The sequence below is a fragment of the Roseibacillus ishigakijimensis genome, assembly GCF_016595415.1.
Classification (GTDB): Bacteria; Verrucomicrobiota; Verrucomicrobiia; order Verrucomicrobiales; family Akkermansiaceae; genus Roseibacillus; species Roseibacillus ishigakijimensis.
In genome coordinates, this window is the sequence record NZ_JAENIO010000012.1 from 1 (window position 1) to 55,290 (window position 55,290).

A 55,290-nucleotide genomic window follows, 5' to 3' on the forward strand; every position below is an offset into this window, starting at 1 on the left:
ATTTTGGGCGGCCACCGACATTGCAAGCCTTTTTTGCGTATTTTTTCCTTATTTTCAGTGCGTTACGTGCTCGATTTTTGTCGTGTAGTGTGAACCGAAATAAACATTCCGGAAAGCACGACTCGAATCTTTCCTTGTGCCTTCTGGGGTTGTTCTAGCCTGAAGGAAGCCGTGTTACCAAACTCGGTGCGCTGGCTAGGAGATTGTGTTTTCATGGATTGCGTAGGCTTGGAGAGGGTGAAGCTTCCCGATTCTATAAACATAATACAATCCCAATTTTTCAACGGGTGTTCTTCTTTGAAGACGATTGAAATTCCAAAATCTGTAACTAAAGTTGAATCTGCGGCCTTCTTTGGTTGCTCAGAGCTACAGCGAATTAATCTTCCACCTCATCTTGAATTAATCGAGGTATCTGCGTTCTCATGGTGCAGTGCTCTTAGTCGAATTATATTCACCGGCCCTCCACCGATCATAGAAGGTTCGGTGTTTCGTGGTGCCCCCGAAAACATCAAAGCTCTGGTTCCTTTTGCACAGATGGAATCCTATCTGCACGAAGAATCATTTGAAGACAGATTTAATTTCGAGGGCTACGACCCTCCTAAAATATTGAATTTCGGATTTGTCAATGATGCTGCTTTCTTTATCGAACATTCTCCCGGAGAAACCAATTATCAGGTAGTGGCTAGCGATGATATGGTATTTGGTAACTGGATTACAGTTGAGGAATATTCTGTTTCGAAGATCGGTTCAATCGAGAGGATTGAGTTTCCCTTTTCTGCATCTCGTAAATTTTTTCGTATTGAAGTCAAATGACTATCCCCTGATCCTGTTTGGGATAAATTGTTTATTTGAGTGGCCAACCGCATCGATGATGCGAAGTATACAAAGGAGAGGAAGCTGTCCGTTCTTCGTTCGTAGCGAGTAATGAAAGTTACCTGATCTTATTCAGTTAAGCCGACAGCTTTCACTTGTTGAGATGACTCAGTCAAGTTTGCGAGTTCCAAGATCAGAGCGATCAAGGAGTCTTCAAGACTCCCTCACCAAATGCTCTTTCCGAGAACTTCGGACCTCTCGAGTGGATTGTCCCTGACAGCGGGGGATTTTCTCACAAGATACCGCCGTGAGGAGGGAGAAACGGAGTGCTCGTGAGGTCTATCAACCGCCCGGAGGAGAAAGCATCGGGGCGAGGGCTTCCGCGATGCGGTCAGCCTTCGTGCGCTCTCTGATCCCCAATGTCCCGCCCTCCGAGAGCGAATTGGCCGAGGCCTTTTCCCTCCTCAAGCTTGATGCCGATGATCTTCGCTGCGTCTATTGCGGAGACCGCTCCACCGAGTGGGATCATTTTCATCCCGTGATGCGGAACGGTCGGCCCACCGGCTACCTCACCCGGATCCAAAATCTCGTCCCCGCCTGTGGAAAGTGCAATCAATCCAAAGGCAATCGAGACTGGAGAGATTGGATGACGAGCAATGCGCCACGGAGCCCGACCACCCGCGGAGTGAGAAAACTGAGTCAAAGAATGAAACGGTTGCAGTCTTTCGAAGCCTGGGGCGCAGAGGCCACCGTCGATTTTGAAACCGTCCTAGGCAGGGATGCCATCAAGCAGCACAACGACTATCTGAAACAAATTCTCAGCCTGATGCGCGAGGCCGAAGCTCACTCCAAGGCTCTTCGCTCCGCCCTGCTCGACGAACTCCCCTACGTCTTGCAGGAAAAGAAGCCCTCGCTCTGGAGGAGGCTCTGGCGACTCCTCTTTGGTGGCCGTTGAACGAATTGGCCCGTCAGAGCACTTCTAGAAACAAAAAACGGCGGGCTCTTTCGAGGCCGCCGTTTGGGAGTGAAAGGTGGTTGGGAGCTTATTTGCCCCAGGCTTCCATGAGGGCTTTGCCCATTTCGGCGGGGGTTTCGGCGACGGTGATGCCGCAGCTTTTGAGGATTTCCTTCTTCGCTTCGGCGGTGTCTTCTGCGCCACCGACGATGGCACCGGCGTGACCCATGCGGCGGCCGGGAGGGGCGGTGGCGCCGGCGATGAAGGCCGCGACGGGCTTTTTGCAGTGCTCCTTCACCCAGCGGCCGGCTTCGACCTCGGCGGTGCCGCCGATTTCACCAATCATGATGATGGCTTCGGTCTCTTCGTCGTCGTTGAACATTTGGAGGATGTCGAGATGGGAGGTGCCGTTGATGGGGTCGCCACCGATGCCGACGCAGGTGCTCTGGCCTTCGCCGAGTTGGCTGACCTGCCAGACTGCTTCGTAGGTGAGGGTGCCGGAGCGGGAGACGATGCCGACTTTACCACGCTTGTGAATGTGTCCGGGGGCGATGCCGATGCGGCAACCGCCGTGGGAGCCTTCGCCAAGGCCGGGAGTGACGAGGCCGGGGCAGTTGGGGCCGATGAGACGGGTCTTGCTGCCCTCAGCCATGATGGACTTGACCTTCATCATGTCCATGACGGGGATGCCTTCGGTGATGGCGACGGCGAGCTCGAGCTCGGCATCGACCGCTTCCAAAATCGCGTCAGCGGCGAAGGGAGGGGGCACGAAGATGGCCGTGGCGGTGGCTCCGGTCTCCTTGGCGGCTTCGGCCACGGTGTCGAAGATGGGCACGGAGTGGCCGTTGTGTTCAAAGGTTTGTCCCCCTTTGCCAGGAGTGACGCCGGCGACGAGCTGGGTGCCGTAGTCGAGGCTGAGCCCCGCGTGGCGACCACCAAAGCCGCCGGTGATTCCTTGCACCATCACCTTGGTGTTTTCGTCTACTAGAATAGCCATAAAAGTTTGTGAGTTAGAAGTTTTTCAGTTTGTCAGGGTTGGACTTAGGCGGCTTGGGTGGAGGCGACCACTTTCTGGGCGGCGTCGAGGATGTCGTCGCCGGTGATGAGGTTGAGTCCGCTTTCTTGCAGGGTCTTTTTGCCCGCTTCCACGTTGTTGCCTTCGAGGCGAACGACGAGGGGGATGTTGAGGCCCACTTCCTTGGAGGCCGCGACCACGCCCTCGGCGATGACGTTGCAGTCCATGATGCCACCGAAGATATTGATGAGGATGGCTTCCACGTTGGGGTCGCCGGTGATGATTTTGAAGGCCGCGGCGACCTGCTCCTTGGAGGCTCCGCCCCCGACGTCGAGGAAGTTGGCAGGCTCGCCGCCAGCGAACTTGATGATGTCCATGGTGGCCATGGCGAGACCGGCTCCGTTGACGAGGCAAGCGATGTTGCCGTCGAGGCCGATGTAGTTGAGGTCGTATTTGCCGGCTTCCACTTCGCGGGGATCCTCTTCGTCGAGGTCGCGGTATTCCTGGATGTCGGGGTGGCGGTAGAGGGCGTTGTCGTCGAAGCCGAACTTGGCATCGAGGGCGAGGACGCGGCCGTCGGTGGTTTCGACGAGGGGGTTGATCTCCACCATCGCGCAGTCGCACTCAATAAAGAGTTTGTAAAGATTGCTGAGGAGTTTGGCGAATTGCTTGCCTTCGTCCTTGCCGAGGCCGAGGCCTTTGACGAGAGAGCGCACCTCGTAGGCTTGTAGGCCGGCGAGGGGGTGGACGAATTGCTTGAGAATCTTCTCGGGGCGATTTTCAGCCACTTCCTCAATGTCCATGCCGCCTTCCACCGAGGCCACAATGACGGGGCGGGAGGTGGCGCGGTCCATGAGGATGGAGAGGTAATACTCGTGCTTGATGTCGACGGATTCGGCGACCATGACCTTGCGGACGAGCTTGCCCTCTTCGCCGGTTTGCTTGGTGACGAGGGTCTGGCCGATCATTTGGCCCGCGATTTCGCCGATTTTGGCCGGGTCGCTGTCGAGGTGGACCCCGCCTTGGAAGCCGTTCTTGAAGGTTCCTTTGCCGCGGCCACCGGCGTGGACCTGGGCTTTGACGACGTAGTTGCCGCCGCCGATTTCTTCAGCTGCGGCTTGGGCTTCGGCTGCGGTTTCAGCGACTTTTCCGTTCGGGCTCGGCACGCCGAACTTTTCGAACAACTCCTTGGCTTGGTATTCGTGAATATTCATTTCTCTCGCGGACACGGGAGGCTAGCGGCTGGACGACAAGGCGCAACCTTGAACTCCCGGGGTGACTTTTTTCCGAATGATGAGGGAGATTCATTCGGTTTCCTTGGCGGATTGTGGAGTCCGGCTCTTTCTGTTAACAAATTTGTGATGAGAGACGAGCGGGATGGTGAGAGGTTTCGGGATTTGGTGTGGACCCTGAGTCATCCCGAGGGCTGTTCTCTGCGTGTGCAGGTGTTGGCGGGATGGTTGTTGCCGGGGGGGGCTTTGTTGGTATGCCCGGCGGTGCTGGGTGACGATGGAAGCGGGGTTTGGCTGGCACCACGATGCGCTGGTGATCTATGGGGACGGGGCCCGCGCCTTGGCGGTGGCGATGCTGGCGGGAGCGGCCTTTCTTCACCTGACTTTCTGGTGGGGGGCGAGGGGGCATGCAGGAGTGCACCGGCCCTTTGCGATCACCGCGCTGCTGGTGTTTCTCACGGCGATGTTCAATGTTTTCCTCATGGGGATGGATGGCGGCTTTGGTTTTAGATAATCGCTTCGAGGGGGAATTTGTAGCGGGTGCCGGCCTCGTTCTCACCGATGACGGGATACTTGCGGTTGCGGGGTTTGAAGGCCACGAGCTGAAAGGCCTGCCCTTCGTAGTGGAAGGGGCGGCGAAAGTCGTCTTCGCTGAGGCCGAAGAGGGGGGCGAGCTCGGCAAATTGTTTGGCTTCGGGATCGCGGCCGTCATGGGTTTCCACTGCCAGTTGGATGCCGATGGTGCCCTCGGTGGCGGTGAAGCGGCTCTTGCCCGGGGACAGGTGCAGGCCCATCTCCTCGGCCAGCGGGGCCAGCTGGGCGAGCATTTTTTCCTGCAAGGCCAGCACGGTGGCGCGGTCGAGATAGGCCACCGGGCCTGAGGTGAACTCGGGATTGGCCCGCACCTCCAGTTGACCCAGGGTTTCCTTTTTGCGGCCCCGGATGAAGGTTTGCGACAGGTCTTTCTTGGGACGCTGTTGATGGTAGGAAAAGATTTCCCCCGTCTCGCGATGGATCAGCACCCAGGGAGCTTGTGGGGAGGTGACCTCGTCGTCGTCATAGCAGCGTTCCGGGCGCGCGCCGATGCGGCGGCAAATGGTTTTCCAGCGCTCGTCGTGGCCGCAGTTCTCCCCGGTCTCGTGGTAGGCGAGGGCGTGGGCTATCTCGTGCAAAATCGTGTCGAGGACTTCTTCGTCGGTATTCAGGGCGCAAAGGGTGCGGCTGAGGGAAATTTCTTTTTGCGCGGGCCGACAGACTCCGAAACGGCGTTCGGCCTGGTCGAGAGCGCCCGTCCAGCCAATTTGGGCCAAGCCGTGTTCGGAGAGCTTCTGCTCGAGAATGGTGAGGGCTTCCTGAGGGTTCATAGCTCGTGGCCCTCACCATGGATTTTTTCGCCGGATTTGCCAACCCGGTCTTGGGTCGGGGGGAGAAAGGCCGGAAAAGTAGCATCAGTTTGCTTTAACCGCTCGCATTCCCGGTGAAAGGGTGGCACAGTCATTTCCCTGAAATGAAGCGACTCCTCCTCACTTTGCTCGCCGGTCTCCCTCTGAATGGCCCGGCCCAAGAAGACTCTCCTGCGGCGGGGATGAGCCCCGGCGATCTTGAGCTCAAGGAGCAGGCCTTGCTCATTGCCGACTTCGATGGCCAGCAGCGCAGGCGTCCCGAGGATGCCTCCGTGCTCACCCGGACCAATGCGCGGGCCATCACACGGGTGGTGCCGGCTCCCCGCGGCCTCATCACTGATCGGGACGGGAGGGCGATGGCGCGCAACAAGGTGGCCTACTATTTTGCGGTCCAGTTTCCGCAATTTGTGGCTGGGGTGGGGGATGACGAGGTCGTGGCCTGGGCCCGGCGTCGTCTCGGGCAGGTCGCGGAATTGACAGAGAAGGAGGTTAGCATCAGCGATGCCGAGCTGCTGGCCCACTACCGGGATCGGCGTTGGGTTCCTCTACTTTTGCCGCATCTGGCGGAGGAGTCCGAGCGTGCTAGTTGGGAGCCCCGGTTGATGCGGGGGCTGGCGCTGCAAGCGGTCTATTTGCGGGAGTATCCCGCCCAGGAAACGGCAGCCCATGTCATTGGTTATGTGCGCAGCAAGGGCAAGTTGCCCACTGGTCCGATTTTTCCCAATGAGCCAATGTGGGAAGAGACCTATGGGGAGGAAGGGTTGGAAAATACCCTGGACGCCGAGTTGACGGGCACGCCGGGTGAATGGCGGCTCTTGGTGGATGAGAATGGCGACCGCCTGCAGGACGAACTCATCGAGGCTCCGGTGATTGGGAATACCGTGGTCACTACCATTGATCTAGAGTGGCAGCGGCATGCCGAGTCGGTTCTGCGCAGCCACAGCCGTCGTGGGGCCTTGGTGGTGGTCGATATCCAGACGGGAGAGATTCTCGTGTTAGCCTCGCGCCCGAGCTACGATATCAACAAGTGGATTCCCTTTATCTCCACGGAAGATTACGACGAATTGAGAGAGGATGAATCCGACCCCATGTTCGCGCGGGCCTTCCAAGGCGGGTATCCCCCTGCTTCCACTTTCAAGCCGGTGGTGGCCGCTACCGCTCTCACCAATGGAGATATCGAAGAGTGGACCAAGTTCAACTGCCCTCCCTTCATCACCATCGGGTCGCGGAAATTCCACAACCACACCCGCAAGCACGCCGGGATGGTGGATGTGAAGATGGCCTTGGCGATTTCCAACAATCCCTGGTTCTATCAGGTCGGGATGAAAGTGGGGCCGAGCTCTTTTCTCTCGGTGGCGCGTCGCATGGGCTACGGGACCCGCACCGGGGTGCCTTTGTTCAATGAGAATCCAGGCTTGATCCCGACAGAGGAATTCGTGCGCAAGAAATGGAACCGCCCCTTTACTGATGGCGATACCGCCAACTCGGCCATTGGCCAGGGTGATGTGCAAGCGACTCCGCTACAGGTTGCCCAGGCGATGGCGGCCTTGGGCAATGGCGAGCTGCTGCCCCAGCTGCGGTTGATTCGGCAGATTCAGGATCACAAGGGCGGGGTCCTGGAGGCGACCGTGCCAGCGAAAAGAAACGAACTCGGCATCACCCCGGAAGCGGCCCGCATTGTGCGCACGGGCATGATGCAAGTGGTCAATGCCGACTATGGCACGGGGAAAAATGGGGGAACGAACTTCTGCCGCGTGGCGGGCAAGACGGGCACCGCCCAGTGGCGAGGAGCCGGGCGCACCAAACAAGAGTTGGCTTGGTTTGCGGGCTTTTTGCCCTACGAGAATCCGCGCTTCGCCTTCGCCATTCTCTATGAAGGCGCGCCTGGACAATCGGTGAGTGGTGGTCGCCGGGCGGCCCCTATGGTGGGCCGCTTTTTCAACCGCTTCGGTGATGAAATCATGGCCAAGGCCGCTACCAAAATCGCCCTACCGGAGGAATTGACTGAGGCGGATGAGGGCGAGGAGGTGCCGGAGCCCTCCTTCGAGCGCAACCAGCATCGCGATCTGATTCTGCGCGCCTTACCCATCGAGGGGTCGGGTGGGATGTTGCCGACGGCACCGATGACTCCGCAGCAAGAGGAAGAGGCCCCGGCAGAAGAAGCGCCCCCTTTGCGGCCCTTGGAAACAACCCCTGGTAACGAGGGATTGCTCCGCGCGGTGCCCGTGCCTGACGACCAGTAAAGGCTCTTCCCGGGCGGGGGAAAGTCCCTTGAGGTCAAGCTATCAAGCTAATCTCGCAAAAAAAGGGCTGGACCTCCGGAGGGCAGACAGGCAGTTAAAGGGCTCAGTTATGGATTTTCAAATTGCCACCCTCTGTGATTACGCTGCCGACCACCAAGGAAAAATGACCGTGGTCGCTCCGTTCGATGCTCTTGCCGCTCGCGAGCTCCCCGTCCGCCACCCCCAGTGCGCGTTGGCCATGCGGGTTTGCATGACTCCCGACGACAACGGCGATCACACCATGCTCATCAGCCTCATCGACGAGGATGGCGATGCAGTGAACCCCCAAATGCCCATCAAAGCGGATTTGCCCGTGAAGATGCCCGAAGACGTTGCCTTCGTGACTCGCAACCTCATCGTCAATTTTCAAGGTCTTGAGTTCAAAAAAGCGGGCGTCTACTCCGTGGACATCACCCTCGACGGCGAGTTGGCCGTGCGCATCCCCCTTCGCGTGGTGAAGGTCGACCAGAAAGGTCAGCCGGCTGCCAACTAAGAGAGCATTTTTCTTCTTTTTTTGATCGCCTGCCCTCGTCGCCGGGGGCCAGGCGATTTTTTTTGCGGGTGGGGGCAATCGTCTGCTCGGGGCTTGCAAAGCGGTCGAGGCCGGGCAAGTTGAAGCGATGAGCACAACCTACGAAACGGGATTGATTACGGGGGCCTCTGCCGGATTGGGCGAGGAATTCGCCAGCCAATTGGCGCAGCGGTTGGATCGGCTCATTCTGGTCGCGCGCCGCGGCGATCGTTTGCAAGAGTTGGCGGAGGACTTGCGGGCCCGTTATCGCATTGAGGTGCTTGTCATCGCGGCGGACCTTTCCCAATCGGCCGAGCGCGAGCGCGTTTTCCAAGAGGTTTCCCAACATGGATGGCGGGTGGATGTCCTGGTCAACAATGCGGGGTTGGGTGATTATGGCGAATTCCGTTCTTCGCAATGGGAGCGCAACGAGGCGATGTTGCGGGTCAATATCGAGGCTCTCACCCATCTTTCGCACCTGTTTCTTCCGGTCATGATGGCCAGCGAGGGGGGCGCGATCGTCAATGTCAGCTCCTTGGCGAGCACCTTGCCCATTCCGGATTTCGCCGTTTACGCGGCCAGCAAAGCCTACGTCAGCAGCTTTTCAGAGGCCCTGCGGTTGGAAGTGAGGGAGCATGGCATCGACGTCCTCGCCGTCTGTCCCGGACCGGTCAAGACCGAGTTCGGCAGCATTGCGGCCCGGGTGGAGGGTGGCCCCGGCATGCCTGGCGGGCGCAAGAATTTCTACGTTTCCCGCCAGCAGGTGGTGGCCGAATCCCTTGCCGCTCTCGAGGCCGGACGGGCCCGGGTTTATCCGGGCTGGAAGGTTTCCCTCGCTGCTGCCGGAATCTCTCTTTTACCTTTGGCCGCGCTCCGCCTAATCATGGGCTCGCGTCCCCGTCGTCAGCAATTGCTCGAATAAGCCATGACCCTTTCCCCAAAACACCTCTTCTGGCCTCTCCTTTGCGGAATCCTTGCCGTAGCTACCCTCGTGATCGCCCTGCGCCCACCGAAGGTGAAAGTGGTCGAAAAGACCATCGAGGTTCCCGTGGAAAAAGAGGTCGTCAAAGTCGTCGAGAAAATCGTGGAAGTGGAGAAGGAACCCGAGCCACGTCTCGGGATTTCTTCCGACCTCGATCTGAGAGAGACCTCCAAGGGCTTCTCCTTCAGCTCGCGGCTCGAGGTGGAGAATGGCGGTCTGGCCAGCGTGGAGCGGCGGGATGTGAGGGCCTATCGCTCCGAGCACATTCTTCGCGTCCGCATTCCCCGCGCGGCGCACACCATGGAGGAATTGGAGAAAGCCTCTCCTCAGCTGGGGTCGCTGCTCCCGGGGCTGGAGCCTCTGCTGGCCTCGGCCTCGGTTTCAGGGTTCTTTGAAAAACTCTATGCCAATAAGACGGGCCGCTTGCGCGAGAAAGCCGGCCAGCTGGGCTCTCTCCTGACCTCGCACAACTTTTTCGATTGTCAGACCATGCTCGATATCACCGCGGAGAATGGGAGGAAAATCTTTCTGCTCCAGGGGGATATGGATGTGGTGAGCGATGGTTCCGACGGGGATCGCCTTCCGACCATGCCGAGCGAGATCGTGAACTCTACCCACTACCAACCCACCACCAGCTATGGTTGGGCCAAGGTGGGGCGAACCCCGAATCCTCTCATTGCTGGTTACGAGCGTCGTCTCGAGGTTGCCCGCAGCGAGTTGCAAGACTCCAGTGTCTCCGCAGAGCGCAAGGATTGGGTTCGCTCCCGCATCGATGGTGTGCTGTTGCCTGGGATTGAGGAAATGAAGCGGCGCAGTTTTCTCATCGCGGAGTATGATCCTTTTATCGTTATCCCCATGAATATCATCCTTGATCGACGGGACCCCTTCGGCCCTAAGGTCGGGGACTATGCCGTCGTGGTGCACAAGGGCGTGCTCTACCCGGCCATCGTGGGGGATGCCGGGCCCACCTTCAAAGTGGGGGAAGCCTCCCTGCGCATGGCGCGTCAGATTGACCCCAAGTCCAGTCCCTACTGGCGTCCGGTCAGTGACCTTACGGTGACTTATCTTTGTTTCCCCGGCACGGCCGAGAAGCCTCACCGCCCGCCAGATTATGAATTCTGGCGGCAACGGTGCGCCGAATTGTTGGAGGAGATCGGAGGGGTGGCTGCGGGCACGGAGCTCTTCCGCTGGGAAAATACCCTACCTCCTCCGCCGGAAGCCTGAACATTGGGGGAAAAATCGTCATGAAACTCGCGCAAGGACAAGTTTGGAAAGTTGGGGACGAGCGTTACCGCATCGTCACCTGGCAGCGGCTCGCCATTGAATACAAGCACTTCACCGATTGGGAAGAGCGGGAGGGGACTTTTCACAAGGTCAGCAAGAAGGAGTTCTGCCGCTTGATTCGGCACGGGGAACTGGTGGAGGGGGAGTGAGATGGCGGCTTCCCCTTCCAACGATCCTTTGCATGGGCTCACTCTGGAGACCATGCTGAAAAAGCTGGTGGCGGAATATGGTTGGGCAGAGTTGGGCTATCGCATCCGCATCAATTGCTTCCTCTCCGATCCCTCGTTCAAATCCAGCCTCAAGTTCTTGCGGCGCACCCCTTGGGCTCGCAAGAAGGTGGAAGAGCTTTACCTCGATACCTTTTGGGAAAGTTGATGCTGGCAGGGAAAGGAGGTGCGTTACCGTCTCTTTTCCTCTAAGGGTGCCACCTTGTCTCGTCCTTGGATAGCTCGTCTCGTGCTCGCCGCTCTCACGCTGGAGATCGGACTGCTCTGCCGTCTCTACACCGGTGACCTTCCCTTTCTGCAGCGGGCGGAAGAACTCGTCTTCCGATTCTTGCTGCAGGAGTTTCAGGAGGTGGATAGCGCCCAAGCCATTCTCGAGCCCCAGCCGGATTCGCAGGGGTGGAGCCTGCGTCGTCTCCAGGAGGCCCGGCCTGGCCCGGAAGAGGATTGGACGCGGGTGGAAATCCTCGAGTCGCCCGAGCTTTTCGATGAGGATGAACCTTCGCCTTCCGAGATGGCTCTCATTCTTAGCAAACTGCACCAGGCGGGCGTCAGGGATCTGGCCCTCACCGCCTACCTCTCCTGGTCGCAGGCCGAGCAACTGGAGCTCTTGGCCCTCGAGAGCTCCCTGCAACCATTCGAGACGGTTTTGCTGCCGGTTGCGGCCAGCGAGGTTCCCCAGCCGGATGACTCTCCACTTTGGCTTGCCGATTCCCTGCTCTCGCGGGAGAACCTCCGGGGCGACACCTCGGGCTTGCCATTGCTCAATCAAGTGGTTGCCCCGCCCTCGCTGGAGGTCAACCCACGCATTCGATTCGCTTTTCCCGATTTTGGCAGTCGCGATTTTCAGTACCGCCGGGAGGGGCGGGTGCCCTTGCTGGCTCGCTGGCACGAGGGCTTTCTGCCATCCTGGCCTCTGGCCCTCGCCATGCGTCTGGAGGGGGTCTCTGCGGCGGACTTGGTTATCGAACCGGGTCGCCATTTGCGATTGGGAGCGGACGGCCCGGTGATTCCTCTCGATGACTTCGGCCGGGCCCGGATGGAGGGAAATCAGCCGGGAGCGAAGGAGTGGCCCAGCATCAAGGCGCGGGAGCTTTTTCCTCTTGGCGAAGTTGATTTGCCCCAGCTGACCCGGCGGGTGGTGGTGCTGGAGAAGTTGGACGAGCGGCGGGCTGCACGCAGTGAGGAATTGCTGGCCGAGGCCCGGGCCCTCCTGAGTTTTCCCCGCCCGGGTCCCCAGCAGGTCTTTGCTCGCATCGGTTGGCAATGGGAGGTTTTCCTCTTCGCTGAGGTCCTTCTGGTGGCCTTGTATGCCCTTTTCCTCCGTCCTTGGGGACAGTTTCTGGCTCTGGCGGGCCTCTGCTTGTTGTTCGTGGCCTCCGCCGGGGGGCTCTTTCTCTGGCAGGGGCTTTGGACTCCGGTCTTTCCCTTTGTGATTGCGACCACGGTGGCCTGGTGCCTCGTCGGCTACCTGCAGCAAATCGCCCATCCTTTGCCCCAAAAGAGGAAAGCGCCCTCGCAGAGCTGACGATTTCCACGAATGCGATTGCCCTGAAGGCCGCAAATTGCTGCACTAGTGAGGATGAAGAACCTCCTTTCTCTCTCCCTGTTTTTGGCGATTTCGGCGCAAATCGCCTCCGCGCAAAGAGTTTATCTGGCCTGTGGAAATGCCGGGGTGCGCTATGCGGAATTCGACGCCAGCACGGGAACGCTGAGCGCGAGCAAAGAGGGCATCAGCCTCGCCGGGGCCGGCTTTCTCGCTTTGCACAGCGAGGGCACGCACCTCTATTCCACCTACTGGAAAAAGGATGAGGAGGGGCATAGCGGGGCGGTGGCCAGCTTGCGCATCGGGGAAGACGGGGACTTGGAGTTGGTGAATTCCGTCTCCACCAAGGGTTCGGGGGCCTGCCATGTCTCCCTCGACGACACCTCCCAAGTGGCCTTTGCTGCCAACTACGGCAGTGGTTCGGTGGCCAGTTTTCAGGTGCAGGAGGATGGTTCTCTCTCGGAAGCCGTCTCCAGCATCCTGCACGAGGGCTCCAGCAAGCATCCCCAGCGGCAGAAGGGGCCTCATGCCCATTATTTTGCCGTCGGTCCGCAAAACAGCTTTGCCTATGCGCCCGACCTCGGTCTCGACCAAGTGGTGATCTATCGCTTCGATCCCGCCACCGCCGCGCTGAGCCCTGCGGGGGAAGGAAAGCTGGCGGCAGGAGCCGGACCCAGGCACATGAAGTTCTCCCGCGACGGGAGCTACGCCTACGTTCTCAATGAGCTGGACCTCACCGTGACCACTTTCCGGGTCGATGCTCGTGACGGCTCTCTCACCGCCATCGATACCATCTCTACCGTCGAGCTGGAGGACAAGGAGGAGATGAGCTGTGCGGAAATCCGCGTTCATCCCAATGGACGCCTGGTCTATACCTCTCAGCGCGACCTCCGCACGCGGGAGGGGGAGGAGATTGGTCGCAATAGTCTCTCGACCTTTTTTGTCACCGATGAAGGGACGCTGCGCCGGGTGCAGACCATCTCCGCCGGCGTGCGCATTCCGCGCAATTTCAATCTTGATCCCAGTGGACGGTGGCTTTTGGCGGGAGGGCAGTCCTCCGAGGATATCCAGATATTCTCCGTCGCGGAGGACAGCGGCAAGCTGACCCCCCACGGCGAGCCCGTCGCCTGTCCGGGCGGGCCCATCTGCTTCCAGTTCGTGCCCGAGGATTGAGGACCGGTTCGGCGCGCCGGCTCTTCAGCGCACGATTCCGCGGTCCGAGCTTTCGATGAAGTCGAGCACACGGGCCGCTCGCTCGTTCTGCGCCTCGGGCAGGGCCCGGAAAGCTTTCACTTGTTCCCCCAGATTCAGGTCCTTTTTCAGGAAGAGTTTTTTGTAGACCATTTTGAGGGCCCGGATGTCTTCTTCGGAGAAACCCCGGCGCTGCAAGCCCACGATATTGAGTCCCCGGGTGGAAGAGGGATTGCCGTCCACGATCATGAAGGGAGGCACGTCTTGCACCACCCGGGCCAGTCCTGCCGTCATGGAATGCTCGCCCACGCGGCAGAATTGATGCACGGCGCTGAGGCCGGAGATGATGGCGTGGTCACCAACCGTCACGTGTCCGGCGATGGTGGCATTGTTAGAGAAAATGGTGTGGTCGCCGACGATGCACTCGTGGGCCACGTGGGAATAGCAAAGAAAGTAATTGTGGCTGCCGATCCGGGTCGGAGTGTCTGGAGTCGTTCCCCGGTGGATGGTCGAGTTTTCGCGGAAGGTGTTGTCGTCGCCGATGACGAGCTGGGTGCGTTCGCCCTTATATTTGAGGTCCTGGGTCCGGCCCCCGAGGGCCGCGAAGGGGAAAGCCTCGCAGCGCTCGCCAATGATGGTGTCGCTCTCGATGACGACATGGGAATGGAGCCGGGCTCCCGCCCCCAGAACCACGCGGTCACCAATCACACAATAGGGGCCAATTTCGCAGTCAGCGGCGATCTCGGCTTGGGGGGAGATAATGGCAGTAGGATGAATGGCCATGGGACAGCCATTTCAGCAGGGCGGGACCCCGCTGCAAAGCGGTGATTGTGGCGTATTTCTTCCGAAAAAGGTGGCCATTGAAACTATTTTATAAAAAATGTGACGTTCTGACAATTGGAAGAGTCTTCCTTTGGGCAGTTTAACAACGAACCAACCTCAACTCACAATGCTAAAAGAATTCAAAGAATTTGCCTTCAAAGGCAACTTGGTGGACATGGCCGTCGGTTTCATCCTGGGCGGGGCTTTCTCCACGGTCGTCAAGTCTCTGGTCGATAACGTCATCATGCCTCCCATTGGCTTTCTATTGGGGAAAGTGCAATTCGCGGACCTTTCCTGGAACATGCCGGTGCCCGATGGAGATCCGGTCAAGATTTCTTACGGTCAATTTCTGCAGGATTTTGTCTCCTTCACCATCTTGGCCTTCGTGGTCTTTATCGTGGTGAAGAAGGTCATCGCTTCTTTTGAGAAGGCGAAGGAGGAAGAAACGGTCGAGCCGCCGGCCCAGGAGAAGTTGCTTGCGGAGATCCGCGACCTTCTCAAGAAGGATGTGGCAAACTGATTTCCCGGGCCACGTCCCCCCCGAAGACGTGATTTGGTGAGCAGTCCCGTGCTTTGTGCGCGCGCGGGGCTGCTTTTTTTTTAGCGGGGTTGGTAGGCGGCTTCCAGATCGACCCGGAAGGACCAGCGCATGGGCAGTTCGTATTCGCGCTTGTCTGTGCGGCGCCACTGCACGGTGACCTCGCAGACCGGAATGCGGAGGGGACGGTTGACTTGCCAGCTGAAGGTTTTTTCTTCCTCATTCCAGAGGCCAGGCACTTTGCCAAAACCTGCCACCCGCATCACGATGGACTCGGCATCGAGGTCTTCTTCCTCTCCCAATTGGGCGCTGATGAGGGGAAGGCGCTCGGCGATGAGTTCGCCCGGCTCGGGAGTCACCGGGTGCCGGGTGGTCTGCACCGTCAGGCCGGCGGCTGCCGCACTGGCGCTGGTAGCGCGGAAGGTGGTGGCTTGCTCGAAGACGCCATCCTGGTTTCCCAAGATGATGTAGCGGGGAATGAGCAGGTTGTCGGTGTCACTACGGGTCATCCCCGGATCCACGGTGAAGAGATATTCGTAGCCATGCTCCTTCGCCACCGGGAACATGTCCTCGGTGTAGTAGCCGCCGGGATAGGCGAAGGTGGTGATGGGGCGCTCAAATTTCTTCTCCAGAAAGACCTTGGAAGCCCCGAATTCCTCGTCGAGGAAGTTCTGGTAAGCCTCTTCTCCCTTGCGGGCGGCGGCCTTGAACTTGGAGGGGAAAGGGTGACTGACGGAGTGGGAGCCGATGGTGCAGAGGCCGGACGCCATCATTTCCTCAATCATGGCGGTGGTCAGGGCGCGCCCTCCTCCATCGACATAGTTTTTGTAGAGGAAAATGGTGAAGGGCATCTCGAATTCCTTCAGGATAGGGTAGGCATCGGTGTAGACCGACTTCCAGCCATCATCGATGGTGATGAGGAAGGATTGCGGGGGAATGGTGTCTTCTCCTTTCCGCCATTTGATGAATTGCTCCAGGGAGATGACCGGTTTGCCGAGATTGTGCAGGGCCTCGATTTGTTGGCGGAACTTGTCGGTCTTGATGCGCATCTGGGTGTTGGGCAAATCGGGCGAGAACTCGTGATACCCGAGCACGGAGACGCGGATGCCGTCATCGACGACCTCTTTCTCGGGTTCGGGGAGGGCTTCATCGGGGGACGTCTCTTCCGGCTCTTCCGCCTGCTCGTCTACAGCTCCTTCTGGTTCGTGGGGAGGGGCTTGTTCCTCAGCGGCGGGCCGTTCTAGGGCACGTTCTGGGGCAGAAAGGGGTTCTTCTTCGCGGCTGTCGTTCTCGGTCCCGGGGAGGGGAGGCGCAGGGGACTCGGCTTGCAGGACCAGGAGAGGGCAGAGAACCAGGAAGAGCAGGGAACGCATTGCCGAAGACTCCCGAAAAATAGCTCTCGAAGCAAGCCGGAGTCTGCCCCGGGGGGAGATTTCCTGGTGGAGACCTTAGTTCGCGGGGAAGGGATTGGCGCGCAGACGGAGCTCTGCCTCCTGCAGCAGCGGGAGCGACTCCGGGGAAAAGGCCGCTCTGGCGCTGGGACGCAAGGTGGAAAGGGCGATAGCCGTGCCTGCGGTGAGAATCAAGGTGATCCCGATGGCGGGCCAAGTGAGTGGGCGCCGGGGGCTCAGCAGGTGCTCCACCCGGTCGCGCAGGGTGGACTGGGTTGCCATCGTCATCGCCAGCGCAGGGGAGGGGGCATGGCGGGGGAGGGCCAGATCGCAGAGGGTGTGGGCGTAACGCTTGGCATCGATCCCTGTGGCCAAAACGCGGCGATCACAGGCGAATTCGCACTGGGTCAAGAGCTGGCGGCGCAGGAACCAGGCCAGGGGATTGAACCAGTGGAGGATGCAGGCCAGGCGGGCGGCGAGGGCGCACCAGAGGTCGCGGCGCTGATGATGGCCCAGCTCGTGCAGGAGGACGGCTTCTGCTGTCGGGCCCTGCCAGCTTTGCGCGCAGGAGGGAAGGATGACGCGGCGATGCCAGAGCCCGACGGCGACCGGAGAGGCCAGCTGCGGGTGGAGGCTCAGGGTCACGCGGGGAGAGAATTGCAGGCGCCCTTGCGCCCGCTCGAGGGCTGTCAGCAGAGAGAGCTCGGAGCAGGGGACTGTTTGTTGAAGCCAGCGGCGCAAAGCGAGCCCGTCGAGTAGCAGGCGCAGCAAGAGGAGGCCGACACCGAGAAGATAGGCGGGGGCCACCAGAGTGAGATAGGTCGCGCCATTGCTGGCGGGGAGCCCCGTCGGCAGGGGGAGGGCCACCTTGGGCAAAAGGTCCAGGAGAGGGAGCGCCAGCAAGGTCGCCAAGGTGATGCCGGTCAGCAGGGGCGAGCGACGGCCACCCAGCTGCATGGCCAGGAGGCCGAGGGCGGCGATGAGAATGCTGACTAGGGGCGAGGGCATGGGCGGTCGATCTACTTATCGTCGATGAGGCTGCGAATATTCTCGATTTCTTCCGGCGAGAGTTTTTGATCCTTGGGATCGAGAAGAGCGGCGACGAGATTCTCCGGCTTCCCTTGGAAAAAGGTCCCGAGCAGGTTTTTCAAAGCCGAGCGCTTGGCCGAGTCCTCGCCAATCACGGGCTGATAAAGATAGCGTCGGCCGACCCGGATATGTTTCACCAGCTCCTTGTTTTCCAGATTCACGAGAAGAGCCCGCACTGCGGAATAGCTGGGCGGGTCGGGCAAATTGTCCTGTACTTCCTGCGCCGTCGCTTCTCCCAAGCGATAAATGATGTCCAGAATCTGTCGCTCCCGGCGCGAAATCTGACCTTTCTCCAATCGGTTCATGCCCGCGAAATTACTCGATGCTGCATTTTTGGCAATTGAAATGTTGTTTTTTTGGCAGAAAAGACTTTCTTCCCGGCTTGCACCCTACGGGCAAGCGGCTAGTGTGGAAGGATGTTCAAACTGATGTTGATGCTTTTGTTTGGCGGGCTTCTCGCGCTGGGGGCTTATGAGATCCCAACCGGGGTGGTTGGGCTCAGTGGTCTGGAGCAGGCACAGAAGAAAGCGAAGGCCGCGCAGAAGCCGGTGGTGCTGGTGGTCGCGATCAAGACCCAGCCCGAGACATGAGACACTTGCCCCGGGACCATCAGTTCGTTGGTCAGCAAGCATCTTCTCACTTGGTCGGAGCCGGTCGCGGTTGATCCTTCGGAAATACTGGCTTTGCCCGAGGGCGCCCGCGAGGTGGTCAAAGCCAAGTCGGGGGTGACTCCCAAGGTCTTCGTCATGAACCCTGACTTGACGGCGAGTTTCGGCGAGTTTTCGCACTCCGAGATGACGAGCAAGAATTGGAACACCATCTTCAAGGACGCCAAGACGGCGGTGGGGACGGCTGTGCGGGATGGCTCCTTCCTGAAAGCTGCCGAGGTGGTCACCATTACGGGATCGGCATTGGAGAAGTGGGAGAGTTCGGCTGGCACGGCGATCGAAGCCAAGCTGGTCGCGATTGAGGACGAGTCGGTTTTTGTTTTTGAGACTGCGGCGGGCAAAACCATTCGAGCTTCGGCTGATCAGCTCAGCGAGGCCTCCGTGGCCCGGGCAAAGGCTTTGGGCGAGAAATAGCGCGGCAGCGATGAAGAACCGGCGCCAAGAGCGGCTGATGGGCGGAGCGGTGGGCGCGCGACAAGGCGGGAGGACGGAGTGAAGAGGTCTCCCCGCCTCGCCTACTGGCTCTATCGGGCGGCGCGGCTCCTTGTCCTGGCCTATGGCACGGTGCTCCTTTTTGCCTGGGTGATGGGCGATCGGCTGCTTTTTCAGCCCCCTCCCGCGAGCTATCGTTCCGGGGCAGAGGGATTGGTTCGATTCGGGCCCGGGGATGAGTTTGCGGGAATTTATCTCCCTCCGTCTCAGCCGGAAGGGCCGATTCTGCTGTGGTCCCATGGCAATGCGGAGGATGCCGGGCAAGTCCGCGAGCTGGCTCCTTGGTTGGAAGAAAGAGGCCTGGGGGCTTTTTTCTATGATTATCCCGGATACGGCTTGTCGCGAGGGCGGGCCGACGAAGAGGGAGTCTACCGTTCTGCCGAGGCCGCCTGGCTCTTTCTTCGGGAAAAGGGGCATGCGGAGGAGGAGATCGTGCTTTTGGGCCAGTCTCTGGGCAGCGGAGCGGCGTCCTTTTTGGCCCGGGAAAAAAAGGCAGGCGGCTTGATCCTCGTCTCGCCTTTCAAGTCGGCCTTCCGGGTGGTGACCCGGAGAAAGATTGTGCCGTGGGATCGGTTTGACAATTGGGCCCACTTGCAGGGAGTCGAGATGCCGCTTCTCGTGATTCACGGCGAGGAGGATGAGGTAGTCCCTTTTTCCCACGGAGAGGCGCTCGTCGGTCGCCATGAGGGGAGGAAGCGATTCCTCGCACTCCCGGGGGTGGGGCATAACGACCTCTGGGGGCAAGCGGGGGAAGAGGTGCTGGATGCTCTCCACGAGTTTGTGACCCGGCCGGAAAGTTGATCCCAACCCCCGGTTCATTCGGGTTCAGGGAGGCCCTCTTTTCTGCAGGAAAAGTGCGCGACGGGGCGCGGCTTACCTCTTCTTGGAATCTCTCCTTGGGAGAAAAGAAAGGCCCGGGACGTTTCCGCCCCGGGCTGCACATTCACCTATACGAGTGACGGAAGCGGCCAGACTCCGCTCCCGCCAGGAAAAGCTGAGTTACCAGCGATAGCGGGTGGTGAGGAGGGCTCCGAAGCCGGCGCCATTGACCCCCGAGCCATGCACGCGGTAGTCTTCGTCAAAAAGGTTTTGCAGGGCGATGCTGACGTCGAGGTTCTCGCTCACCTGCCAGCCGCCGGAGAGACTGGCGGTGAGGTAGGCCGGGGTGCCCCCGGGCGGGATGCGCTGGGTGTCGTCTTTATCGTCTTCGGAGAGGCGGTTGGCGCGAGCCGCCGCGATGAGGCGGGCTTCTGCCCACCAATTGCCGGGCTCATAGCGCAGGGCCAGAGAACCACGCAAGGGTGAGAGCCGAGAGAGGGGTTCGGTGATTTCGCGGTTGCTGTTGGTGGCCTCCACGCGGTCGGCATCGCCGTATTGATAGGTCAAAAAGCCCGATAGAGTGAGGCAGTCGGTCAAGCGGTAGCTGGCTTCCGCTTCCGCACCCACCAGCCAGGCTTCTGAACCATTGGTGGTGATGGTCGTGCTACTACCCGGGGTCTCCGGAACACTGGTGATGATGTCGTCGATGAGGGTGTAGAAGACTGCCGACTCCATGGCGAAGCGATCGGCCCGGGCCCGCGTCCCCAGCTCGAAGGTCCAGGTCTTTTCAGGGTCCAGATCAAGACTCCCCAAGGCATTGTTATCGTTGCGGGTGGTCAGGTTGCCGGAAAGATCGTTCACATTGGGGGCCCGGAAGCCCTGTGAGACGCCGCCGAAAGCCGTCCAAGTCTCGTTGAAGTGATAGAGGGCCCGCACATTGAAGACGAGTGAATTCCAGTCATCGTCAGCAGAGATGTCCTCCGAGCCGGTCCAGACCTTGCCCAGCTCGGCCTCGGAATAGGTGTAGCGCAGGCCTGCGGTGGTCTCGAATTGGTCGTTCCAGGGAGTGCGGGCTTGCGCAAAGATGCCCAGCGAGCGGTATTCGGAATCGTCGGCGAGGGGGCGCATGGAGCGGGGATCCCGTCCGGTGCGGCGACCACGGGATTCGATTTCGTCTTCATAGTAGTCGAGCCCGTAGAGGAGTTGACTGCCCACGAGCTCGGACTCCGCCACTAGACTGACTCCGTAGGTTTCGGTCTCGATGACTTGGTTGCGAATGTCGCTGGGTCCCCGGTTTTGGAACTCGGAGTCTTGGGCGGTTTGGTAGGAAAAGGTGGCGGTGTAGCTATCCACCGGTCCCTTGGCGAGGTCGTGCTCGACCTTGAGATAGGTCAGGCTGCGCTCCTGGTCGTAGACCCGGGCGGGGAAGGTGCCGGGGGAAAGCCCTTCCCAGTTGCCGGGATTGTTCTCCGTGGAGTGCCAGCGGTTGACCTCGTCCTGGTTGAGCTGTTGGTGGGCGAGGGTCAGGTGGAAGTCCGCGCTCGGCGACCATTCGAACTTGAGGTCGAGGTTTTGTTCCGGATAGCCGGTTCCCTTCATCTTGCCGAAGGCGTTGGATTCGATGTCGCCGAAGTCTTTCCAGGTGCCTCCGAGAGTCAGCCCCCAGATGCCGCCTTCCCCGATACTTTGTTGCACGCGGGCAATTTGCGAGTTGGAATTGGTGTCGAAGCGATAGAGTGCGCTGCCATGCTGGAAGAAGCCTGCTTCGGCTTCGCGATAGCCCGAGCCGATGGTGATGGAGTTCACGGTGCCGCCCAGGGCATCACTGCCATAGAGCACCGAACCTTGGCTTTTGATCAGCTCCAGTCGATCGAGAGCGAAGCCGTCGATGGTATTGGCATACTGCACGGGCCCCGAGCGGAAGGTGGAGTTATTCAGGCGCACCCCGTCGATAAGGTAGAGGTTCTGGCGCCCGGTGAAGCCGCGGATAAAGGGCGAGCCGTGCCCGTGGGTCGTCTTTTGCACCGAGACTCCTGGGGTGAGCTCGAAGGCTTCGGGCAGAGTGCGGAAGCCTTGATCCAGATATTCTCCGGAAGTGATGACCTCCGTGCTGTAGGGGGTGTCGCGGGAGTCTTCGGCAACGCGGGAGGCGGTGACGACGGTGTCCCGGAGGACATCCTGGGCAGTCAGGCTGGCGGGAATGCAAAAAAGCAAAGGTGTGTATCGCATGTGTGGAGAGAGAAACGCGGCCACAGAAGGATTCTTTGAAGAAAATCGCCCTTTGGACTCCCGGAGAATTGGCAGTTGGTTTTTTGGCAAGCTTTGCCAACTTGGGGGACTTGCCAGCTATGTCCGACTCATCCGATTCTACGAAAATGCATCATCTGGGCGAAGAGGAAATCGTGCGCCGTCTGGTGGCCGGGCTGTCTCAGGGGGAGCGCGTGCTGGTCGGTCCGGGGGACGATTGCGCGGTGATCGATGCCGGGGGGGAAGACCTTTTGTTGCTCAAGACCGATGCGGTCGTGGCGGGGGTGCATTTTTTATCGGAAACGGATCCGGCGCGGGTGGGATGGAAGGCTGCGGCCCGCGTGGTGAGCGACTTTGCGGCCATGGGGGGAAGGGCGGAGGAATTGCTAGTGACCGTTGCCGTGCCGGAAGATTGTGCGATGGCCTGGCTGGAAGGCCTTTACCGAGGTCTGACCTGTTGTGCGCAGGAGTATGGAGCCAGTATCGTGGGGGGCGAGACAGTAGGGCTCCCGGCGGGAGCGGCGGCCATGATCAGCGTGGCGGGCACGGGGCGGGTGGAGCGGGGACGGGTGGTGACCCGGGCCGGGGGGCAGGTGGGCGATGGCATTTGGGTCACCGGGCGCCTGGGTGGCAGCTTTGCCAGCGAGCGGCATCTGGACTTTCTGCCCCGGGTGGCGGAGGGGCAGTGGCTGGCTGCCCATGCGACGGCCATGATGGATCTTTCCGATGGAATTCGGCGGGATCTTCCCCGCCTTGCCGATGCCAGCGGCTGGGGTTTCGAGCTCTGGCGGGAGATGCTTCCGCGTCAGGCGGGTTGCTCGGTGGAGCAGGCCTTGTCCGAGGGGGAGGATATGGAGTTGATTTTTACCGCTGCGGAGGGGGCTTGGGAGGACGAATTTCGGCGCACTTTTCCCTCGCTGGAACTGACCCGCATCGGCACTCTCACCCCGGGAGAGCGCAGTGACCTCGGCTCCGGGGGCTGGCAACATTTCACCACCCAATCAGCATGAAAGACGGACGCGAACGATTGCAACGCATGCGGGCCTTTGCCACCGGGCTCCTCGTGCTCATGGCCTTGACCTATGGGCTTTCTCGTAGTTTGGAGGAATCTCTGGCAGGATGGGGATGGGTGCGGGCTTTCGCCGAGGCCGCGATGGTGGGCGCGCTTGCGGATTGGTTCGCGGTGACGGCTCTCTTTCGCCATCCGCTGGGATTGCCCATTCCCCACACGGCGATTGTGCGGGAGGAGAAGGAGCGCATCGGGGCTCTCGTCGGTCAGTTTGTGCGGGGCAGTTTCTTTACTCGCGAGGAAGTCAGTCGCCAGTGGCGCGACTGGCAGCCGGCGGAGAAGATCACGGCCTGGTTGGCTCGGGCCGAGAATGCCGAAGCTGCGGTGCGGCGGGTGGCGGGCACTTTGCCGGGATTGCTGGCGAAAGCGGACGGGCTGGAGCTTTCCCGCCTGGGGGGAGAAAAGGTGAGGGAGGCCCTGCAGGGGCTTCCCGTGGGGCGCTTGGTCTCCGTGTTGTTGGAGGGTTTTTTGCGGAGTCCCACCCGGCGCGAGGTCCTTGCTCCCATCCTGGGGCGTTTGGGCGAAACAGTGGCTCAGAATCGGGATTGGGTGATGGACGAGGCCCGCAAGGGAGCCCCCATGCGCAAAGCCAAAATTCTCGGCGCGGTGACCGAAGTGGCCGCCATGATGATGTCGGGCAAGGCCATCGAGAAGCTTTCCGGCGAGCTCGCGGCCGCGAGCCAGGACCAGGAGCATGCGCTTTATGAAAAAATCGAGGAGGCTCTCCGCCAGACGCTGCGCGAGCTGCAGGAGGGAGGCGGTGGCGAGTGGGAAGCCTTCAAAGAGCGCGTCCTCGCGGATCCGGAAACCCAGGCCGTGCTTGAGGAAGTCATTCGTGGTGCCGGGCGATACGTGCTGAGCGAGGCCGAGAACTTGGAAAGCGGCAGCGATGGCGGCCGGTGGGCGCAGGTGATTGCCTCCTCGGCTACCCGTCTGCAGGAGAATCCCGAAAAGTTGGCTCACTTTGAGGAGACTCTCGAAAATGCGGTGGCGGGCTTTTTTGAACGCTACGGGAGTGGCATCGAGACCGTCATCAGCCGCACGGTCGATAGCTGGGAGGCGGATGATCTCATTGAAAAGTTGGAGAATCAGGTCGGCCCCGATCTGCAGTTCATCCGCATCAATGGCACCCTCATCGGAGGTTGCGTGGGACTTCTCCTACATGGGGTGGAAATCCTGATTTGGTAAAGCCGGGAGCTATTCCCGGGACCCGGTGCTGGTCCGGGGGGTGCAGGAGGCGGGCTTGGGAGGCCCGGTCGGGGAGAGGCGTTGGGCGGCGAGGAGGGAGAGAATGACGAGGGTGCCGCCCACAAGGAGGCCCCAGGTGGCCTTTTCCCCGGGAATGAGCAGGAGGGACTCGCTCACTCCGCATATGGGGATGAGAAAGCGGTAGCTGGCGAGCAAATTCACCGGATGCTGGGTCGAGAGGTGGTTCCAAAGGGTGAAGGCGAAAGCTGAGACGAAGGCCAGCCAGAGGGTGAGGGCGAGGACCTTGGGGGTCAGGATTTCCGCGCTCTGGGGGGCGGCGGGGCTGCCGGCCGCGAGGAGGACGAGCCCACCGAGGAAGAGGGAAAAGCCCGTTGCCGCCCGGGGACCCATGGTGGGCCGGATTTTGGAAAAAGTGATGATGCCCAGCGCCCCCATCAGGGTCGCGGTGAGGAGACAGAGGAGACCGGGAAGGGAGAAGGGGCGGCCGTCAGCCGGAGTGCTGGTGGCCAGGCTCACACCCACGGCACCGAGGAAGAGTGCGGCCCATTGGCCGCGACTGGGCCAGGGGGTGCGCAGGATGAGGGGAGCCAGCAGCATCCACCAGAAGGAACCGGTGGCGACCATGAGGCTGCCCAGACTGCCGCTGGAGAGATTGAGGCCCAAGTAGAAGAAGAGATATTGACCGATGGTCTGGGTGGCTGCAAAGGCGAGAGTGAGCTTGATGGGGGTGGCGCGGAAGTCCCGCAGTGCTTGACGGGAAAGGAGGAGTAGGACGCCTCCGGCCAGGGTGAAGCGGAGGCCGGCGAACCAATACATTTCGGCTAGGCCGATGGAGAGCCCCTGCTGCTCCCACTCGAGATAGGCGAGCTTGATGCCGGGAAAGGCGCTGCCCCAGAGGACGGCACAAAGGAGGACGGGCGGCAGGATGCGCAGCCAGTGGTGCTCGGCTCGTTCAGGCATGTGCTGGCTATGGAGCGGCAGGCTGTCCTTGGCAAGCGCGGGTTGGCTGAAGGCGGGGGGGAATTTAACACAAGGCCGCGAAAGGTTTCCCAATTGCGGATCGTCTCATAGGCTGGCACCCGCCCGACATCATCTCGTCATGACTTCTCTTTCCTGCTCCCTTTCTCTCTCGACCACTCTTTGCACGACTCTCCTCGCCGCTGACCTGGGTCACGTCCCGGCGGAGGAAAATGCCTCCATTCAAGTGCCCCGGGGATTGACTCTGAAGCTTTTCGCCGATGAGTCGCAGGTGACCAATCCGACGACCCTCTGCTTGGATGATGAGAACCGGGTCTACGTGGGCGAGTCCCACCGTTGGCGCATTCAGGTGCAGGACATTCGGGACGGGGGCAAGTTTCTCAAGGAGCGGGTGGAGGACGACATCCGCTGTTGGACCACCGATGATCGCATGGCCTATCACAAAAAATGGTCCAGCCCGCAGTTCCTGGAGTGGAAGGATTTCACGCGCGAAGCGGAGAAAATTCGCCTCTTGACTGATCATGATGGCGATGGCCGGGCGGATGAATCCGGCTACTTTCGCGATGACTTCAATGATCCGCTGTCCGGCACGGCGGGGGGCCTCATGGAGCGCGATGGCACGGTCTATTTTGCCAATATTCCGGGAATCTATGCCCTCCGCGACCTTGATGGCGATGGTCAGGCTGAGGAGGTCAAGACCCTGGTGGATGGTTTTGGCTGCCGGGTGAGCTTCTCCGGGCATGATCTCAATGGCTTTGCCTTTGGTCCCGATGGCAAGCTCTACTGGACCATCGGGGACCGGGGCTATCATGTGGAGCAAGAGGGGCGGGTCTTTGCCGGAGGGGATACCGGGGCGGTTTTCCGGGCCTTCCCCGATGGCTCGCACTTCGAGGTTGTGCACAAGCGGCTGCGCAATCCCAAGGAGATTGTTTTTGATGCTTTTGGCAACCTTTTCACGGCGGATAACGACTACGATCAAGGGGACAGCGAGCGTATTGTCTACGTCGTGCCCCATGGCGACTCGGGCTGGCACATGGGGCATCAGACGCAGACTTCCTTTGGCACGGCGGTCTTCAAGCATCGCAAACCCCAGTCCAATGATTTGGCCCAGCGAGAGGATCCCTGGATGGCGGAGGGGCTTTGGAAGCCCCGTCACGAGGGGCAACCCGCCTACTTGCTGCCTCCGGTAGCGCTCACGGTCAATGGGCCCGGGGGCTTGGCTTACAACCCCGGGGGGGTCGCTTTGCCCAAACAATTCGACCGCTCGTTCTTCCTGACCAGTTATGTGGGAAGCACCGCGAACTGCAAGGTGGAGACCTTCCGGTTGAACGCCGCCGGCGGGGGCTTTGCCCTCGAGTCCAGTGAACCTTTTGTGAAAAGTCTCGCCGCCACCGATCTCGACTGGGGCACTGACGGGCGGCTCTACCTCTGCGACTACATCGGGGGGTGGGGACAGCCCGAAAAGGGACGAATCTGGACTCTCGCCGATGAGGATGTGCGTCAGAGCAGTCATGTGCAGGAGACTGCCCGCCTGCTGCAGGGCGACTTTTCCGCTCTTTCCCCGGCCCGCTTGCTGGAACTCCTTGCCTTTGACGATCAACGGGTGCGCCAGCGGGCCCAGTTCGCTCTTGCCCAGCTTCCGGCGGCCGAAGCTCGCAAACGGTTTGCGCAAGGGATTCAAGCGGAGGAGCCTTTTTTCCGGCGTCTCCATTCGCTCTGGGGCTTGGGGCAGCTGGCCTTTGCCGAGCCGGAGGCCCTCGCCGACCTGGCCGGGCTCCTGCATGATGAGGAGGAGGAAATGCGCGCCAATGCCGCCCGGGCCCTGGGCTGGCATCCCCGGGGAATGGCTCCCCATCGGGTGCGGTTGCAGCAGCTTTTGCAAGCGGACTCACCCCGGGTCGCTTCGCTGGCGGCCTTTGCCCTCGCCAATGAGGGGCATCCCTCTTCGCTGGCTCCAGCGCTGGCTCTGCTGAGGAAAAATGCGGATCAAGACCTTTACCTCCGCCATGGAGGCATCGTTATTTTGGCCGAAAGCGCCACTCCGGATCAGCTCGCCAAGCTAGCAAATGATGAATCCCGGTCCGTGCGCTTGGCTGCCGTGGTGGCCTTGCGCCGACAAGGGGCGGGCGAGATTGCCCACTTTTTCGAGGACTCCGATCAGGCCGTGCGGCAGGAGGCGATTCGTGGAGCCTACGATGAGCATATCGTCGCCGCCCTTCCCGCCCTGGCCGACCGGGTGGGGGAGGTGGTCGGCCGGGTGGGTTCCGGGGACCATTTCTACCCCCTCACTGCCAAGCGGGCCATTTATGCAGCCTGGCGCACGGGACGAGCTCAGGATGTGGCGGCCTTGGCAAGAATCGCGGCCGATTGGGGCTTGGATGCTCGCCCGCGGCGCGATGCCCTGGTGGCACTGTTGGATTGGAACGAGCCTCCCGTGGCTGATCCCGTGACGGGGACAGCGGTCCCCTTGGGCGAGCAACGTGAGCCCCTGACTGCGGAACAGCTGGCCTTTTTGCCGGATTATTTGGCCCGGGCGGCGAAGGATCCGGCGGGGGAAGAGATGCTGCCACTGGCTCTCCTCCTCGCCGAGGAGACCGGCCGGATCATCGCTGGCGAGGTCCTGCAGAATATCCTCCAGAAGGCGGACTATGGTCTTCGTGCCCGCTTGACAGCGGGCCGCCTCCTGGTGGCTCAGTCAGAGGAAGAGGCTCAAATCCAGAACACGCTGGCCGCTTTGCTGGCGTCGCCGCATTCCGAGCTGCGGAGCTTTGCGCGGGAGTCTCTGCTGAAAACAGATCGGGAGACTGCGCTGGGCCTTCTCGCCGAGGCCTTGACCAACGAGAGCAGCACCGTGCCCGAACAGCAGATGACCTTGCGCATCCTCGGGGAGGAGAAAGGAGCGGCGGCGGCCCAGGCTCTGACCCAGACCATCGCTCGTCTGCAGGCTGGGACTTTGCCCAAAGCTCTCGTCCTCGATGTCCTGCAAGCGGCAGAAAAGTCCTCTGAGCCGACCGTGGCGCAGGCCCTCGCCGCTTACCGGGCCAGCCTGCCCACCGACGATCCCTGGGCCGAATGGTTTGCCGCTTGCGAGGAAGGGGGCGATCGACAGCGGGGGGAGGAGATTTATCTCAATCACGGCGCGGCCCAGTGCGCCCGCTGCCACGTCATGGATGGCATCGGGGGGCAGGTCGGCCCCGAACTTTCTACCATTGGCAAAAGCCGCGACCGGGCCTATCTCCTGCGCTCCCTGCTCACGCCGGGCAGCGAGGTGGCGGAGGGCTTCGGCGTGGTGACGGTGACTCTGCAGGATGGTTCCACGGTGAGTGGCATCAAGCTCGCCGGGAATGAGGACGGGGCAGTTGTGATTCAGGTGGGAGAAGAGAAAAAAGTGATCCCCCGGGAGAAAGTGGCTGGCGAGACGGAGCCGGTTTCCGCCATGCCGCCCATGGGGGGACTCCTCGATCAAGGTCAGATTCGTGATGTGGTGGCTTATCTCGCCAGTCGGCAGGAGGATCAGGCGGACGAAAAGAACAAGTAGCAGCGGTGAGCTGCGTGGAGAAAGGGACCCGGCCAGCGCGGGTGCCCCCGGTCGCGATGAGCGCCGGGCTCAGGGCTTCTTCTCTTCCGCAGGGCTTGCTTCGCCGATCTCGCCAGAGGTCTTGCCTGCGGTAGTGGAGGCGCTCGGCGATTCCTCCGCTGTGGAGACGAGAATGAGCGCACTGAAAAATCCGCTAATCGCGAGAAGAATAATTAATTTCATGATGGGGAGGGGAACGGGCGGGGGGTAGCAGGTGTTAGGCCAGCCTGCAAGGGGGGAGTAAAGCTTTTCAGTGAAAATATCGTCACAAAAAGGCTATATTGATGAGCTATCTTAATCGTTGTTACTTGTTACCTTTTCTTTTTCTTCTTCCGCTAAAAGCTCAGACAGGGCATTGGCTTTTCGTAAGCGATTGATTCGAACCAATCCCGTGGCAAGGATCAGGGGACAGAAGATCCAGACCGCAACATGGTAGGGGGCACCCCCGCCCGGCTGGGCTTGCTCGGCGAGGGTGGCGGCCGCCCGCAGATTGATGGCCGAAAGGGCTGCCCCTCCCACCGTGACATAGGTTAAGGGCCAAATGCCGGTCACCCGGAAGACGGCCACCGCGAATCCGAGAGGAAAGAGGAGGAGAAGCAGTTGCGGAAGGTCGAGAATCATCTTTTTGGCAGGAATCAGGCAGGCCCGGGCGGACCATGACGGGCAGCGGGGGAAAAATGAAGGGCAAAGCTCGTCCTCCGGGAGCGAAGAAGCTCGCCTTTTCCTACCCCGTCCCTTCCTTTGAGGGAGTGACGTCCCCCGGTCCCAGGATTTTGGCCCAGCTCTTCGAGTGGTCTTTCCGTGAGGTGGAGCAGGCCCTCCCGCGGCTCGCCCGCACGGGCTACACCCACCTGCAGCTTTCCCCCGTGCAAAAAAGCCTCGAAAACGGGCATTGGTGGGGCAAATACCAGCCCGTCGACTACCGCCTCATCGAAGGCCCCCTCGGCACGCGCGAGGACCTCATGCGCTTGGCCCGGGCCACGCGGGAACACGGACTCACCCTGGTGGTGGATGTGGTCCTTAATCACCTCGCTGCTGCTCCCTTCGTGAGGGTGGAGCGGGGGAGGCTGCGGGAGGTGGATTTCCCGGACTTCACGGTGGCGGACTTTCACCCCTACGCCCCCATTCGCGATTGGAGCGATGAACGCCAAGTGCGCAATCGCTGGCTCTTCGGAGGGTTGCCCGACCTGAAAACGGAGTCGCCCCGGGTGCGGACCAAGCTGGCCAATCACCTGCGTGACTTGCAATGCTGCGGGGTCGGGGGCTTCCGGCTCGATTCCGCCCGCCACATTCCCCCTGCGGATCTGGCGGCTATTCTGGCTGAGGCCGGGGTCGCCGGGCTCCTCGTGGGCGAGATTGCCGATACCTCGCTCGCCACCTTTGCGCCCTATCTTTCGGCCTTGCCGGGCGTGCATTATTTCGACTTCCCCCATCTCGCCTCCCTGGCGGCGTGCTTGCGGGGGGAACGAGCGATGAGCTCTCTTTTGCCAGAAAACGGCGCGGCCCCCGCCCTGCCTCCCCAGGCGGCGGTGCGCTTCCTCACCAACCATGATTTGGTCAAGGGCGCCAGCAGCCGCAGTGAGGGGATTCGCGATGAGCGCTTCCACCTGCCCGCCGCGATGCACCAGCTGGCGGAGACTTTTCTTTTCGGGTGGGGGGAAGGGGTTCCCTCGGTGTTTGTGGGCGAGCCCGGCGCGGGGCTCTACCCTCCCGAAAGCCCTTCCCTCCAGGCTGGGATCTCCTTTTTTCGTCGCACCCATGGCTTGGCCCGCCAGGTCTGGCTCTCGGAGGAAGCCCGCCTTGCCTGGAATCTCGGGGACCAAGCTTGCGTGTTCGCCAATCGCGGGGGTGCGTTTGCCGGAGGGTGTTTTCCCAGCACTCTCCCAGCCGGAAAGTATCGTGACCTGCTTTCCGGGCAAATGGCGGAGGTCGCCGCAGGAGAAATCCGCTTGCCCTTGCTCGCCGGGGCCCGGGGCTACGCTTTTCTCCGCACGTAGCGCCGGATCTCAAATTCCGCCCTCTCGGAGATTATTTCAGCGCATTCAAAATCCGCCTCATAGGGAGGGAGGTGGGTGTCGCCTTGATGAGTCGTCTTCACGAAAGTGACCAGCATCTCGGCGGTGAGGGGGAGAAAGAGGCGGTAGATTTCCGCTCCCCCAATGAGGTAAACCGGCCCGGGCAAGGTCAGGGGCAGGGAAGTCAGGTCCTCGGGGGCGTGAATCACGGAAACCCCTTCTGCCGTCCAGCTCGGGTCCCGGGTCAGCACGATGTTCTGGCGTCTGGGCAGGGGGCGGCCAATGGAGTCGTAGGTCTTTCGGCCCATCACGATGGGATGCCCGCTGGTCGTCTTTTTGAAAAAGGCGAGGTCGGCTGGCAAGTGCCAGGGCAGCTCTCCACCTGCCCCGATGAGGAGATTGGGGTCGTGGGCGACAATGGCGATCAGTTTCATCACGTTCAGACGGCCACCGGGGCCTTGATGGCAGGGTGAGGATCGTAGGCAAGAAGGGAAATATCGTCGAAGGTGAAGTCATCGAGATTTCGCACCGCCGGATTGAGCTCCAGACGGGGCAGCGGGCGCGGTTCGCGGCCCAGCTGCTTGCGCGCTTGCTCAAGGTGGTTGGAGTAAAGGTGCAAATCGCCGAAAGTGTGCACGAAGTCGCGGGCTTCATAGCCACAGACCTGGGCCATCATTTCCGTCAACAAGGCATAGGAAGCAATGTTGAAGGGGACCCCCAGAAAGAGGTCGGCCGAGCGCTGGTAGAGTTGGCAGGAGAGGCCCGGGCGCTCGCTATCAATATCGTGCACGTAGAATTGGAAGAGCAGGTGGCAGGGAGGAAGGGCCATCTCGTCAACCACTCCCACGTTCCAGGCCGAGACCACATGGCGGCGGGAGTGGGGATTGTTCTTGAGGGAGTCCACCACGCGCGCAATCTGGTCCACCACTCCTCCATTCGGCTTGGGCCAGGAGCGCCACTGCTGGCCATAGACGGGCCCGAGATTGCCCTCCGCATCCGCCCATTCGTCCCAAATGGTGACTCCGTTTTCCTTCAGGTAGGCAATATTGGTTTCCCCTTTGAGGAACCAAAGCAGTTCGTGAATGATGGAGCGCAAGTGCAGCTTCTTGGTCGTGAGACAAGGAAAACCCTCCCGCAAATCGTATCGGCTCTGGTGGCCAAAGACAGAAAGGGTCCCCGTCCCCGTGCGGTCGCTGCGGGCTTCTCCGTGTTCGAGGACGTGGTGGAGCAGGTCGAGGTAGGTGCGCATGGCTGGCGAGGGGGCAGAGTAGGCAGGCTTTCCCCTCCTCGAAAGCAAATTCATGCTCCGCCGCCGCAGGACGAGCTTGGGGCGTCATCTCCCGCCCTTGGGATGGACTTGGCTGCCCTTTTTCTTTAGCATGAATCCTCCAGCAAGCTTCCTCTCCTCCTTTTTCCGAATTTTCCCTCCATCGACAACCATGGCCGACCACATCGAGCGACGACCTCGCAAATCCTTTCTTTCCTATCTGGTGGAGATTTTTATCTTCCTCTGTGTGGTCGCCGTTTCCGCCGGGCTGGGTTGGTTCGTGGGTCGTTCCGACGTCAAGGACGTGCGAGCGATCAACCGCCAATTGCAAGAGGAGCGGGCCAAAAGCGCCGAGCTGCGGCAAGAGCGGACCGAATTGCGAGCCCAGCTGACCGCGGCCTTGGCAAGCGACGCCAACCGGCAGGAAACCGATGTCGACCAATTGCTCGCCCGCAAGGAGGCGGAGTGGAAGCGGGAATTCAACCGGGTGCGCATCGAGGCCGAGGTGGAAAAGGCCCGGCGCGTTGAAGAACTGGAACGGGAAATCCGTCAGCTCAAGATCGATCAGCGCATTCGCGAAGAAATGGCCTCCGGGGATGATTCCGCAGTGCCCGAGAGCGTGGCCCAGGGCCTCACCCCCCGGGCTCGCCAGGTTTGCGCGGACCTCCTCGCTTGGGAAGCCCTCGAGCCCGAGGCCCGGGAAGCCGCCCGGAGCAAGCTCGCCAACGACCTGGGGGCCCGCTCTCTGGTGCGGGTGAAGTTTGCCAGCGGCAGCGCCCATGTCGGCAATGACGACCTCGATGCCCTCCGCGTCGCGATGGCCGATACCAAGGACTATTCTCTCATCTTGGCCGTCGGCTTTGCTGATACCGGCGGAGATGAAGAACTCAATCGCGAACTCGGCAGCCTGCGCGCCAAACACACCGCCGACGCCCTGCGGGAACTCTTGCGGGGCAATCAACTGGTCGAATACGTTTATCTCGGGGAAACTGATCGCTTCGGCGAAAAGCGGGCCGACAACCGCGCGGTGGAAGTCTGGGAGCTGCAGCGCTGAGGCCCGCAATCCACCCTTTCCAAAAGTCCACTCGCCCTTCATTCTCCCTCTCATGTCCGACTACTCCGTCAATCTCCTTCGCCAATTGACCGAAGCTCACTCCGTCCCCGGCTACGAGGACGAGGTGCGTACCATTTTTCAGCAGGAATTGGCCGGCCAAGGTCAATTTGGCCGCGATCGCCTTGGTTCGACTTACTGCCAGAGTGAGGCCGACCAGCAGGGGCCCCGCATCCTCGTCGCCGGTCACATGGACGAAGTGGGTTTCCGCGTTCAGGCCGTCACCCAAGGCGGTTACCTCACCTTCGTCCCGGTCGGCGGCTGGTGGGGGCACAATTTGCTCGCTCAACGAGTGGAGGTGAAAACCCGCTCCGGGCGCAAGATCACCGGCGTCATCGCCTCCAAGCCTCCCCATTTTTTGAGCAAATCCGAGCGAGGCAAAGTGCAGGAACTCGACGATATGTTCATCGATATCGCGGCCAGCTCCGCCGAGGAAGTCGCCTCCTGGGGAGTGCGGATTGGCGATCCGGTCGCCCCCGTCAGCTCCTTCCAACCGACCGCCCATGAGCATCGCTACCTGGCCAAAGCCTTCGACAATCGGGTCGGCATGGCCGGAGCCATCGAGGTCGGACGCGAGTGCTTGGGGAAAGGGGCCAACCTCATCGTGGCCGGCACCGTGCAAGAGGAAGTCGGCCTCCGGGGCTCCCGCACCCTGGGTAACCGGCTCGCTCCCGATGTCGCCATCGTGCTCGAAGGGCCTCCTGCCGACGACACCCCCGGACAAGACCTCTCCCTCAGTCAGGGAATCTTGGGCGAAGGCGTGCAGATCCGCCTCCACGACCCCAGTGCCATCATGAACCCCCGGCTCGTGGACCGGGCTTTGGCTCTGGCTGAGAAAAACGGCATTCCCCATCAAGTGACCGTGCGGCGTAGTGGGGGAACAGACGCCGGCGGCTTTCACCAAACCCAAAGTGGCGTCCCTTGTATCGTCCTCGGTGTCCCCGCCCGCTACATCCATTCTCACAATGGTATCATCGACCTGCGTGATTATCAGGCCATGGTGTCCCTCACCAAAGCGCTCGTTGACGACCTCGCCACCGGCATTGACGACCTCTTTGCCTGAGTAAAACCAAGCCCTCCTTGGCGCCTCACGGGAAGCTACCGCCCCGGTAGTCACAGTGGGGGAGAGCGCGCTGTCCTCTGCCATCGCCTGGCCAACCTTCTCATCCCCGCTCGGTCAGCAAAGTCTCTCCGCCCTTCCGCCCGGCTCCGCAGCGGGCGGGAGATCGCTCGTCACAAAGGACATTTTTCCGAGAAAAACCTCCAAAAAGGCGCGGGGGAACTTTGTCAACATGTGTCACCTTTTTCCCCTCGAGAGGCCAAAAAACAGATTTCACTTCTCCGGGAACCTCCGCCTTCCCCGGTGGCAATAGCTTTCCCCGCGCTTCTAATTTCTTATTTTTAAGATTCTTGTGATTCTCGGGGCAGCTCCCTGGCGGAATGTGACAATCTTGAGATTCTCGTAAAAAAAAATTGACGGTTGCTCCTCCCGGTAGCTATCTTGTCCGTGGATTGCCTGCGGAATACAAATAAGACCACAAAGTCCAGGAATCATCCTGGCAACAAACTTACGAAAAAAAATCATGAAAATGACAACACTGAAATCAGTGGCCATCGCAGTGGGCCTTTGCTCCTCTGCCTTCGGTCAGGCAACTAGCCCTGTAGTGGGGTATGAGACCTTGGCGATTGAGCCTGGGCTGAATTTTGTTGGGTTGAGATTGCACGAAAAGCCGGTCGCATCAGGTCAGCTTGAGTCTGCCACGGCGTCGACTGTGACCGACGATGATGTGTTGCTGGGAGATTTAATTGTTTCGGGCACTTACATTTTGGAGCTTGAGGATGGCTCGGGAATTATCCAAGAGGTCGTAACTGGAGCTGGCAATTCTCTCGATGTTGCCGCTGATTTGACGAGTCTTTCTTTCCCTGTTTCATACACCTTGAGGCCGTCGGCTACTCTCGAAAGTGTTTTTGGCAGCGAAGTCGTGGGTGGTAATTTGACTTCTGGTCTTGCTGTAGGCGGTGCTAGTTCTGCTGGAGCTGACCAAATTTGGCTGTGGAATGGTTCTTCATTTGATAAATATTATTTTGATGAATTCGCTGAAAGTACCGGTTTTTCCAGTGCTGCGTGGGTGAATTTAGCTAATAGCGGTGCTCCTGTTGATGCTTCGGCGGTTAATCTCGTGTATGCGGACGGGTTTGTCATTTCCTCAGCCAGCGGTAACGATTTCACTGTGGCAGGAGATTTAAAAGCTGCGGCAACTGAGCTGAATTTGCAAAGTGGGCTAAATTTTGTATCAGCCGTGGCTCCTGTAGGAGTTGAGTCGATTGAAGACGCATTTGGTTCAAGTTATTCAAACGGGTTTCTTGATTCAGGTTTAGCAATAGGAGGAGCAAGTTCAGCTGGAGCTGATCAAGTCTGGGTTTGGAATGGAAGTGGATTTGATAAATATTATTTTGATGAATTTGCTCCTAGCACAGGTTTTGCCAGTGCTGCTTGGGTAAATTTGGCTGACACTAATGCGAGTGTGGATCCATCTGCTGTTAATCTCGGCAGCGGTTTCGTCATTTCCTCGGGTGGTGGAAACGCGACAGTTGCCACTCCAGAAATCTACGAAGGTCTATAAGCTTTTAAAATACACACAAATTAAATGAAAATAACGATTCAAAAACTAGTTTTTGCGGCATCAGTCTTCGCGATGCCAGCTTATGCCGTAACAACGTTTACTCCTACAAATGCTAGCACCACTCAGGGTTTTGCCTTTCAGGTGGTTGATAACACTGGAGAGCCTGTGACTGATGCTCAGGTTCAAGTCGGATACTTTAATGGTGAGGCCAATTCTCTTGCAAACTTCGTTTCGCTTGGATCTGCCAATTTTACGTCTAGTCCTTTGGGACCTGGGTTGTTCGGAGCTCTTGGTGGCGAGAGTATCGACATTAATTTGAAGCCCGGTGCAAATGATGCCGCGCTTGGGATGCTGGCATATGCAGTGGTAGTCAATCCGAACGATAGTGCCGACACTTCTTTTATAGCGTTTACAGATAATTCAACCCGTTTTACGGTTGAATCGGTAGATGTGGATGGTGCCGCTCAATCTATTTTTAGTAATGAGACGAACTTAGTTTGGGGAACCGTCCGGGAAGGGGAGACCAAAAACCTTGGTGGTCCCTTTGCTAGTCGCAATGGAGGTAACGCTGTGACTTTCTTCGTCATCCCCGAGCCTTCTTCGGCTCTGCTTGCTGGTCTTGCGCTCGTTGGTGGTCTTGTCCGCCGCCGTCGATAGTCCAGTAGCTATCATTAGAAACTGATTTCAGTGCCGCCTGCTTCTTCGGAAGCAGGCGGTTTTCTTTTTTCTCCTTCTTTTTTCTCCTAGTTCGGCGGGATTGACGTCATGGCGGCCTTTGCCCGGCGCCGAGTTCTTGTCTCTCTTGGTAACCGGACAAAGGAGGCGTGGATAGGAGGGCCAAGAGGAAGCTGGCACTTCCTTCCAGGAGTCACTTCATGGAGATCCTGCCAGTGTGGCGGGCTCCTTCCTCGATCGAAAGGGTGGAGACGGTGAGATCGCCATCCAAGGTGGCTCTCTTTTTAAGAACCAGCTTCTGACAGGCCACCGCGCCCTTGACGTGACCATCGATGATCACCTCGCGGGCTTGCACCGGGCTCATGAACTCGACCTCGGCCCGGCGCTCGATGATGACGCGGTCGCCGCTGACGGGGCCGTTGATTTTTCCAGTCTTCCGCAGGATAAAGTCGCCCGAGCATTCCGCGCCTCCCTGGATCTGCCCTTCGATCGTCAGATTGTGGCACTGGATGGTGATGCCGCTGACGTGGCCTTTCTTGTGCACAAAAACGTCACCCCGGGTTTGGATCCGGGAGTTCTCGTTCTCCCGGATATCAAAGTGTTTCAGCCCGATGTAGGAGCCGCAGTGAGGACAGAGCGCGGAGGTGGAGTCGGCGAGGATTTCGTGCTCCCGTTCGCATTCGAAGCATTTCACCGAGCGCTTTTTCACGCTACGCAGTCGGGGCAGAGGTCCGTGCTTCTCTGGGGTCTTCGCCTCCAGAGGTGGTCGATAGCGGGAGGTTTCTGGAGGAGGGGTCTCCGGGGAAGGGTTCTTGGTTGGGCCCTCTTCCTTCGCGGTTTCCTCTGCGGGCTTCAAGGCCTTTTCCTCGCGCGGGAGGGGGGGCTCCGCTGTATTGCTTCTCTCCGGTGTTGCTGGTTTCGCTTTTTCGGTCGGAAGATCTTTGGGGGCCTCAGGGCTGGAGGGCTTGGGGGGTGGTGGCGGCGCTTTTGGCTTGGCCGGCTTTTGCGGAAGAGGATTCGGTCCCTTTCCTTCGGGAATGTGCGCGGGAGGGCGGGGCTCGGAGCGCTGCCACTTCTTCAGGGCAGGGAATTTCGCCTCGCCTTCCTCCTCCTCGTGGTTCTTCTCGTTCTTCTCCGTCGGCTTCACCTCTTTCACCTTCTTGGCGGGTGCCGTCTCTGGAGCGGGCGAGGGCTTCGCGGCCTCTTTCGTGACCGGAGGTTGGGAAGGTTTCTCTTCTTTCGCTACCGGTTTTGCGCTTGGTGGCTCGGCTGGCTCGTCCAAGGTGGAGCGGTAGCGTGGGCCTTCCTGGCCTTGCTGGGGGGCGATGACTTTTCCCTTCTCAATGCGGAGGTAGCCCCGGCATTGTTTGCAATTGGTGGAGACGACAAGGCTGGACTCACGCTGCGTGTATCCACAGAGGGGGCAGGTGAGGTCTTTGAAGTCAGGGTTGCGCCGTTTCCCGAACAGAGTGTTGAGAGCGTGAGAGGTTGACAGAAAAACGGAGGAGGTGCACTAGGCAGGCCTCCCCCGAGATGAATGAATACCGGGCCAGTTCAGCCTCAGGCTTTGGCCGGAGCTTTTTGCTGATTGTTCTGGTTGGCCTTGTTTTCCGAAGCGCTGCCTTTGTTGCTGCTGGTGTCCGCGCTCTTGGCGGGCTGGCTGGAAGGGGCGCCCACTTCGGATTTACCAACAAAGATTGCTCCGGCTTCCATGGTCAGGATGGCGGCCTTGATGTCGCCCACCACCTCGGAACCCGCGCGGAGCTCGACAGTCTGGGTGGCCGTGATGTTGCCATGCACTTTGCCCTGAATCACCACCGAACCAACTTTTACTTCGGCGCGGATGCGGGCGTTTTCTTGGATGGCCAGGGTGCCGGTGGAGGAAATTTCGCCTTCGACCTTGCCGTCGACGAGCAGTTCATCCTGGAAGCGGATCGTTCCTTTGATTTCGACATCGGAAGAAAGGCGGTTGCGGTGGCCTCCCCCGGAAGCGGGAGCCTGGGCCACGGGCTGCTGGGGTTGGGGGGCGGCTGCCGCTACTTGCGGCGGCGCCGGGGCCGGATTGTGCGTGGGCTGGGGAGCCTGGGGACGGTTGGGCACGTGCGGAGCCTTGTTGGCGTTGCCTTCTTCGGGATTGATGATCTTTTGAAACATTTGCGGGAGTGAATGAATTTAGATGGGGGGTGTCAACGAATTACTCGCCGTCCGGGAGGGATTCCCCGTTCTCGGGAAGAGCGTCGTCGTCGGAGGATTCTGTCGATTCTTTAGCGGGAGCTTCGGCCTCTTCTGGGGCCTTCTCGTCAGGGGCGGCGCTTTCTTGGTCTTCAGTAGACTCGATGGGCGTGGGGGAAGGAGTTTCTTCGGCGGGGGCCTCCTCGGGGATGACTTCCACTGCTGGAGCTGGAGTGGCGGTGGGTGCGGGCACGGGAGTGGTGAAGCTGGGAGAAATTTCCAGGTCGCTGGAGGTCTCGCCAGGGGCTTCGGCGGGAGGTTGCACGCGGAGGGGCTCATCGACTCCAACGAGAGTCAGGCGAGTGACGGCCAAGCCTTGGTCGGGATAGGCGGGGTAGTCATCCATCTTGCGCTGATAATATTGTTTGGCTTTCTCGTCTTCGCCGGCGGCTTTGGCCAAATCGCCGAGGGCGATGAGGGAGAGGGGATGCAGATAGGTGGCGTTGCTGTCCTTCACGATGGCCTCGTAAGCGGAGCGGGCTTCCGCTTCTTTGCCCTGGCGTTGGTAGATGCTGGCAAGGCTGAATTTGGCCTGCGCGGCTGCCGGGTGATCGGCTCCGGAGAGTTCTTGCAAGGCTTTGATGGCATCCGCTTCCTTGCCTTCTTGCCAAAGTTCGTCCGCGCGCAGGAGGCGGGCCGAGAAGGCCGCCGCGCTGTCGGGGTAGTCCTGTCCGACCTTGGCCAGCGCCTGGGCGTCATTGGCGGCAAAGAGATGGTTGCCGGCTTCCTGGGCCTTGGCGTCAGCCAGTTGGCTGGAAATGACGTAGGCCGCAATGGCGATGATGAGGGCGAGAGCACCCAGGATCACGAGCTTGAGATTTTTCTCCATGAATTGCTCGAACTTGGAGGGACCATGTTCGATTTCACCGAGGGGTGCGGGCGAGGGGGTTGCGTTGGACTTGGATTCTTCCGACATGCGAGGACCGGAATTAACGTGTCTTGCCGCCGGAGGCAAGCTCTTGTCGCAGCGGGAGGAAAGGTTATGGTGGCCGCGCATGGCATTAATTTATCTGGTGGCGGGCGAGGTGAGTGGCGATTTGCATGGAGCGGAGTTGATCTCGGCTCTGCGCGAAAGGGGCGGGCACCGCTTTGCGGGATGGGGGGGAGTGCGGATGGCTCAGGCCGGAGGCACCCGCGATTGGGTGGAGAAAGCGGGGGTGATGGGCGTGTGGGATGTTCTCAAGCAATACCCCTGGTTCCGGGCCCGTTTCCATGAAACCCTGGCCGAGATTGAACGCCTGCAGCCCGAGGTGCTGGTGCTGATCGATTACCCGGGCTTCAATCTCCGCTTGGCCAAAGCTGTGCGGGCTCGTTGTCCCCAGGTCCGTATTTTGCAGTATGTCTGTCCTCAGGTTTGGGCTTGGAAGCAGAGCCGCATTCCCAAAATGGCCCGGTGGCTCGATCAGGTGGTCTGCCTCTTTCCCTTTGAGGTCGAGGTTCTGGCTCGGGGTGGTTGTCCCGGAGTGTGCCTGGGGCATCCCATTGTCGACGAGTTGGCAGCAAAAAGAGAGGACCTTGCGCGGGAGAAAAATTTGATTGGTTTGTTCCCGGGGAGCCGTCGCCGCGAAGTGGAGCGGCTCTTCCCCGTGATGCGGGAAGCCGCCCGCGAGCTGCGGCAGCGTCATCCGGACTGGCTCTTCGAGGTCCCGGCTATCTCTCCGGCCTTGGCGGAGACTATGATGCTCATGCGGGGGGAAGACGACTTTATCACTATCAAGGTGGGCTCAAGTCAGGCGCTGATGCAGCGGGCGACCTGTGCGGTGATGGCCAGTGGCACCGCGACTCTGGAAGCCGCCTACTTTGGCTTGCCTTATTGTCTGGTATACAAAGTGGCTCCGCTCACCTGGGAAATTGGGAAGCGGGTGGTGAAAGTCGCGCACATCGGCATTGCCAATATCCTGGCTGGTCGCGAAGTGGTCCCGGAATATCTGCAGGAGGAACTCTCGGCCCCGCGTCTGGTGGAGTGGATCGAGGGGCAAATGGAGGATGAGGCTGCCCGGGAGCGATTGTCACAGGAGTTGCTTGCGGTGGCTGCCCGGCTCGGTGATGGAGGGGTGCACCAACGCGTGGCGGAAGAAGTGCTGAAACTGATCGAACACAAAACACAATGAGCGAAAACAGGGGGAAAGAAAAGAAGCCGTGGATTTGGAAGGCTGCCATCGTGGCTCTACCCGCGGGCCTGGGCTTGTCCGCAGCGATCGCGGTTTGGCTGAAAGTCTCGCGCGGTCCCGAGAATGGGATGCTTGGCCTGGATTATGCCGCTGCCGAGCTCAATATCGCCAACTTGCGTGATGCGGCGGGCAAGGCCGACGACTTGATTGGCGTGCGTGACTTCGATACCCCGGAGGGCCAACGCAGAATGCGGATGGTGACGTCTTTTATCTCCGGCTCTGTCGGGCCGAATAATCTGGGCTACGCTCTAGCCAGTGACAGTGGGGTGACCCGCAGTGGCCGGATTTGGAAGAATTACTGGATTGATAGTCGGGAAGAGGAAGGCCCGGGCACGGTGGTCGTTTGGGCGGTCTATAGCGATGATGACCAGTCAGGGTCGGTGGCTGCGTTATTGGCCTTGTCGGAGTGGATTCGAGGGCGCGAGTTCGAGCATCGAATCCGGGTGGCCTGGGTGCGCGATGAGGAGAGCTTGCTTCCGGTGACCAGCGATCTCGCGGAGCGAAAGGTCGAGATTCAGCTGCAAGTCACTGACCTCGGTCATGGCAGCCAAGGAGTGATGCTTCTGGGAGGGGAGACGGCAAACGAGTCCGAGAGTGCCATTTATCAGTTCACGGGCAAGGAAGGGGTGGCCAGCGGCACCGATTGGAAGCTCACTGCGGCTTGGGAAAGCTACGAGGCCCAGGTGCGGGAGCTGTGTGAGCGCGTGAGCGAATTGGCGGGCGAAAAAGTAGTTCTCGCGCCCTGAAAAGGCCCTTTCGGAAAAAAATCGCGAAAAATGAAAAACAAAGCTTGCACGTGAGGCCAGGGCCGGGTAACGCTCTGCGCCCGCAAGTGAAGGGGCATTAGCTCAGTTGGTAGAGCGCTTCAATGGCATTGAAGAGGTCAGCGGTTCGACTCCGCTATGCTCCACTTTTGCCCTTCTTTTTTCTGATTCCTGTTTGGCGAAAAGCGGCGTCTTGTGGCAAACTTAATTCCACCAGTGAAAGGCACCCAAGTCAAAGGCCTGGACCTCGCCATCGAGTGTGCGAAGGCCGCCCAAGAAATCAAAGCCGAGGATATTCGCATCCTCGATCTTCGCGGACTCTCCTCTCTGACCGACTTCATGGTTATTTGTTCGGGCAGTTCCATGCCCCACCTGAAGGCTATCCTGCGTGAGGTCAACAAGGGAGTTGCCGCGCGCACGGGGGATCTGCCCTCCCATTCCGAAGGCAAGGCCGTGACTCGTTGGGTTGTGCTCGATTACTTCGACGTGATGGTCCACATTCTCCACGAAGAGATGCGGGAAACTTATGCCTTGGAGGAGCTCTGGGGGGATGCCAAGGAAGTTCCCTGGAATGAAGAGGAAGTCGATGCTGACTCACAGTGAATGACTTTCGGGAGAGTGCTCGTCAAGCCGAGCAGGTGATGAGGGAGGTCTTTCCACCAACCCCTCTCCTGCGCAACGACCACCTCTCTGAACGCTTTGGCGCTGATATCTGGCTAAAACGGGAAGACCTCAGTCCCGTGCGCAGCTACAAGCTACGCGGGGCTTTGAATGCCATGCGCAAGCAGGAGGGGCGGGAGCTCTTTGTCTGCGCCAGCGCGGGCAACCATGCCCAGGGGGTGGCCTACATGTGTCGCCATTTCGCCTGTCGGGGGGTGATTTTCATGCCTGTGACTACGCCCCAGCAGAAGATCCAGAAGACCCGCATCTTTGGAGGGGACTTTGTGGAGATTCGCCTGGTGGGTGATTATTTTGATGAATGCCTGGCCGCCGCGCAGGAGTTTTGCCGGCAGGAGAAGGGCCATTTTCTATCGCCCTTTGATGACGATGACGTCATCGAGGGGCAGGCCACCTTGGGTGTCGAGGTCGAGCAACAGTTGGGCCGGGTGCCCGATCATCTGGTGGTGCCGGTGGGCGGAGGAGGGCTTTCTGCGGGCCTTCTCTCCTATTTTGGCAACCGGTGTTGGCAGACTTTTGTCGAGCCTGCGGGGGGCGCGTGTTTACAGGCCGCTTTGCAAGCGGGGCAGCCGGTCACTTTACCCAGCGTCAATACCTTTGCGGATGGCGCGGCAGTAGCCCGAATCGGCGAGCGCACCTTTGCCCGTCTGCGGCAGGTTGGCTTGGCCAATGTGCTGACTATTCGCGAGGACCGTCTCTGCGAGACCATCCTGGAGATGCTCAACGTCGAGGGCATTGTGCTCGAGCCCGCAGGGGCGCTGGCCGTGGATGCGCTGCGCGATCTGGGGCTTTCCATTGCTGGAAAGACCGTCGTTTGCGTCACTTCGGGGGGAAATTTTGATTTTGAGCGTTTGCCCGAGGTCAAGGAACGGGCCCAGCGGTCGGCGGGACAGAAGAAATACTTCATTCTCCGCATGCCCCAACGCCCGGGGGCGTTGAAGGACTTCCTCAATCTTCTCGGGCCCGAGGATGACATCGCTCGCTTCGAGTATCTCAAAAAGTCTGCCCGCAACTTTGGTTCCGTGCTCATTGGCATCGAGACTCCCGAGCCCGCCAACTTCGCCCGCTTGTTTTCTCTCCTCGCTGAGAACGGGTTCACCTACACCGATATCACCGACGACCAGACCTTGGCGGAATTCATCGTGTGAATCCGAGTGGGCCCTCTGGGCGAGCCGTTCGCAGGGGCACAGAAAAAGCGGGCTCGCAATGAGACCGCTTGTTGGGTAAATTTGAAAAAGAGGATTACTGGAAGGTGCTATTCTTTGGTCAGTTCCGCGATTTTGGCAAAGGCGGCGGCTTGTCCCTTCGCGAGGCTGTTGCCTTCTCCGTCGACGAGGTGGTATTCCGGCACCGCGTTGGTCGTCTTGTAATCTCTCATCGTGCTGCGGTCGACTTTATCGGGGAGCACGGTGAGCCAGGGGAATGATTCTTTCTCGGCCCATTCTTCCGCCGCATCGTCATCTTGGTCGAGGGAGACGTGAATCATCTCCACGTTAGCCAGGTCCGCGATTTCTTTTTTGTATTTCTCCACCAACTGTGGAGCAGAAGCCCGGCAAGGGCCTCACCAGGAGGCGGAGAAGTAGAGTAGGTAATACTCTGGCTTCTTCTCCATTTCGGCTCGCTTCATGCGCTTACCGTCCAAGCGGCTCAAGACCCGGTCCGTCAGCTCTTTGCCGACTTTCTGTTCTTCCAGGTTGACTTCGGAGGCCGGTGCCTCCGCTTCTTTTTCCGCCCATTCCTGGAGGAAAGTGATGTCTTCTGCCGACAGTTTGTCTTGGATGAAAATCAACTGGCGTCCATTGGTGAGGACAGTGACCTCGCCCGAAGTGGCGTCGTAGGCTTGTAGCTCGCCTTCAAAAGTGCGCTCGCCGTCCGAGCTGGTCCAAGTCCGGGCCGGGGCCCAGACCAAACCGGCGGCCAGACAGCTGGCAATGAGGAATTTCGTGCTCATATCTCTTAGCATAACGTTTCGTAAGAGAGTCTTCACTCAAAAAAATTCCGCGAATTTGTTGATTCTGCCGGAGAAAATGTTCCTGCCGAGAGTTCCCGGGGCTTGACTTCCTTTCCGGTGGGGCGCATCACCCCGCTGTTGTGATTCTCCTTCCTTTCCGTTCGATGCGACTTGCAGTGGCTAAGATTTGGCGCTCTGTGGCGAAGGATGTGATGGGATAGAGAGAATCGAAATCCATTCCTCCGGGGCCGTAAGCCAGACCGGAGGGAGGATGCTTCTTTCCCTGCGGTGGGCGAAGGCGCTCCGGTATGAGCGACTATGACCGAAGCTGTATCCACTCGCAAAGGCATCTTTCTGATGCTGATGTCCGTTATTTTCTTTTCCGCCAACTGCCTGATCATTCGTTGGGTCGGGTTGTATGCTGCGGTGGATGGATGGTTGTCCTCCTTTACGAGAGGCTTGGCGGGCACTCTCTTCGTGCTCGCCGTCTACTCGCGGGGACGGGGTCTCCAGTTGGCTCATCTCGTCCGCCCCATGCTTATTCTGCGGGGGGTTTTGGGGGTGGTGACCATCACCATGCTTTACTTCACCATCCATCATCTGGGGGCGGGGCGCGCGTTGGTGATCAATTTGACTTACCCGCTTTTTGCGGCCTTGCTGGCGGCGGTGGCACTGCGGGAGTTCCCCCGGCCGACCACCCTGGGGCTCCTGGTGGTGGCTCTGGGCGGGCTTTTGCTGTTTTTTTGGGAAAGTCTCCGGGGGGCCACTTTCGGCTTTTACGATTTCATTGGTTTGCTGGGAGCTGCTTTGGCGGGGGCGACAGTGGTGGTGATTCGCAAATTGACGGCTACCGAGACGGCCCCCACCATTTATTCCGGGCAATGTCTTGTTACTTTGGTGGCGACCTTCCCCCTCGCGGCCCCGGGTTTCGGGGACGCTTCCGCCCTGGCGTGGGGATTCCTCATGGCGGGTGGCGTGATGGTGGCCTACGGGCAAATTCTCATCACCCGGGGCTTTTATCACCTCAATGTTGCCCAGGGTTCGGCCATTCAAATGCTGATTCCCTTGCTCACGGGGGGAGGGGCTTTCTTTTTGTTCGGGGAACGCTTGAGCACGACCGAGCTGGCCGGGGCGGTTGTCACGCTCTTCGCCACCTGGCGGATTTCTCTCCAGCGTTGAACTCGGGGTCCGGTCCGGGCCTGGATATAGCAATCCCGCAGGATTCATGAAAAATCCTGCGGGATTACAGTTCCCCCCAAAAAGTTAGAAACCCAGAATAGGAACCAAAACGATTTCCGCAAGCACAAACTCTGCATTTTCCCTGTTCATTACCGCGATTCTCTCCAATAAACCCCTTTTCCAATCTGATTCATGAGCGCAGACGCCCCAAACAACCAGCCGAAGTCCACTGTGGAAGAATTGATCGCCGTGCGCCGGGAGAAACTCGGGAAACTCCGCGAGATGGGCCATGATCCTTATGGTCAGTCCTTTGCTGTGACCCATACTCCGGGCGAGTTGAAAGCGAAGTTCGAGAACGATCTCGCCGCCACGATTGCCGGTCGGGTGGTCGCCATCCGGGACTTTGGCAAAAGCGTCTTTTGCACCCTGGGCGACGCCGAGGGGCGCATCCAGATTTATCTGAACAAGAAGCAGCTCAGTGAGGAGCAGTGGGAGCTCTACCAGTGCCTTGATATGGGCGATTGGGTGGGAGTGAGCGGGACGACCTTTACGACTGGAAAGGGCGAGCCTTCCCTGCAAGTGGCCGAGCTGACCGTGCTCTCCAAGGCTCTGCGTCCCATGCCGGACAAATGGCAGGGCTTGACCGATCGGGAGACCAAGTATCGCAAGCGCCATCTGGACCTGATGTCCAATGAGGCCAGCGCGGAAATCTTCGTCACCCGCTCCCGCATGGTGGCCGAGATTCGCAATTTTCTTCACGAGCGCGGCTACCTCGAGGTGGAAACGCCCATGTTGCAGGCTGTGGCGGGCGGTGCGGCGGCCCGTCCCTTCGAGACCCATCACAACGCGCTCAGTATGGCCCTGACCCTGCGCATCGCACCCGAGCTCTTCCTCAAGCGTCTTTTGGTCGGTGGCTTTACCAAGATTTTCGAACTCAATCGAAACTTCCGCAATGAGGGCATTTCCCGGCGCCACAATCCCGAGTTCACCATGCTGGAGGCTTACCAGGCCTTCGCTGACTTCGAGATCATGGCCGAAATGGTGGAGGAGATGACCTGCCATCTGGCTGAGAAGTTCTGCGGTGGTCTCCAGATCGAGCACAAGGATGAGGAGGGGAATGTCACCCGCACTATCAATCTGGAGCGTCCTTGGAAGCGCGCCAATTACCACGATTTGGTCAAGGAAGTGGCGGGGGATGACTTCTTCGACCTCACGCCAGAAGAGCGGCGGGCCAAGTGCGATGAGCTGGGAGTGCAGATCTCTCCTGAGATGGAGGATTACGAGGTCATTCAGCAAGTCTTCGAGAAAAAGGTCGAGGAGCACACCTTCGATCCTTGTTTCGTCACGCGCGTCCCCAGCGAGCTGATTCCCTTGGCTAAAGTGACTCCAGGAGGAAAGACGGTGGAGGTTTACGAACTCATCATCAATGGTCAGGAGATTTCTCCCGGGTATTCTGAGCTGAATGATCCCGATGTCCAGCGCGAGCGCCTGGAGCACCAGGCCGGGGGCGAGGAGGAGCAGTTGGTGGACTATGATTTCATCGAGACCCTGGAGCACGGCATGCCTCCGGCGGGTGGCATCGGCATCGGTATTGATCGGCTCATCATGATGCTCACTGGGGCCCCGACCATTCGCGACGTGGTCCTTTTCCCTTTGCTCAAGAAAAAGGACTGATCCTGCGGGAGGGTCTCACCGGGAAATCTTCTTGAGGAAAGAGAGTCTCCCGGTGGGTTCAGGCGGGCCGCCGCCGCCAGCGAGGACCCCTTTGTCCGCCCATTCGCCAGCCAGGAAGGCCAGCAAATGGGAAGGCTGGGGAAGGCTCTTTAGAAGCGCCAGGAGCCTTCGAGTCCGAGGACGAGGCTGCCATCGAAATCGCGGCTGTCGAGCTGGTCGCCATCGGAGTCCTCTACTTCCAGTTCCCCGCCAAAGGTGTAGCCGAGGTGGCCGGTGAGGCTGAGGTTTTCGTGGAATTGATGAGTCGCGGCTAGAGCGATGCGGTGCTGCCGGAATTGCCCGATCCCGTCCGGGGCGGCGTCGGAATTCTCCGCGAGGCGATGGCGGTCGCTTTGATAGCTGTAGACGAGGGAGAGGGCGAGGTCGTCCCGTGCATCCCAGCGCAGGCTGGCGGCCGGGCCGACGCGGAAGCCTTCCGGTGGCAGGGTGCTGAAGGTGAGGTCGGGGCAAATCTTCCAATCGATCACGAGGATGGGGAAAACCTGCACGTCGTCTTCCAACTGGCTGCGCACACCCAGTCCGGCTCCGAGGGTGAGGCTGTCACTGACTTCGGTCCAGGCTGCGCCCATCCCGCCGTAGGTGAGGGCTTCCCCCCAATCGGCACCATCCTCGGCATCGGCCGCGACCCAGGGAATAGCCAGCCAGGTCCAGCCATTGGCGAGGGTGCCTTTGCTGACCACCGCCACTTGGGGGCGGTAGACGTCCTCCCAGGGGTTGACCAGAGTGTCGTCGAACTCGAAGTGTTCCCAGACGCCCCCGGCGGTGAGGCCCACGAAGTAGTCGTCGGTGAAGTGGAGGGGAGCGGAGACCCGGAAGCGGGCCGCCGAGCGGGAAAATTCCCCGCTGTCATCAATATCGGCCGCGAACTGGTGTTCGCCGCCGATGGCGAAGGGGGCGGGAATGAGCTGGGCTTGGGTGGCTGGAGCGAGGCCAGCCACCAGGCTGAGGGCGAGGGTGCTTTTTTTCATGAAAGGGTCGGGATGCGGGTGAGCAATGAGTGTGCGAAGGGCTAGTGGTCAGTCGACGATTTTCCAGACGGCGCCTCCGCCCATTTCGACCACGTAGAGTTCTTGGTCGGCATCGGTGCCGAAGGAGGCCAGTTGCTGGAACTTTTTACCATCGGGTCGGGAGAGCGTGTCGGTGAGGTCTTTTTCGTCCACGGCCTCCCCATTTTCGTAGCGGAAGGACCAGATGCGGGGGTTGAGGTGATCGCTGTAGAGGTAGTGGCCGACCAGCTCCTGGACCGAGCCGCGATAGACGTAGCCGCCATTGATGGAGAGGCCTTCCCCGTTGCCCATGCCGTGCTTGTAAACGACCACCGGGTCGATGGCTCCTTCGGGTTTTGGTCCGCCCACACCCTCCTTGGGAGTCTCGATAAAGCCCTCGCGCGGACGCCAGCCGAAGTTGGCTCCCAGCAACTCGGAGTGGCTCACCACGTTCACTTCCTCCCAGTGATTCTGGCCCACGTCGGCGATGTAGAGGTGGTCGCCATCCCAGCCGCAGCGCCAGGGATTGCGGAGTCCATAGGCGTAGATTTCGGGGCTGCCTCCGCCATTGGCGAAAGGATTGTCCTCGGGGATGGTGTAGCCCTCCTCGCCAGAGACATCGATGCGGAGAATTTTTCCGAGGAGATTGCTCAGGTTCTGGGCGTTGTCCTCGGGATCATTGGCCGAGCCGCCGTCCCCGGTGCCGATGTAGAGGCAGCCGTCGGGACCGAATTCCAGGTAGCCGCCGTTGTGATTGCCAAAGGGTTGCTTGAAGGTGAGGAGGAGCTCCTTGCTGGCGGGATCGCAGCGCAGGTCTTCCCCGGGATTGGTGACCGTGTAGCGGACAATCTCGTTGGTGCGATCGTGGTTGGAAAAGTTGACGTAGACCCGTCCGCTGGTGGCGTAGTCGGGGGCCAGGGCGAAGCCGAGGAGGCCTTCCTCATTGTGCTTGCGCGTCACTTCCTTGGAAATATCGAGAAATGGCTCCTCCAGGGTCTTCCCGGTGGCCTGATCGTGGAGATACACGGTGCCCGCTTGCTCCACGATGAAGAGGTGGTTGGCGTTGTCGGGCTTGGAAGTGACAAAAATGGGGCGTTCGAACTCGCCTCCCACGCGGGTGAGCTTGGGGTCGGCCTGCGCGAGGAGGGGAAAGAGGATGAGGGGTAGAAGTGTTCTCATAGTTTCGTTTGTTATTGGGCAGTAAAGCAGTCCTTTGCCCGCCCGCAATCATTCAGTTGCCGGAAGGGGACATTCCCTCCTCCAAATGGACCCGAATGGCGAAAAAACGTCCTTTTTCGTCCCAGGGAATGTTCAGGCGGGCTTCCTCTCCCGTGCCGGGGAGGCTGCTGGTGGACTCGAGGGCCCAAGGCTCGTCCCCGGCCAGCAGCTCATAGGTGCGCCCCGCGAGGGTGGGGAAGACCAGTTCGCCCTGATTCGCTTGCTGCGGGTTTCTCCGCAAAACGGCCACGAAGCGCGCGTTGGCATCGCCGGGGTCGGTTCCGACGATGAGGACCTCCGCGCCGTTGCTCTGGCCGTCGCCATCGCTGTCTTCCTCCCCATCGCTGATGCCGTCGCCGTCGCTATCGCTTTGCCCGGGGTCCAGCCCCAGCGCGAGCTCGACTTCATCAGGTAGGCCGTCCCCATCGCGATCAGTGGTTTCCACAGGGCGCACCTGCAGGTCATCCAGGGAAAAGGCCTGCGCGGGCAGGGGAGTGGCACCGGTGAAGCTCTGCCCCGCGTTGGCTGCTCCCGGGCTGTGGCTCACATCCTCCCCGAAGCGGGTCCAGCTCAGGCTGCTCTCATCCGCTCCGCTGCCGGTCAAGCCGAGTGCGCCGAAGCCTACCGGCGGGGGATCGTCCTGGGCGACCGCAATCTCCTGGGAAGCCATCCCTGCCGCCGGGCCTTCGAGGGCCACAAAGCTGCCTTCGTAAGAGAGAAACTGCCGCACTTGTCCCGCCACCAGCAGGGCCAGGCCGTCGGGAGACCCGTTCTGGATGTCGCTCGGGAAGTGGCTGTAGATGCGGTAGCCATTGCTTTCTCCTGGTTGGGCAAAAGATTCGAAATCGCGCAGGGCCACCGTGCGGTAGGGCCTTCGTTGGCTTTCGCTCCCGTTGTAAAAGACGACCTCCACCTCCTGTAGGTCTCCCCCGGCGGCCTCGAAGCCCGGGGCCACCACCACCTCGATGAATTCGCCGTTGTCGGCTCCTGCGTTGTCGTAGTGGACTTCATTGAAAAAGACGGCGCTGGAGACCTCCCCGCCCTGGTCCGGCCCCCGCGTGGCGGTGAAGGTCAGGGTGAAGGAGGCCCCGGCGGGAATCTCGACCGCGACCGTGGTGACGAGGGTTTCGCTACGGGGCAGGGTCTCCTCCGGGCCTGCGAGGAAGGTTAGCTCCGACAGGTTGTGAGGCTCCCCCTCCTCGAGGCTCCAAGTGACCTGCAGTTGATCGGTGGTCCCGGGCGAGCGAGCGCCCAGCTGGCGGGCGAGGTAGCCAATCTCCAGTGCGGAGATGGCCGCCCCGGTCAGATTGTCGAAGGTGGCGGAGAAAACGATGGCCTCCTCCCCCGGCACGAAGGCCACCGCTTCCTCGTGAGCGTAGCCTCCCGCAGCGGTGTCGTCGGCGAAATATCCCTGCCAGGTCGCGCCGCTGCTTTGCCAGGGCGGAGGAGCTTGTTGCCCGGCGAAGTCGGCGAAATCCTCGCTCACGGCGGGGGCCTCGGCGGTCAGCGGGTAGCTGGTGGCGGGCGGGATGGCGTCCGCGAGCGTGAAGTCGGCAAAGACCGCCCAGTGGTCGGAGGCGGTGCTGGAGGTTTCCGTGGGCAGAGGAGTTCCGCTTTTCGGGAGGCCCTGGGCATTGCTGGTATCGAGCGAGGAGCGATAGATTTCCGCCCCCAGGGTGGTCAGGGCGGGGCTGGGGAGGAGGAAGTCGAGGACGGCCCCGCCCAGCATGAAGGTGTCGGCCTCGCCATTGAGGGCGCGGGCATCGAGGGCGACCAGATTCTGGGGCGCGGGAAAGTAGAAGTCCGGGTCGTTGGAGTAGCTCAGTGGCAGAGGCAGGTCGGTGCCGCGATTCCAAGTCGAGGGCAGTCCGGCGGGCTCGTTGGTAAAGGTGGTGCTGCTTCCCGAGAGGTTGAAGTCCCCGGTCACGATGAGGTTGTCGTCCTCATTCAGGCCGTGGCGTTGGAAGTAGTCGCGCACCCGGGCGAGCTCCACCGCGCGGCGGAAGCGGTCGTCCAGCCCGGTGGAGGACTTGGCGTGCAGGGTGAGCACGGTCACGGGCTCGGCCGCCCCCGGCACCGCAATGACGGCGGCGGGAATCACCCGCGTCACGTCCTTGGCCCGGCTGCTGTCCTCCCCCACGGCCCCGATGTCGGCCAGGTAGTCACTGGAGCCGATCTCATCGGTGGTCTCGAAGGGGTGGCGGGAGAGGATGGCATTGCGCAGGGTGAAATCGAAGACCCCGCTGTTGGTGGGAATGAGGACGTGGGGCAGCCCAAGCTCCCCGGCAAGGGCGTGGACATCGGAGGTGGTCCCGCCATTGGTGCCTCCGGAGATGTCGGCATTGGCCAGTTCCTGCAGGCACACCACATCAGCATCGATGCGGGCGAGGATGGCCCTCACCGCTTCGTAATCCTCGCTGCCGGGCTCATTGAGGGACTCGGTAATGTCGCCGTTTTGATCGCGATTGGCCCCGATATTGAAGGTCACCACCCGCAGGGGCACGGCGGGGAGCGGGAGGAGGAGGCAGGTGAAGAGGGCAAGAAAAAGGCGGGGCACGCTCGCGAGCCTGCCACGCCTAAAGAGTTTCGGGTAGGATATTTACCGCTGGTCCGGTCACTATTTCGCCACAAAGTCGAGCACCAGAATCTTGTCGATCTGGGGCTTGAAGAGAGCGACAAATTCCTGATGGGCCTCATGGGGCAGGTAGGCTTCCAAGCCCGCTTTGTCGGCAAAGGTCACCACAAAGCAATGGGTGAATCCCTGAGCCATTCCGCGGCCATCGTCCACAGCGTGGCCCCATTCGTAATCGGTGATGGCCTCGATCTTGTCTTCCAGTTTGCCGAATTCCTCTTCGATCTTCTTGATTTGAGCCTCGGTGGTTTCTTCTTTGAACTTCACCATCACGATGTGGCGGAAGGGGGAGGAAGCGGCCTCACCATGGTGATCGGCGAACGCGAAGGTGGAGAAAAGGGCGAAAAGAGCGCAGAATAGGATGTGTTTCATCGCCGCCATCATCGCCTTGAAGGCTGGAGCCCGCAATGTCTCATTTCAGGAAATATGGCGAGGGGCGGGAGCGATGAGGGAGGTCAGCACCAGACCGACCAGAAATCCGCCGAGGTGGGCGCCGTGGGCAATGCCGGTGGCCGGGCCCACCATCCCCATGATGTCGAGGATGTAGCCGCCCACTGCGACGAGGGCCAGGCGCAGGGGCGGGATGGGATGGGCGATGGGCCAGATCTGGGGCCAGGGAAGCTGCCAGCGCACCGCCAGCCCGAGGTAGGCCCCCTCGAAGCCCATCACGGCACCCGAGGCGCCCAGCAGGGGAATGGTACTTTCCGGTCGGCTGAGGACATCCCCCAGAGAGCCCCCCACGGCGGAGAGGAGGAAAATCGCCAATAGCCAACGCCCGCCCAAGAGCTCGCCCACCAAGCCGGCAAAGACCCAGAGAAAAAGCATGTTGAAGAAGAGGTGGTCCCAGTCGGCATGGAGAAAGGCCGCGCTCAGTAGCGTGGTGAAGGCCCGGGCTTCCGCCTGCCCCGCCTGCCCATCCCGGAGAGCCTCCCAGCTGGCGGTGACCTCGGCGGGCACGGCCATGTAGGCCACGAGGCTGTTCGGAGAGAAGCGTTGCCCCACGAAGATCAGCAGCATGGCAAAGATGAGCAGAAGCAGGAGGCGATGGGGCAGTGGCATGAGGGCGGGAGTGTAGCCCGGGGGCGGGCCCCCTCGCAACCTCGCGGGCTGTCCCGCCGCCTCTTCTTGCTCCCCAGCCGGGTGGGATTGCCGCGAAGAAGGGAGCGCAGTTTTTTCTAAATTCCGCCAGCAGAGCGGGAAAGGAGGCCTGTCGGGGGAGGAAGGGCCGGGCTTTCTCGCACTCTGTGAAAGTCTGAATGGACAAAGCCACCATTTCTTTCCTAGCCTTGAAGTCGCACAACCAAATTCAATCCTATGAAGAATTCTCGCATTTCCCGCCGACAGGGTTTCACCCTGATCGAGCTCCTCGTTGTTATCGTCATTATCGTGACCCTGATGGCCATTCTCATCCCGGTAGTCGGCTCGGTGCGGAGAAAGGCCGTCAAGCTGCAGGCCAAGAACACGCTCACTACCTTGGTCACTTCGGTGGACACCTACTATTCTACTTACAATATTCTGCCCTCCAACACCCGTTCCGCCCCGTCCGAGGACACCGAGGTGCAGACCACTGAGCCCATCATGTCCGTTTTGGCCGGAATCAATATTGATGACATGAACAAGAAGGAGCAGGTCTTCTTCGACGGTGAGCAGGCTAAGGGTTCCTCCAAGAACAATGCCTTCAATGGTCTGTGGTTGACCAAGACCTCGGCCGAGCTCTACGACCCATGGCGCAAGCCCCCGGGCAAGATTCGCGGCTACATCCTTCTCCTCGACTACGGCTATGACGGCCGCTTGGATGATCCCTTCAAGAATGGCAAAGTCATTGCCCGCCGCGCCGTGGCGTGGTCCACAGGCAAGGACGGTCAGTGGAACCGTGGCTCGGCCAAGACCGGAGCCAACAAGGACAACGTTTATTCTTGGTTCTAAGACTGGCTGACCGATTTTATTTTTGCGAAAGGGCTCACTGCGGTGGGCCTTTTTTGTGCCCCGGGAGGGGACGAATTCCCTTTCCTGTCATTGACAAAACGCGCCCAGCCCCTTTCATCGCCGCTTCCATTTCTTTTCCCCATGGCTGCCGACCTTCTTCTGACTGCTATTCGCCAACACCTGGACCTCTACCCGACACACAAGGTGATTCTGGAGCCCATCGCGAGCGGAGCCTCCGGGCGCACCTTGGCCCGGCTGAAGCCAGAAGGCCATCCCACCTTCATCGGCCTCCATTATACCGATGAGCGTCCGGACAACGTTTTTTTCCTACCTCTAGCGGCTTTTCTCAAGTCGGCCCGCCTCAATGTGCCCATCGTTCTCTATGACAACCAGCCCAAGGGCCTCGCCATCGTCGAGGATCTGGGGGAGAAGGACCTGCTGAGCCTGAAGGACGAGCCCTACGAGGTTCGCGAGCCCTATTACCGCTCGGTCTTCACCCAGCTCGACAAGTTGGCCTACACCAAGGTGCCCAAGGACCTGGAGATGATGCCGCCCTTCACCACCGAGACTTATCAGTGGGAGCAAAATTATTTTTGCGATCACTTCGTGGAAAAGCACTTGGGGCGCGATGCCAGCGCCCTGCGCACGAGTGAGGCCTTGGAAAAACTGGCCACCCGCCTGGGCCGCAGCCACCGCCACCTCGTTCATCGCGATTTGCAGTCGCAGAATATCGTTCTCCACGATGACAAGGCCTACCTGATTGATTTCCAAGGAATGCGCTGGGGACACCAGGAGTATGACCTCGCCTCCCTCCTCTACGATCCCTACATGAACCACTCGGCCGAGGATAGGGAGCGGATGCTGGACCTCTGGGAGGACATCACCGAGGAGCGCCCCATCCCGCAACTGTTGCGCGAGTGCGCCATCCAGCGCCTGATGCAGGCCCTGGGAGCCTATGGCAACATTGTGGAGAATTATCACAACGAGTGGTATCGCCAGCACATCCCCACCGCGCAGGCTTTCCTGCGCGAGAATGTGGCGGATACCGAGTTCGAAGAACTTCTCGCGCCTTTTCTTTGAAAACCCCGGGCCCCGGGGCCTTCCGGGCTAGAGCTTCTTCCGGAGGGCGAGGAGTCCGCCGATGGAAGCCAGTGCGAGAAGGGAGCACACACAGGCGGGGGCGACTGCGCGGTAGAGCCAATAGCCCGTGCCGAGGAGAGTGCCCAGCACCGCCATCACCCCGAGGAGGGAGGCAAAGAGGGCGAGCGGCAGTTGACGCGAGGCGTCGGGCGAGGCGGAGCTTGCGGCGGCAAAAGGCTTCCAACCCGGTCCCGGCGGACGGATGCGCGCGACAAAGGCTCTGAGGTGATCGGGGTCGGTCCGCGGCCCGAAGCAAGCTCCCAGGATCCACGACACGGTCGTGATGGCCACCACGAGGGTATTTTGCCAGTAGTTCGCCATTTGCGCGCCCTCGGGAACGATCCGGGGATAGACGAGGACGAAAAAGGAGGCGGCCAGAAAAGAGACGGCCATGGCGATGATTTCCGCCGTGGCATTGACCCGCCACCAGAGCCAGCGCAGCAGGTAGATGAGCCCGCTGCCGGCCCCGACGAGCACGAGCAATTGGAAGGCTGTCGTCGAGCTGTCGAGCACGAGGCTAAGCAGCGCGGCGAGGAAGATGATGAGGAAAGTGAAGAGGCGCCCCACCCAGACGAGCTCCTTCTCCGAGGCCGCAGGCTTGAGGAAGCGGCGGTAGAAATCGTGCGTGAGGTAGGAGGAGCCGATATTGA

General features: G+C 60.2%; 54 protein-coding genes, 1 tRNA gene and 1 pseudogene (1 of these 56 only partly in view). 32 read left to right on the forward strand and 24 right to left on the reverse strand.

Annotation, left to right across the window (positions count from 1 at the left end):
- The first annotated feature begins 105 nt into the window (after positions 1-105).
- Both JIN78_RS06360 and JIN78_RS06365 read left to right on the forward strand, forming a co-directional pair.
- A complete protein-coding gene (locus tag JIN78_RS06360) occupies positions 106-813 on the forward strand; it encodes a leucine-rich repeat domain-containing protein (RefSeq protein ID WP_307832983.1) in 708 nt (235 codons plus the stop codon).
- A gap of 385 nt (positions 814-1,198) precedes the next feature.
- Positions 1,199-1,768, forward strand: coding sequence for an HNH endonuclease (locus tag JIN78_RS06365; RefSeq protein ID WP_200391116.1), 570 nt, complete (start codon positions 1,199-1,201; stop codon positions 1,766-1,768).
- A gap of 88 nt (positions 1,769-1,856) precedes the next feature.
- Here the strand turns inward: JIN78_RS06365 and sucD are convergent, their stop codons facing one another.
- Both sucD and sucC read right to left on the reverse strand, forming a co-directional pair.
- Entirely contained in the window at positions 1,857-2,765 is a 909-nt protein-coding gene (gene sucD / locus JIN78_RS06370) for a succinate--CoA ligase subunit alpha (RefSeq protein WP_200391117.1), read from the reverse strand.
- A gap of 44 nt (positions 2,766-2,809) precedes the next feature.
- The gene (gene sucC, locus JIN78_RS06375; protein ID WP_200391118.1) at positions 2,810-3,997 is read right to left on the reverse strand and encodes an ADP-forming succinate--CoA ligase subunit beta; all 1,188 of its coding nucleotides are present in this window, start codon (positions 3,995-3,997) and stop codon (positions 2,810-2,812) included.
- 295 nt (positions 3,998-4,292) lie between these two features.
- On the opposite strand from sucC, the gene JIN78_RS06380 reads away from it, so the two are divergent.
- Entirely contained in the window at positions 4,293-4,529 is a 237-nt protein-coding gene (locus JIN78_RS06380) for a hypothetical protein (RefSeq protein WP_200391119.1), read from the forward strand.
- On the opposite strand, the gene JIN78_RS06385 is transcribed toward JIN78_RS06380, so the two are convergent.
- The gene (locus JIN78_RS06385) at positions 4,522-5,379 is read right to left on the reverse strand and encodes a SprT family zinc-dependent metalloprotease (protein WP_200391120.1); all 858 of its coding nucleotides are present in this window, start codon (positions 5,377-5,379) and stop codon (positions 4,522-4,524) included. The two genes, JIN78_RS06380 and JIN78_RS06385, sit on opposite strands and share 8 nt — an antisense overlap.
- A gap of 143 nt (positions 5,380-5,522) precedes the next feature.
- Here JIN78_RS06385 and JIN78_RS06390 point away from each other — a divergent pair, with 143 nt between their 5' ends.
- From JIN78_RS06390 to JIN78_RS06425, 8 genes are all read left to right on the forward strand, one after another.
- Entirely contained in the window at positions 5,523-7,661 is a 2,139-nt protein-coding gene (locus tag JIN78_RS06390; protein WP_200391121.1) for a penicillin-binding transpeptidase domain-containing protein, read from the forward strand.
- Between the two features lie 109 nt (positions 7,662-7,770).
- Positions 7,771-8,193 (forward strand): DUF6941 family protein, encoded by a 423-nt coding sequence (locus tag JIN78_RS06395; protein ID WP_200391122.1) that lies wholly within the window; start codon positions 7,771-7,773, stop codon positions 8,191-8,193.
- A 127-nt stretch (positions 8,194-8,320) separates the two neighbouring features.
- A complete protein-coding gene (locus tag JIN78_RS06400) occupies positions 8,321-9,133 on the forward strand; it encodes an SDR family NAD(P)-dependent oxidoreductase (protein WP_234037841.1) in 813 nt (270 codons plus the stop codon).
- Between the two features lie 3 nt (positions 9,134-9,136).
- Positions 9,137-10,417, forward strand: a complete 1,281-nt coding sequence (locus JIN78_RS06405; protein ID WP_200391123.1) for a glycoside hydrolase family 75 protein — start codon at positions 9,137-9,139, stop codon at positions 10,415-10,417.
- Positions 10,418-10,437: 20 nt separating this feature from the next.
- Positions 10,438-10,626, forward strand: a complete 189-nt coding sequence (locus JIN78_RS06410; RefSeq protein ID WP_200391124.1) for a hypothetical protein — start codon at positions 10,438-10,440, stop codon at positions 10,624-10,626.
- A gap of 1 nt (position 10,627) precedes the next feature.
- Positions 10,628-10,852: a VF530 family protein gene (locus tag JIN78_RS06415; RefSeq protein ID WP_200391125.1), complete on the forward strand. Its 225-nt coding sequence runs from the start codon at positions 10,628-10,630 to the stop codon at positions 10,850-10,852.
- Between the two features lie 54 nt (positions 10,853-10,906).
- Positions 10,907-12,229 carry a hypothetical protein gene (locus tag JIN78_RS06420; RefSeq protein WP_200391126.1) on the forward strand — a complete coding sequence of 441 codons (1,323 nt, stop codon included), beginning with the start codon at positions 10,907-10,909 and terminating at the stop codon, positions 12,227-12,229.
- A gap of 54 nt (positions 12,230-12,283) precedes the next feature.
- Entirely contained in the window at positions 12,284-13,420 is a 1,137-nt protein-coding gene (locus JIN78_RS06425) for a lactonase family protein (RefSeq protein WP_200391127.1), read from the forward strand.
- A 24-nt stretch (positions 13,421-13,444) separates the two neighbouring features.
- Here the strand turns inward: JIN78_RS06425 and lpxA are convergent, their stop codons facing one another.
- Positions 13,445-14,221 (reverse strand): acyl-ACP--UDP-N-acetylglucosamine O-acyltransferase, encoded by a 777-nt coding sequence (gene lpxA, locus JIN78_RS06430; protein WP_200391128.1) that lies wholly within the window; start codon positions 14,219-14,221, stop codon positions 13,445-13,447.
- A gap of 166 nt (positions 14,222-14,387) precedes the next feature.
- On the opposite strand from lpxA, the gene mscL reads away from it, so the two are divergent.
- Positions 14,388-14,780, forward strand: a complete 393-nt coding sequence (mscL, locus tag JIN78_RS06435; RefSeq protein WP_200391129.1) for a large-conductance mechanosensitive channel protein MscL — start codon at positions 14,388-14,390, stop codon at positions 14,778-14,780.
- An 80-nt stretch (positions 14,781-14,860) separates the two neighbouring features.
- Here the strand turns inward: mscL and JIN78_RS06440 are convergent, their stop codons facing one another.
- The 3 genes from JIN78_RS06440 to JIN78_RS06450 form a co-directional block, all read right to left on the reverse strand.
- The gene (locus tag JIN78_RS06440; RefSeq protein WP_200391130.1) at positions 14,861-16,171 is read right to left on the reverse strand and encodes a polysaccharide deacetylase family protein; all 1,311 of its coding nucleotides are present in this window, start codon (positions 16,169-16,171) and stop codon (positions 14,861-14,863) included.
- Positions 16,172-16,246: 75 nt separating this feature from the next.
- Positions 16,247-17,197 carry a M56 family metallopeptidase gene (locus tag JIN78_RS06445; RefSeq protein WP_200391131.1) on the reverse strand — a complete coding sequence of 317 codons (951 nt, stop codon included), beginning with the start codon at positions 17,195-17,197 and terminating at the stop codon, positions 16,247-16,249.
- Between the two features lie 11 nt (positions 17,198-17,208).
- Positions 17,209-17,583: a BlaI/MecI/CopY family transcriptional regulator gene (locus JIN78_RS06450; protein WP_200391132.1), complete on the reverse strand. Its 375-nt coding sequence runs from the start codon at positions 17,581-17,583 to the stop codon at positions 17,209-17,211.
- A 111-nt stretch (positions 17,584-17,694) separates the two neighbouring features.
- Between JIN78_RS06450 and JIN78_RS06455 the strand changes: the two genes are divergently transcribed.
- From JIN78_RS06455 to JIN78_RS06465, 3 genes are all read left to right on the forward strand, one after another.
- Positions 17,695-17,868, forward strand: a complete 174-nt coding sequence (locus JIN78_RS06455; protein WP_200391133.1) for a hypothetical protein — start codon at positions 17,695-17,697, stop codon at positions 17,866-17,868.
- 27 nt (positions 17,869-17,895) lie between these two features.
- Positions 17,896-18,360 carry a hypothetical protein gene (locus JIN78_RS06460; protein ID WP_200391134.1) on the forward strand — a complete coding sequence of 155 codons (465 nt, stop codon included), beginning with the start codon at positions 17,896-17,898 and terminating at the stop codon, positions 18,358-18,360.
- A 78-nt stretch (positions 18,361-18,438) separates the two neighbouring features.
- A complete protein-coding gene (locus JIN78_RS06465) occupies positions 18,439-19,239 on the forward strand; it encodes an alpha/beta hydrolase (RefSeq protein ID WP_200391135.1) in 801 nt (266 codons plus the stop codon).
- A gap of 198 nt (positions 19,240-19,437) precedes the next feature.
- Here the strand turns inward: JIN78_RS06465 and JIN78_RS06470 are convergent, their stop codons facing one another.
- Positions 19,438-21,486: a TonB-dependent receptor plug domain-containing protein gene (locus JIN78_RS06470; RefSeq protein ID WP_200391136.1), complete on the reverse strand. Its 2,049-nt coding sequence runs from the start codon at positions 21,484-21,486 to the stop codon at positions 19,438-19,440.
- A 119-nt stretch (positions 21,487-21,605) separates the two neighbouring features.
- Here JIN78_RS06470 and thiL point away from each other — a divergent pair, with 119 nt between their 5' ends.
- Positions 21,606-22,514 carry a thiamine-phosphate kinase gene (gene thiL / locus JIN78_RS06475; RefSeq protein ID WP_200391137.1) on the forward strand — a complete coding sequence of 303 codons (909 nt, stop codon included), beginning with the start codon at positions 21,606-21,608 and terminating at the stop codon, positions 22,512-22,514.
- Entirely contained in the window at positions 22,511-23,761 is a 1,251-nt protein-coding gene (locus JIN78_RS06480; protein WP_200391138.1) for a DUF445 domain-containing protein, read from the forward strand. The genes thiL and JIN78_RS06480 overlap by 4 nt, the downstream gene beginning before the upstream one ends.
- 9 nt (positions 23,762-23,770) lie before the next feature.
- On the opposite strand, the gene JIN78_RS06485 is transcribed toward JIN78_RS06480, so the two are convergent.
- Entirely contained in the window at positions 23,771-24,742 is a 972-nt protein-coding gene (locus tag JIN78_RS06485; protein ID WP_200391139.1) for a DMT family transporter, read from the reverse strand.
- A 139-nt stretch (positions 24,743-24,881) separates the two neighbouring features.
- Here JIN78_RS06485 and JIN78_RS06490 point away from each other — a divergent pair, with 139 nt between their 5' ends.
- Positions 24,882-28,298, forward strand: a complete 3,417-nt coding sequence (locus JIN78_RS06490; RefSeq protein WP_200391140.1) for a DUF7133 domain-containing protein — start codon at positions 24,882-24,884, stop codon at positions 28,296-28,298.
- Between the two features lie 69 nt (positions 28,299-28,367).
- Here JIN78_RS06490 and JIN78_RS06495 read toward each other — a convergent pair whose 3' ends face one another.
- Positions 28,368-28,520: a hypothetical protein gene (locus JIN78_RS06495; protein WP_200391141.1), complete on the reverse strand. Its 153-nt coding sequence runs from the start codon at positions 28,518-28,520 to the stop codon at positions 28,368-28,370.
- A gap of 111 nt (positions 28,521-28,631) precedes the next feature.
- Entirely contained in the window at positions 28,632-28,958 is a 327-nt protein-coding gene (locus tag JIN78_RS06500) for a hypothetical protein (RefSeq protein WP_200391142.1), read from the reverse strand.
- 56 nt (positions 28,959-29,014) lie between these two features.
- Here JIN78_RS06500 and JIN78_RS06505 point away from each other — a divergent pair, with 56 nt between their 5' ends.
- Positions 29,015-30,334, forward strand: coding sequence for an alpha-amylase family glycosyl hydrolase (locus JIN78_RS06505; RefSeq protein ID WP_200391143.1), 1,320 nt, complete (start codon positions 29,015-29,017; stop codon positions 30,332-30,334).
- On the opposite strand, the gene JIN78_RS06510 is transcribed toward JIN78_RS06505, so the two are convergent.
- Complete coding sequence (locus JIN78_RS06510; protein ID WP_200391144.1) at positions 30,313-30,786, reverse strand: dihydrofolate reductase; 474 nt, start codon at positions 30,784-30,786, stop codon at positions 30,313-30,315. The two genes, JIN78_RS06505 and JIN78_RS06510, sit on opposite strands and share 22 nt — an antisense overlap.
- Positions 30,787-30,791: 5 nt before the next feature.
- Positions 30,792-31,601 carry a thymidylate synthase gene (locus tag JIN78_RS06515; protein WP_200391145.1) on the reverse strand — a complete coding sequence of 270 codons (810 nt, stop codon included), beginning with the start codon at positions 31,599-31,601 and terminating at the stop codon, positions 30,792-30,794.
- A gap of 190 nt (positions 31,602-31,791) precedes the next feature.
- Between JIN78_RS06515 and JIN78_RS06520 the strand changes: the two genes are divergently transcribed.
- From JIN78_RS06520 to JIN78_RS06535, 4 genes are all read left to right on the forward strand, one after another.
- Complete coding sequence (locus JIN78_RS06520) at positions 31,792-32,673, forward strand: OmpA family protein (protein WP_200391146.1); 882 nt, start codon at positions 31,792-31,794, stop codon at positions 32,671-32,673.
- Positions 32,674-32,725: 52 nt separating this feature from the next.
- Entirely contained in the window at positions 32,726-33,793 is a 1,068-nt protein-coding gene (locus tag JIN78_RS06525) for a M42 family metallopeptidase (RefSeq protein WP_200391147.1), read from the forward strand.
- Positions 33,794-34,313: 520 nt separating this feature from the next.
- Entirely contained in the window at positions 34,314-35,354 is a 1,041-nt protein-coding gene (locus JIN78_RS06530; RefSeq protein WP_200391148.1) for a hypothetical protein, read from the forward strand.
- Positions 35,355-35,378: 24 nt separating this feature from the next.
- A complete protein-coding gene (locus JIN78_RS06535; RefSeq protein ID WP_200391149.1) occupies positions 35,379-36,011 on the forward strand; it encodes a PEP-CTERM sorting domain-containing protein in 633 nt (210 codons plus the stop codon).
- Between the two features lie 211 nt (positions 36,012-36,222).
- Here JIN78_RS06535 and JIN78_RS06540 read toward each other — a convergent pair whose 3' ends face one another.
- The 3 genes from JIN78_RS06540 to JIN78_RS06550 form a co-directional block, all read right to left on the reverse strand.
- Complete coding sequence (locus JIN78_RS06540) at positions 36,223-36,723, reverse strand: bactofilin family protein (RefSeq protein WP_200391150.1); 501 nt, start codon at positions 36,721-36,723, stop codon at positions 36,223-36,225.
- An 866-nt stretch (positions 36,724-37,589) separates the two neighbouring features.
- Positions 37,590-38,183, reverse strand: a complete 594-nt coding sequence (locus JIN78_RS06545) for a bactofilin family protein (RefSeq protein ID WP_200391151.1) — start codon at positions 38,181-38,183, stop codon at positions 37,590-37,592.
- A gap of 40 nt (positions 38,184-38,223) precedes the next feature.
- Positions 38,224-39,177 (reverse strand): tetratricopeptide repeat protein, encoded by a 954-nt coding sequence (locus tag JIN78_RS06550; protein WP_200391152.1) that lies wholly within the window; start codon positions 39,175-39,177, stop codon positions 38,224-38,226.
- A gap of 79 nt (positions 39,178-39,256) precedes the next feature.
- On the opposite strand from JIN78_RS06550, the gene lpxB reads away from it, so the two are divergent.
- The 5 genes from lpxB to ilvA all read left to right on the forward strand — a co-directional run bounded on the left by lpxB (position 39,257) and on the right by ilvA (position 43,022).
- Positions 39,257-40,372: a lipid-A-disaccharide synthase gene (lpxB, locus tag JIN78_RS06555; protein WP_200391153.1), complete on the forward strand. Its 1,116-nt coding sequence runs from the start codon at positions 39,257-39,259 to the stop codon at positions 40,370-40,372.
- Positions 40,369-41,178 (forward strand): hypothetical protein, encoded by an 810-nt coding sequence (locus tag JIN78_RS06560; protein WP_200391154.1) that lies wholly within the window; start codon positions 40,369-40,371, stop codon positions 41,176-41,178. Before lpxB ends, JIN78_RS06560 begins: the two co-directional genes overlap by 4 nt.
- 91 nt (positions 41,179-41,269) lie before the next feature.
- A tRNA-Ala gene (locus tag JIN78_RS06565) sits at positions 41,270-41,342 on the forward strand.
- Between the two features lie 70 nt (positions 41,343-41,412).
- The gene (gene rsfS, locus JIN78_RS06570; RefSeq protein ID WP_200391155.1) at positions 41,413-41,799 is read left to right on the forward strand and encodes a ribosome silencing factor; all 387 of its coding nucleotides are present in this window, start codon (positions 41,413-41,415) and stop codon (positions 41,797-41,799) included.
- The gene (gene ilvA, locus JIN78_RS06575) at positions 41,796-43,022 is read left to right on the forward strand and encodes a threonine ammonia-lyase IlvA (RefSeq protein ID WP_200391156.1); all 1,227 of its coding nucleotides are present in this window, start codon (positions 41,796-41,798) and stop codon (positions 43,020-43,022) included. Before rsfS ends, ilvA begins: the two co-directional genes overlap by 4 nt.
- 107 nt (positions 43,023-43,129) lie before the next feature.
- Here the strand turns inward: ilvA and JIN78_RS06580 are convergent.
- Both JIN78_RS06580 and JIN78_RS06585 read right to left on the reverse strand, forming a co-directional pair.
- Positions 43,130-43,420, reverse strand: a pseudogene (locus JIN78_RS06580) (hypothetical protein); the annotation flags it as partial.
- Between the two features lie 15 nt (positions 43,421-43,435).
- The gene (locus tag JIN78_RS06585; RefSeq protein ID WP_200391158.1) at positions 43,436-43,825 is read right to left on the reverse strand and encodes a hypothetical protein; all 390 of its coding nucleotides are present in this window, start codon (positions 43,823-43,825) and stop codon (positions 43,436-43,438) included.
- 318 nt (positions 43,826-44,143) lie between these two features.
- Between JIN78_RS06585 and JIN78_RS06590 the strand changes: the two genes are divergently transcribed.
- Positions 44,144-45,004, forward strand: coding sequence for a DMT family transporter (locus tag JIN78_RS06590; protein WP_200391159.1), 861 nt, complete (start codon positions 44,144-44,146; stop codon positions 45,002-45,004).
- 192 nt (positions 45,005-45,196) lie between these two features.
- A complete protein-coding gene (gene lysS, locus JIN78_RS06595; RefSeq protein WP_200391160.1) occupies positions 45,197-46,678 on the forward strand; it encodes a lysine--tRNA ligase in 1,482 nt (493 codons plus the stop codon).
- A gap of 149 nt (positions 46,679-46,827) precedes the next feature.
- On the opposite strand, the gene JIN78_RS06600 is transcribed toward lysS, so the two are convergent.
- From JIN78_RS06600 to JIN78_RS06620, 5 genes are read right to left on the reverse strand one after another with little or no spacing between them, the layout of a single operon-like run.
- Positions 46,828-47,706, reverse strand: a complete 879-nt coding sequence (locus JIN78_RS06600; RefSeq protein ID WP_200391161.1) for a hypothetical protein — start codon at positions 47,704-47,706, stop codon at positions 46,828-46,830.
- 48 nt (positions 47,707-47,754) lie between these two features.
- Positions 47,755-48,903 carry a PQQ-dependent sugar dehydrogenase gene (locus JIN78_RS06605; protein ID WP_200391162.1) on the reverse strand — a complete coding sequence of 383 codons (1,149 nt, stop codon included), beginning with the start codon at positions 48,901-48,903 and terminating at the stop codon, positions 47,755-47,757.
- 52 nt (positions 48,904-48,955) lie between these two features.
- Positions 48,956-51,499, reverse strand: coding sequence for an endonuclease/exonuclease/phosphatase family protein (locus JIN78_RS06610; protein ID WP_200391163.1), 2,544 nt, complete (start codon positions 51,497-51,499; stop codon positions 48,956-48,958).
- A gap of 60 nt (positions 51,500-51,559) precedes the next feature.
- Complete coding sequence (locus tag JIN78_RS06615; RefSeq protein WP_200391164.1) at positions 51,560-51,946, reverse strand: Dabb family protein; 387 nt, start codon at positions 51,944-51,946, stop codon at positions 51,560-51,562.
- Between the two features lie 45 nt (positions 51,947-51,991).
- On the reverse strand, positions 51,992-52,633 hold the full coding sequence (locus JIN78_RS06620; protein ID WP_200391165.1) for a rhomboid family intramembrane serine protease: 642 nt from the start codon (positions 52,631-52,633) through the stop codon (positions 51,992-51,994).
- 255 nt (positions 52,634-52,888) lie between these two features.
- Between JIN78_RS06620 and JIN78_RS06625 the strand changes: the two genes are divergently transcribed.
- Together JIN78_RS06625 and JIN78_RS06630 are read left to right on the forward strand one after the other, a co-directional pair.
- Complete coding sequence (locus JIN78_RS06625) at positions 52,889-53,500, forward strand: type II secretion system protein (RefSeq protein WP_200391166.1); 612 nt, start codon at positions 52,889-52,891, stop codon at positions 53,498-53,500.
- Between the two features lie 141 nt (positions 53,501-53,641).
- Positions 53,642-54,580 (forward strand): phosphotransferase, encoded by a 939-nt coding sequence (locus JIN78_RS06630; RefSeq protein ID WP_200391167.1) that lies wholly within the window; start codon positions 53,642-53,644, stop codon positions 54,578-54,580.
- 27 nt (positions 54,581-54,607) lie between these two features.
- Here JIN78_RS06630 and JIN78_RS06635 read toward each other — a convergent pair whose 3' ends face one another.
- Positions 54,608-55,290, reverse strand: partial view of a sodium:solute symporter family protein gene (locus JIN78_RS06635; RefSeq protein ID WP_200391168.1) — the end only. It continues 1,111 nt past the right edge of the window; 683 of the gene's 1,794 nt are visible here — the last part of the coding sequence; its start codon lies off the right edge, out of view — the gene reads right to left on this strand; it ends in the stop codon at positions 54,608-54,610.

Bases quoted from the DNA above. Each gene is read 5' to 3' on its own strand.
- JIN78_RS06365 (WP_200391116.1), top strand. From the start codon at position 1,199: ATGCGGTCAGCCTTCGTGCGCTCTCTGATCCCCAATGTCCCGCCCTCC.
- sucD (WP_200391117.1), bottom strand. From the start codon at position 2,765: ATGGCTATTCTAGTAGACGAAAACACCAAGGTGATGGTGCAAGGAATC.
- sucC (WP_200391118.1), bottom strand. From the start codon at position 3,997: ATGAATATTCACGAATACCAAGCCAAGGAGTTGTTCGAAAAGTTCGGC.
- JIN78_RS06380 (WP_200391119.1), top strand. From the start codon at position 4,293: ATGGAAGCGGGGTTTGGCTGGCACCACGATGCGCTGGTGATCTATGGG.
- JIN78_RS06385 (WP_200391120.1), bottom strand. From the start codon at position 5,379: ATGAACCCTCAGGAAGCCCTCACCATTCTCGAGCAGAAGCTCTCCGAA.
- JIN78_RS06390 (WP_200391121.1), top strand. From the start codon at position 5,523: ATGAAGCGACTCCTCCTCACTTTGCTCGCCGGTCTCCCTCTGAATGGC.
- JIN78_RS06395 (WP_200391122.1), top strand. From the start codon at position 7,771: ATGGATTTTCAAATTGCCACCCTCTGTGATTACGCTGCCGACCACCAA.
- JIN78_RS06400 (WP_234037841.1), top strand. From the start codon at position 8,321: ATGAGCACAACCTACGAAACGGGATTGATTACGGGGGCCTCTGCCGGA.
- JIN78_RS06405 (WP_200391123.1), top strand. From the start codon at position 9,137: ATGACCCTTTCCCCAAAACACCTCTTCTGGCCTCTCCTTTGCGGAATC.
- JIN78_RS06410 (WP_200391124.1), top strand. From the start codon at position 10,438: ATGAAACTCGCGCAAGGACAAGTTTGGAAAGTTGGGGACGAGCGTTAC.
- JIN78_RS06415 (WP_200391125.1), top strand. From the start codon at position 10,628: ATGGCGGCTTCCCCTTCCAACGATCCTTTGCATGGGCTCACTCTGGAG.
- JIN78_RS06425 (WP_200391127.1), top strand. From the start codon at position 12,284: ATGAAGAACCTCCTTTCTCTCTCCCTGTTTTTGGCGATTTCGGCGCAA.
- lpxA (WP_200391128.1), bottom strand. From the start codon at position 14,221: ATGGCCATTCATCCTACTGCCATTATCTCCCCCCAAGCCGAGATCGCC.
- mscL (WP_200391129.1), top strand. From the start codon at position 14,388: ATGCTAAAAGAATTCAAAGAATTTGCCTTCAAAGGCAACTTGGTGGAC.
- JIN78_RS06440 (WP_200391130.1), bottom strand. From the start codon at position 16,171: ATGCGTTCCCTGCTCTTCCTGGTTCTCTGCCCTCTCCTGGTCCTGCAA.
- JIN78_RS06445 (WP_200391131.1), bottom strand. From the start codon at position 17,197: ATGCCCTCGCCCCTAGTCAGCATTCTCATCGCCGCCCTCGGCCTCCTG.
- JIN78_RS06450 (WP_200391132.1), bottom strand. From the start codon at position 17,583: ATGAACCGATTGGAGAAAGGTCAGATTTCGCGCCGGGAGCGACAGATT.
- JIN78_RS06455 (WP_200391133.1), top strand. From the start codon at position 17,695: ATGTTCAAACTGATGTTGATGCTTTTGTTTGGCGGGCTTCTCGCGCTG.
- JIN78_RS06470 (WP_200391136.1), bottom strand. From the start codon at position 21,486: ATGCGATACACACCTTTGCTTTTTTGCATTCCCGCCAGCCTGACTGCC.
- thiL (WP_200391137.1), top strand. From the start codon at position 21,606: ATGTCCGACTCATCCGATTCTACGAAAATGCATCATCTGGGCGAAGAG.
- JIN78_RS06480 (WP_200391138.1), top strand. From the start codon at position 22,511: ATGAAAGACGGACGCGAACGATTGCAACGCATGCGGGCCTTTGCCACC.
- JIN78_RS06485 (WP_200391139.1), bottom strand. From the start codon at position 24,742: ATGCCTGAACGAGCCGAGCACCACTGGCTGCGCATCCTGCCGCCCGTC.
- JIN78_RS06490 (WP_200391140.1), top strand. From the start codon at position 24,882: ATGACTTCTCTTTCCTGCTCCCTTTCTCTCTCGACCACTCTTTGCACG.
- JIN78_RS06495 (WP_200391141.1), bottom strand. From the start codon at position 28,520: ATGAAATTAATTATTCTTCTCGCGATTAGCGGATTTTTCAGTGCGCTC.
- JIN78_RS06500 (WP_200391142.1), bottom strand. From the start codon at position 28,958: ATGATTCTCGACCTTCCGCAACTGCTTCTCCTCCTCTTTCCTCTCGGA.
- JIN78_RS06505 (WP_200391143.1), top strand. From the start codon at position 29,015: ATGAAGGGCAAAGCTCGTCCTCCGGGAGCGAAGAAGCTCGCCTTTTCC.
- JIN78_RS06510 (WP_200391144.1), bottom strand. From the start codon at position 30,786: ATGAAACTGATCGCCATTGTCGCCCACGACCCCAATCTCCTCATCGGG.
- JIN78_RS06515 (WP_200391145.1), bottom strand. From the start codon at position 31,601: ATGCGCACCTACCTCGACCTGCTCCACCACGTCCTCGAACACGGAGAA.
- JIN78_RS06520 (WP_200391146.1), top strand. From the start codon at position 31,792: ATGGCCGACCACATCGAGCGACGACCTCGCAAATCCTTTCTTTCCTAT.
- JIN78_RS06525 (WP_200391147.1), top strand. From the start codon at position 32,726: ATGTCCGACTACTCCGTCAATCTCCTTCGCCAATTGACCGAAGCTCAC.
- JIN78_RS06530 (WP_200391148.1), top strand. From the start codon at position 34,314: ATGAAAATGACAACACTGAAATCAGTGGCCATCGCAGTGGGCCTTTGC.
- JIN78_RS06535 (WP_200391149.1), top strand. From the start codon at position 35,379: ATGAAAATAACGATTCAAAAACTAGTTTTTGCGGCATCAGTCTTCGCG.
- JIN78_RS06545 (WP_200391151.1), bottom strand. From the start codon at position 38,183: ATGTTTCAAAAGATCATCAATCCCGAAGAAGGCAACGCCAACAAGGCT.
- JIN78_RS06550 (WP_200391152.1), bottom strand. From the start codon at position 39,177: ATGTCGGAAGAATCCAAGTCCAACGCAACCCCCTCGCCCGCACCCCTC.
- lpxB (WP_200391153.1), top strand. From the start codon at position 39,257: ATGGCATTAATTTATCTGGTGGCGGGCGAGGTGAGTGGCGATTTGCAT.
- JIN78_RS06560 (WP_200391154.1), top strand. From the start codon at position 40,369: ATGAGCGAAAACAGGGGGAAAGAAAAGAAGCCGTGGATTTGGAAGGCT.
- JIN78_RS06585 (WP_200391158.1), bottom strand. From the start codon at position 43,825: ATGAGCACGAAATTCCTCATTGCCAGCTGTCTGGCCGCCGGTTTGGTC.
- JIN78_RS06590 (WP_200391159.1), top strand. From the start codon at position 44,144: ATGACCGAAGCTGTATCCACTCGCAAAGGCATCTTTCTGATGCTGATG.
- lysS (WP_200391160.1), top strand. From the start codon at position 45,197: ATGAGCGCAGACGCCCCAAACAACCAGCCGAAGTCCACTGTGGAAGAA.
- JIN78_RS06600 (WP_200391161.1), bottom strand. From the start codon at position 47,706: ATGAAAAAAAGCACCCTCGCCCTCAGCCTGGTGGCTGGCCTCGCTCCA.
- JIN78_RS06605 (WP_200391162.1), bottom strand. From the start codon at position 48,903: ATGAGAACACTTCTACCCCTCATCCTCTTTCCCCTCCTCGCGCAGGCC.
- JIN78_RS06615 (WP_200391164.1), bottom strand. From the start codon at position 51,946: ATGAAACACATCCTATTCTGCGCTCTTTTCGCCCTTTTCTCCACCTTC.
- JIN78_RS06620 (WP_200391165.1), bottom strand. From the start codon at position 52,633: ATGCCACTGCCCCATCGCCTCCTGCTTCTGCTCATCTTTGCCATGCTG.
- JIN78_RS06625 (WP_200391166.1), top strand. From the start codon at position 52,889: ATGAAGAATTCTCGCATTTCCCGCCGACAGGGTTTCACCCTGATCGAG.
- JIN78_RS06630 (WP_200391167.1), top strand. From the start codon at position 53,642: ATGGCTGCCGACCTTCTTCTGACTGCTATTCGCCAACACCTGGACCTC.